General features: G+C 70.1%; 53 protein-coding genes (2 of these 53 only partly in view). 15 read left to right on the plus strand and 38 right to left on the minus strand.

Annotated elements, in window-relative coordinates:
• Positions 1-1504 carry the 3' portion of a 1,4-alpha-glucan branching protein GlgB gene (gene glgB / locus Q9R33_RS10370; RefSeq protein ID WP_056367501.1) on the plus strand. It extends 674 nt beyond the left edge of the window, so only the last 1504 of its 2178 coding nucleotides appear in the window; its start codon lies off the left edge, out of view; the stop codon is at positions 1502-1504.
• A 91-nt stretch (positions 1505-1595) separates the two neighbouring features.
• Here glgB and Q9R33_RS10375 read toward each other — a convergent pair whose 3' ends face one another.
• Positions 1596-2534, minus strand: coding sequence for a tetratricopeptide repeat protein (locus Q9R33_RS10375; RefSeq protein WP_311293685.1), 939 nt, complete (start codon positions 2532-2534; stop codon positions 1596-1598).
• Positions 2534-4414, minus strand: a complete 1881-nt coding sequence (locus tag Q9R33_RS10380; RefSeq protein ID WP_311293686.1) for a glycosyl transferase — start codon at positions 4412-4414, stop codon at positions 2534-2536. The genes Q9R33_RS10375 and Q9R33_RS10380 overlap by 1 nt, the downstream gene beginning before the upstream one ends.
• A gap of 177 nt (positions 4415-4591) precedes the next feature.
• Between Q9R33_RS10380 and Q9R33_RS10385 the strand changes: the two genes are divergently transcribed.
• Positions 4592-5659, plus strand: a complete 1068-nt coding sequence (locus tag Q9R33_RS10385) for an AI-2E family transporter (RefSeq protein ID WP_056367504.1) — start codon at positions 4592-4594, stop codon at positions 5657-5659.
• A 3-nt stretch (positions 5660-5662) separates the two neighbouring features.
• On the opposite strand, the gene Q9R33_RS10390 is transcribed toward Q9R33_RS10385, so the two are convergent.
• From Q9R33_RS10390 to rpsB, 9 genes are all read right to left on the minus strand, one after another.
• Positions 5663-6388: an alpha/beta hydrolase gene (locus Q9R33_RS10390; RefSeq protein ID WP_056367505.1), complete on the minus strand. Its 726-nt coding sequence runs from the start codon at positions 6386-6388 to the stop codon at positions 5663-5665.
• A 1-nt stretch (position 6389) separates the two neighbouring features.
• Entirely contained in the window at positions 6390-6674 is a 285-nt protein-coding gene (locus Q9R33_RS10395; RefSeq protein ID WP_056367507.1) for a hypothetical protein, read from the minus strand.
• A gap of 3 nt (positions 6675-6677) precedes the next feature.
• A complete protein-coding gene (locus Q9R33_RS10400; protein ID WP_311293687.1) occupies positions 6678-7280 on the minus strand; it encodes a lytic transglycosylase domain-containing protein in 603 nt (200 codons plus the stop codon).
• Positions 7281-7496: 216 nt separating this feature from the next.
• Positions 7497-8060 carry a DivIVA domain-containing protein gene (locus tag Q9R33_RS10405; RefSeq protein ID WP_056367510.1) on the minus strand — a complete coding sequence of 188 codons (564 nt, stop codon included), beginning with the start codon at positions 8058-8060 and terminating at the stop codon, positions 7497-7499.
• Complete coding sequence (locus Q9R33_RS10410; protein WP_056367513.1) at positions 8057-9100, minus strand: phosphatidate cytidylyltransferase; 1044 nt, start codon at positions 9098-9100, stop codon at positions 8057-8059. Before Q9R33_RS10410 ends, Q9R33_RS10405 begins: the two co-directional genes overlap by 4 nt.
• Positions 9101-9109: 9 nt before the next feature.
• Positions 9110-9664, minus strand: coding sequence for a ribosome recycling factor (gene frr / locus Q9R33_RS10415; protein ID WP_045297881.1), 555 nt, complete (start codon positions 9662-9664; stop codon positions 9110-9112).
• Positions 9665-9716: 52 nt separating this feature from the next.
• Positions 9717-10436 (minus strand): UMP kinase, encoded by a 720-nt coding sequence (gene pyrH / locus Q9R33_RS10420; RefSeq protein WP_045297882.1) that lies wholly within the window; start codon positions 10434-10436, stop codon positions 9717-9719.
• A gap of 84 nt (positions 10437-10520) precedes the next feature.
• Positions 10521-11348 carry a translation elongation factor Ts gene (tsf, locus tag Q9R33_RS10425; RefSeq protein ID WP_056367517.1) on the minus strand — a complete coding sequence of 276 codons (828 nt, stop codon included), beginning with the start codon at positions 11346-11348 and terminating at the stop codon, positions 10521-10523.
• A 103-nt stretch (positions 11349-11451) separates the two neighbouring features.
• Complete coding sequence (rpsB, locus tag Q9R33_RS10430) at positions 11452-12360, minus strand: 30S ribosomal protein S2 (protein WP_310246995.1); 909 nt, start codon at positions 12358-12360, stop codon at positions 11452-11454.
• A 335-nt stretch (positions 12361-12695) separates the two neighbouring features.
• Here rpsB and Q9R33_RS10435 point away from each other — a divergent pair, with 335 nt between their 5' ends.
• The gene (locus tag Q9R33_RS10435) at positions 12696-13277 is read left to right on the plus strand and encodes a murein hydrolase activator EnvC (protein ID WP_056367522.1); all 582 of its coding nucleotides are present in this window, start codon (positions 12696-12698) and stop codon (positions 13275-13277) included.
• Positions 13278-13284: 7 nt separating this feature from the next.
• Here the strand turns inward: Q9R33_RS10435 and Q9R33_RS10440 are convergent, their stop codons facing one another.
• The 9 genes from Q9R33_RS10440 to Q9R33_RS10480 all read right to left on the minus strand — a co-directional run bounded on the left by Q9R33_RS10440 (position 13285) and on the right by Q9R33_RS10480 (position 20400).
• The gene (locus Q9R33_RS10440) at positions 13285-14190 is read right to left on the minus strand and encodes a tyrosine recombinase XerC (RefSeq protein WP_311293688.1); all 906 of its coding nucleotides are present in this window, start codon (positions 14188-14190) and stop codon (positions 13285-13287) included.
• A gap of 72 nt (positions 14191-14262) precedes the next feature.
• A complete protein-coding gene (dprA, locus tag Q9R33_RS10445) occupies positions 14263-15450 on the minus strand; it encodes a DNA-processing protein DprA (protein WP_311293689.1) in 1188 nt (395 codons plus the stop codon).
• Positions 15447-16970, minus strand: a complete 1524-nt coding sequence (locus Q9R33_RS10450) for a YifB family Mg chelatase-like AAA ATPase (protein WP_311293690.1) — start codon at positions 16968-16970, stop codon at positions 15447-15449. The genes dprA and Q9R33_RS10450 overlap by 4 nt, the downstream gene beginning before the upstream one ends.
• Positions 16967-17335, minus strand: a complete 369-nt coding sequence (locus Q9R33_RS10455; protein ID WP_311293691.1) for a YraN family protein — start codon at positions 17333-17335, stop codon at positions 16967-16969. Before Q9R33_RS10455 ends, Q9R33_RS10450 begins: the two co-directional genes overlap by 4 nt.
• A 112-nt stretch (positions 17336-17447) precedes the next feature.
• Positions 17448-17771 (minus strand): DUF2469 family protein, encoded by a 324-nt coding sequence (locus Q9R33_RS10460; RefSeq protein WP_045297888.1) that lies wholly within the window; start codon positions 17769-17771, stop codon positions 17448-17450.
• 61 nt (positions 17772-17832) lie between these two features.
• Positions 17833-18492 (minus strand): ribonuclease HII, encoded by a 660-nt coding sequence (locus Q9R33_RS10465; protein ID WP_056367530.1) that lies wholly within the window; start codon positions 18490-18492, stop codon positions 17833-17835.
• Entirely contained in the window at positions 18489-19253 is a 765-nt protein-coding gene (gene lepB / locus Q9R33_RS10470; protein WP_311293692.1) for a signal peptidase I, read from the minus strand. The genes Q9R33_RS10465 and lepB overlap by 4 nt, the downstream gene beginning before the upstream one ends.
• A gap of 133 nt (positions 19254-19386) precedes the next feature.
• Positions 19387-19737: a 50S ribosomal protein L19 gene (gene rplS / locus Q9R33_RS10475; RefSeq protein WP_045297891.1), complete on the minus strand. Its 351-nt coding sequence runs from the start codon at positions 19735-19737 to the stop codon at positions 19387-19389.
• A 168-nt stretch (positions 19738-19905) separates the two neighbouring features.
• Positions 19906-20400 carry an MFS transporter permease gene (locus tag Q9R33_RS10480; RefSeq protein ID WP_310247008.1) on the minus strand — a complete coding sequence of 165 codons (495 nt, stop codon included), beginning with the start codon at positions 20398-20400 and terminating at the stop codon, positions 19906-19908.
• A gap of 119 nt (positions 20401-20519) precedes the next feature.
• On the opposite strand from Q9R33_RS10480, the gene map reads away from it, so the two are divergent.
• Positions 20520-21302 (plus strand): type I methionyl aminopeptidase, encoded by a 783-nt coding sequence (map, locus tag Q9R33_RS10485; RefSeq protein WP_056367536.1) that lies wholly within the window; start codon positions 20520-20522, stop codon positions 21300-21302.
• Between the two features lie 23 nt (positions 21303-21325).
• Here map and glgX read toward each other — a convergent pair whose 3' ends face one another.
• The gene (glgX, locus tag Q9R33_RS10490) at positions 21326-23527 is read right to left on the minus strand and encodes a glycogen debranching protein GlgX (RefSeq protein WP_311293693.1); all 2202 of its coding nucleotides are present in this window, start codon (positions 23525-23527) and stop codon (positions 21326-21328) included.
• A 298-nt stretch (positions 23528-23825) separates the two neighbouring features.
• Here glgX and nirB point away from each other — a divergent pair, with 298 nt between their 5' ends.
• The 4 genes from nirB to Q9R33_RS10510 are packed head-to-tail and all read left to right on the plus strand — an operon-like array spanning position 23826 to position 28703.
• On the plus strand, positions 23826-26405 hold the full coding sequence (gene nirB / locus Q9R33_RS10495) for a nitrite reductase large subunit NirB (RefSeq protein ID WP_200919448.1): 2580 nt from the start codon (positions 23826-23828) through the stop codon (positions 26403-26405).
• Entirely contained in the window at positions 26402-26800 is a 399-nt protein-coding gene (nirD, locus tag Q9R33_RS10500; RefSeq protein ID WP_310247013.1) for a nitrite reductase small subunit NirD, read from the plus strand. The genes nirB and nirD overlap by 4 nt, the downstream gene beginning before the upstream one ends.
• Positions 26797-27570, plus strand: a complete 774-nt coding sequence (gene cobA / locus Q9R33_RS10505) for a uroporphyrinogen-III C-methyltransferase (protein WP_056367544.1) — start codon at positions 26797-26799, stop codon at positions 27568-27570. Before nirD ends, cobA begins: the two co-directional genes overlap by 4 nt.
• Positions 27567-28703: a uroporphyrinogen-III synthase gene (locus Q9R33_RS10510; RefSeq protein ID WP_056367546.1), complete on the plus strand. Its 1137-nt coding sequence runs from the start codon at positions 27567-27569 to the stop codon at positions 28701-28703. The genes cobA and Q9R33_RS10510 overlap by 4 nt, the downstream gene beginning before the upstream one ends.
• A 39-nt stretch (positions 28704-28742) precedes the next feature.
• Here Q9R33_RS10510 and trmD read toward each other — a convergent pair whose 3' ends face one another.
• A complete protein-coding gene (trmD, locus tag Q9R33_RS10515) occupies positions 28743-29438 on the minus strand; it encodes a tRNA (guanosine(37)-N1)-methyltransferase TrmD (protein ID WP_056367547.1) in 696 nt (231 codons plus the stop codon).
• Between the two features lie 181 nt (positions 29439-29619).
• Here trmD and Q9R33_RS10520 point away from each other — a divergent pair, with 181 nt between their 5' ends.
• The gene (locus tag Q9R33_RS10520; RefSeq protein WP_310247019.1) at positions 29620-31053 is read left to right on the plus strand and encodes an MFS transporter; all 1434 of its coding nucleotides are present in this window, start codon (positions 29620-29622) and stop codon (positions 31051-31053) included.
• A 242-nt stretch (positions 31054-31295) separates the two neighbouring features.
• Here the strand turns inward: Q9R33_RS10520 and Q9R33_RS10525 are convergent, their stop codons facing one another.
• The 4 genes from Q9R33_RS10525 to rpsP form a co-directional block, all read right to left on the minus strand.
• Positions 31296-35348, minus strand: coding sequence for a bifunctional nitrate reductase/sulfite reductase flavoprotein subunit alpha (locus Q9R33_RS10525; RefSeq protein WP_311293694.1), 4053 nt, complete (start codon positions 35346-35348; stop codon positions 31296-31298).
• A gap of 101 nt (positions 35349-35449) precedes the next feature.
• On the minus strand, positions 35450-36052 hold the full coding sequence (rimM, locus tag Q9R33_RS10530; RefSeq protein WP_310247023.1) for a ribosome maturation factor RimM: 603 nt from the start codon (positions 36050-36052) through the stop codon (positions 35450-35452).
• 49 nt (positions 36053-36101) lie between these two features.
• Positions 36102-36332, minus strand: coding sequence for an RNA-binding protein (locus tag Q9R33_RS10535; RefSeq protein WP_045276246.1), 231 nt, complete (start codon positions 36330-36332; stop codon positions 36102-36104).
• A 4-nt stretch (positions 36333-36336) separates the two neighbouring features.
• On the minus strand, positions 36337-36771 hold the full coding sequence (rpsP, locus tag Q9R33_RS10540; RefSeq protein WP_056367551.1) for a 30S ribosomal protein S16: 435 nt from the start codon (positions 36769-36771) through the stop codon (positions 36337-36339).
• Between the two features lie 195 nt (positions 36772-36966).
• Between rpsP and Q9R33_RS10545 the strand changes: the two genes are divergently transcribed.
• Complete coding sequence (locus Q9R33_RS10545; RefSeq protein ID WP_311293695.1) at positions 36967-38130, plus strand: glutamate--cysteine ligase; 1164 nt, start codon at positions 36967-36969, stop codon at positions 38128-38130.
• A 59-nt stretch (positions 38131-38189) separates the two neighbouring features.
• Here the strand turns inward: Q9R33_RS10545 and ffh are convergent, their stop codons facing one another.
• From ffh to Q9R33_RS10560, 3 genes are all read right to left on the minus strand, one after another.
• Positions 38190-39755 carry a signal recognition particle protein gene (gene ffh / locus Q9R33_RS10550; RefSeq protein ID WP_311293696.1) on the minus strand — a complete coding sequence of 522 codons (1566 nt, stop codon included), beginning with the start codon at positions 39753-39755 and terminating at the stop codon, positions 38190-38192.
• A gap of 70 nt (positions 39756-39825) precedes the next feature.
• Positions 39826-41895, minus strand: a complete 2070-nt coding sequence (locus Q9R33_RS10555) for an elongation factor G (RefSeq protein WP_311293697.1) — start codon at positions 41893-41895, stop codon at positions 39826-39828.
• Positions 41896-41993: 98 nt separating this feature from the next.
• Positions 41994-42989: a TetR family transcriptional regulator gene (locus Q9R33_RS10560; protein WP_311293698.1), complete on the minus strand. Its 996-nt coding sequence runs from the start codon at positions 42987-42989 to the stop codon at positions 41994-41996.
• A gap of 128 nt (positions 42990-43117) precedes the next feature.
• On the opposite strand from Q9R33_RS10560, the gene lipB reads away from it, so the two are divergent.
• Positions 43118-43756 (plus strand): lipoyl(octanoyl) transferase LipB, encoded by a 639-nt coding sequence (gene lipB / locus Q9R33_RS10565; protein WP_056367557.1) that lies wholly within the window; start codon positions 43118-43120, stop codon positions 43754-43756.
• Positions 43753-44784, plus strand: a complete 1032-nt coding sequence (gene lipA, locus Q9R33_RS10570; protein WP_311293699.1) for a lipoyl synthase — start codon at positions 43753-43755, stop codon at positions 44782-44784. Before lipB ends, lipA begins: the two co-directional genes overlap by 4 nt.
• A 13-nt stretch (positions 44785-44797) precedes the next feature.
• On the opposite strand, the gene Q9R33_RS10575 is transcribed toward lipA, so the two are convergent.
• From Q9R33_RS10575 to smc, 3 genes are all read right to left on the minus strand, one after another.
• On the minus strand, positions 44798-45298 hold the full coding sequence (locus Q9R33_RS10575; protein WP_056367562.1) for a DUF2004 domain-containing protein: 501 nt from the start codon (positions 45296-45298) through the stop codon (positions 44798-44800).
• Positions 45299-45379: 81 nt separating this feature from the next.
• The gene (ftsY, locus tag Q9R33_RS10580; protein WP_311293700.1) at positions 45380-46252 is read right to left on the minus strand and encodes a signal recognition particle-docking protein FtsY; all 873 of its coding nucleotides are present in this window, start codon (positions 46250-46252) and stop codon (positions 45380-45382) included.
• A gap of 21 nt (positions 46253-46273) precedes the next feature.
• Positions 46274-49822: a chromosome segregation protein SMC gene (gene smc, locus Q9R33_RS10585; protein WP_311293701.1), complete on the minus strand. Its 3549-nt coding sequence runs from the start codon at positions 49820-49822 to the stop codon at positions 46274-46276.
• A 490-nt stretch (positions 49823-50312) separates the two neighbouring features.
• Between smc and Q9R33_RS10590 the strand changes: the two genes are divergently transcribed.
• The 3 genes from Q9R33_RS10590 to Q9R33_RS10600 all read left to right on the plus strand — a co-directional run bounded on the left by Q9R33_RS10590 (position 50313) and on the right by Q9R33_RS10600 (position 52826).
• Positions 50313-50567, plus strand: a complete 255-nt coding sequence (locus Q9R33_RS10590; RefSeq protein ID WP_311293702.1) for a hypothetical protein — start codon at positions 50313-50315, stop codon at positions 50565-50567.
• An 83-nt stretch (positions 50568-50650) separates the two neighbouring features.
• Positions 50651-51733, plus strand: coding sequence for a GNAT family N-acetyltransferase (locus Q9R33_RS10595; RefSeq protein ID WP_311293703.1), 1083 nt, complete (start codon positions 50651-50653; stop codon positions 51731-51733).
• Complete coding sequence (locus tag Q9R33_RS10600; protein ID WP_311293704.1) at positions 51726-52826, plus strand: GNAT family N-acetyltransferase; 1101 nt, start codon at positions 51726-51728, stop codon at positions 52824-52826. The genes Q9R33_RS10595 and Q9R33_RS10600 overlap by 8 nt, the downstream gene beginning before the upstream one ends.
• A gap of 24 nt (positions 52827-52850) precedes the next feature.
• Here Q9R33_RS10600 and mutM read toward each other — a convergent pair whose 3' ends face one another.
• The 6 genes from mutM to Q9R33_RS10630 all read right to left on the minus strand — a co-directional run.
• Entirely contained in the window at positions 52851-53798 is a 948-nt protein-coding gene (gene mutM, locus Q9R33_RS10605) for a bifunctional DNA-formamidopyrimidine glycosylase/DNA-(apurinic or apyrimidinic site) lyase (protein WP_311293705.1), read from the minus strand.
• Positions 53791-54492 (minus strand): ribonuclease III, encoded by a 702-nt coding sequence (rnc, locus tag Q9R33_RS10610; RefSeq protein WP_056367574.1) that lies wholly within the window; start codon positions 54490-54492, stop codon positions 53791-53793. The genes mutM and rnc overlap by 8 nt, the downstream gene beginning before the upstream one ends.
• Positions 54493-54511: 19 nt before the next feature.
• On the minus strand, positions 54512-54721 hold the full coding sequence (gene rpmF / locus Q9R33_RS10615) for a 50S ribosomal protein L32 (RefSeq protein ID WP_045297913.1): 210 nt from the start codon (positions 54719-54721) through the stop codon (positions 54512-54514).
• A gap of 33 nt (positions 54722-54754) precedes the next feature.
• On the minus strand, positions 54755-55237 hold the full coding sequence (locus Q9R33_RS10620; RefSeq protein WP_310247050.1) for a DUF177 domain-containing protein: 483 nt from the start codon (positions 55235-55237) through the stop codon (positions 54755-54757).
• A 95-nt stretch (positions 55238-55332) separates the two neighbouring features.
• A complete protein-coding gene (coaD, locus tag Q9R33_RS10625) occupies positions 55333-55830 on the minus strand; it encodes a pantetheine-phosphate adenylyltransferase (RefSeq protein ID WP_311293706.1) in 498 nt (165 codons plus the stop codon).
• 41 nt (positions 55831-55871) lie between these two features.
• On the minus strand, positions 55872-57415 hold the 3' portion of the coding sequence (locus Q9R33_RS10630; protein WP_311293707.1) for an ATP-dependent DNA helicase RecG. The gene runs 619 nt beyond the window's last position; 1544 of the gene's 2163 nt are visible here — the last part of the coding sequence; the start codon falls outside the window, past its right edge; it ends in the stop codon at positions 55872-55874.

Here is a 57415-nt window from a genome sequence, read left to right on the forward strand (position 1 = left end):
GTGGGGCGATGCCGCCTGGCTGACCCAGCGCGCGACGTCGACCCCGGTGTCGCGCCCGATGTCGGTGTACGAGCTGCACCTCGGCTCGTGGCGTCAGGGGCTGTCGTACCGCGAGGCCGCCGACCAGATCATCGACTACGTGAGCGCGCAGGGCTTCACCCACGTCGAGTTCCTTCCGCTCGCCGAGCACCCGTTCGGGGGGTCGTGGGGCTACCAGGTGACCGGGTACTACGCGCCGACGAGCCGGTTCGGGCACCCCGACGACCTCCGGTACCTCATCGACAGGCTCCACCAGGCCGGCATCGGCGTGATCATGGACTGGGTGCCGGGCCACTTCCCGAAGGATGCCTTCGCCCTCGCCCGCTTCGACGGTGAGCCGCTGTACGAGCACGCCGACCCGCGGCGGGGCGAGCACCGCGACTGGGGCACGTACATCTTCGACTACGGTCGCAACGAGGTGCGCAACTTCCTGGTCGCCAACGCGCTCTACTGGTTCGAGGAGTTCCACGTCGACGGGCTGCGCGTGGACGCCGTGGCCTCGATGCTCTACCTCGATTACTCGCGCGAGGACGGCGAGTGGGTGCCCAATGTGCACGGCGGCCGCGAGAACCTCGAGGCGATCCGCTTCCTGCAGGAGGTGAACGCCACCGCATACAAGCGGTACCCCGGCATCGCGATGATCGCCGAGGAGTCCACGAGCTTCCCCGGGGTCACCGCGCCCACCAGCCAGGCCGGGCTCGGTTTCGGCTTCAAGTGGAACATGGGCTGGATGAACGACTCGCTCCAGTACATCACGCGCGATCCGATCTATCGTTCCCACCACGAGGGAGAGCTGTCGTTCTCGTTCGTGTACGCGTTCAGCGAGAACTACATGCTGCCGATCAGCCACGACGAGGTCGTCCACGGCAAGGGCAGCCTCTTCTCGCGGATGCCGGGCGACCATTGGCAGAAGCTCGCCAACATGCGCGCGTTCCTCGCCTACATGTGGGGGCACCCCGGCAAGCAGCTGCTGTTCATGGGCCAGGAGTTCGGCCAGCTCTCGGAGTGGTCGGAGGGCCGCTCGCTCGACTGGTGGCTGCTCGACCAGCCCACGCACGCCCAGCTCCAGCAGTTCGTCGGCGCGCTCAACCGGGTCTACCGCGAGGAGTCCGCGCTCTGGGCGCGCGACAGCGACGGTGCGGCGTTCACACGCCTGGGTGCGCCGAAGTGGAACCCCAACGTGATCGCCTTCGCCCGCAGGGACTGGCACGGCAACACGGTCGTCGTCGCGGCCAACTTCTCGGGCAACCCGATCTCGTCCTATGAGCTCGACTTGCCCGAGACCGGGGTGTGGGACGAGATCCTGAACACCGATGCGCAGCTGTACGGCGGGTCGGGCGTCGGCAACCTCGGCGTGGTCCACGCGGGCGCGGGCGGCCGCGCGTCGCTCGTGCTGCCGCCGTTGGGCGTCCTGTGGCTCCGCCACCGGACGGACGCCCACATCCCCTCGCCGACGCAGGGCTGAGAATCCTCCGACGCGCGACGAGGGCCCCGGATGCAGCATCCGGGGCCCTCGACCGTGAAGGGGATGATCCGTCGTCAGGTGCGAGGAGCGCTCAGAACAGCAGCGACGCCAGGCGGCCGCGCGCGGCGATGACGCGCGGATCGGCGTCACCGACGAGCGCGAACAGCTCGAGCAGCCGCTCGCGCACCGGGGTGCGCTCATCAGCCGGAAGCTGGGCGAACAGGTCGAGCAGGCGCCCGTAGGCGTCTTCGACGTGACCGCCGGCGAGGTCGAGATCGGCGACGGTGAACTGCGCGGCGACGTCCTGAGGGGCGGATGCTGCGGCCGCACGGGCGGCCTGCAGGTCGACGCCCTGCACCCGGTCGAGCAGGCGCACCTGGCCGAGGCCCGCGCGCGCCTCCGCGTCGCGGGGGTTCTCGAGGAGGGCCTGCTCGTACGCGGCGACCGCGCGCGCGTAGTCGCCCTCCTCGATGGCCGCGAACGCCTCAGCGTGCAGCGGGGGAAGCGGCGGTTCGGCGGGGGCCTCCTGCGGGGCCTCCCCGTCGACGGTCGCGGAGCCGGTCACGCCGTTCTGGGCGGCGAGCTGGAGCAGCTGAGCGAACACCTCGCGCACCTGCTGCTCAGGCACGGCACCCGTGAACATCGGCACCGGCTGACCGGCGACCAAGGCGACGACCATCGGAATGGACTGGGCGCGGAACGCCTGCGACAGCTGGGGGTTGGCGTCGACGTCGACCTTGGCCAGTACGACCCGGCCGCCGAGCTCGACCACGACCTTCTCGAGGATCGGGCTCAGCTGCTTGCAGGGTCCGCACCACTCGGCCCAGAGATCGACGACCACGGGGACGGTGCGCGACAGCTCGAGCACCTGCGGGAACGTGTCGTCGGTGACGTCGAGCACGAGGGACGGAACCGCGGCGCCGGCGCCGGCCGGCGCTTCCTCACCCGGCGCGGCGGGCGCCGGACGATTGCGGAGGGAGGACAGGTCGACGGCACCGCGCAGCGAGGCGCCCAGAGTGGGATCGGTCACTACAGAATCTTCGCATCGAGGATGTCGGACGAGTAACCGAGGAGCCGGATCTTCTCGTTCGACCCCGGACCGGGCACGTAGAAGAACACCTGGTCGCTGAAGGTCGTGGCGAATCCGGTCTGCGACTGGTCGACGCCGGCGAGCGTCTTGACTGTCCGGTTGTCGTTGACCTTGATCACGGCGTCCGCGTTGGTCGGCTTCACGGTGTCGATCTCATTGATGTTCACGGCGACGATCGCACCGCTCTCGACCGTCTGCAGGGCGAACGGCGCCTGCACCCCGGCGGCCGAGCTGAACTCCAGGTTTCCGGTCGACGATGCGGTCTTGTTGAACTCGTCGAGCCGGCGCTGGCGGTCTGCCGCGATGCTGGCTCGGAGCTGGTCGCCGTCGGCCTCGAAGAGGTCGTAGTACTGGCTCGACTCACCGTTGGTGATGATGTCCGAGTACGCGGCGGCGATCTCGTTCGGCGGCAGGAGGAGGAACGGCGAGTCCGGCTCGACCTGCGGGGCGCCGATGTACGCCGGCGCCAGGTCGGGAAGGGATGTCGAGGCCTCAAGGCTTCCGACATAGGACAGCTTGTAGTCCGCCCACTGATCCTGCTGCGTCAGCACCATGATGCTCGACGTCTTGGATTCGTCGTCGTCCGCAACGGCGATGACCGAGCGCGGCCAGCCGTCGTACGCCTGCGGAAGGATGATCTCGAGCGGCTTGGCCAGGATCGGCGCCGGCGCCGGGTAGTCGCCGAGGGCAGCGCGCAGCTTGTAGTTCGTGTCGCGCGCCGCGAGTGCCGCGCCCTCGAGGCGCGTGTCGGCGAGGTCGCCGTCCATCGCCGCGTCGGCGTCGGCCACCGTGGCGGCGATGCGGGTGAGGATGCGCTCGGCCTGGGCCTTCGTGACGGCCGGCGCCTGCTGCCCGTCGGGGGCGATGACGGTGGCGGTGGGCGACGGAGTCGGCGACGAGCCGAGCTGCGGCCAGGCGTCGGCCGAGCAGCCCGAGAACAGCAGCGCCGACACGGCGACCACCGGAAGCACCGCGAACGCGCGTCGCCCGCCGCTCGAGACGGCACGGCGCGTCGACTTCGAACTGCTGATCACGCCCTTGTCGTCGTGGTCGATCGCGATGTCGATGGGTTCGGTGACAGGCAGCGGCAGGCCCTTGCGTCGCGGCCCGCGCTTGCGGCGCGCGTGGCGGATGCCCAGGATGTACAGGAACACGCCGACGGCCATCAGGATGCCGCCGCCGACGATGAGCGGCCCCGCCCACGGCGTCGACGTCTGCAGCGGCCAGGAGACCGTCACCGTGCTCGGCGCGGGGGCGGTGCCGTCGGCGGCGACGAGCACGCTCATGTCTTCCGGCAGCTGCAGCGGAGCGATGAGAAGGTCCGTCTGCTGGTACTCGTCGAGCCACAGGTCCGATCCGACGGGAGTGCGACCGGCCGTGTCCGCGGAGGCGTCCCCGCTCGTCGCGTCGGGTGCAGCGGCCTCGTCTGCTGCGGCATCGCCGTCAGCGGGATCCTCGGCGGGTGCTTCCGCGGTGGGATCCACCGTCGCGTCGACCGCGGGCTCGACCACCGCGGTCTCGATGGCGCCCTCGTCGTCCAGCGTGACGTGGGTGTAGGTCGAGTCGGAGAGCCATGCCTCCATGTCGGCGGTGCGGCCGTAGGAGGCGAAGATGTCGCCCTCGGCCTGGGCGCGCAGCGTCTGCGTGCCGGGCATCTGGTTGAGCACGGCGCCGTCGATGAGGAGATAGGGAGTCTGCTCTTCGACGGAGATCGCCGTGGTCTCGGTCTTGGGTCCCTGGAAGATCGTCCGCTGGGCGATGCCGGCACCGATCATCACGGTGGCGAGCACGAACGCCGCCACGGCCCACACGAAACGCACGAAGAACACCTTTCCCGGGGCGCGCGGACACGGCGCAGCCCTTCGATTCGACAGTTCAGACTAGCGAACACGACCTGTGAGGCGCGTGGGAGGCGGCATTCCCGGGCCTGAACGTCACTGATGCGTATCCTGGGCGGACAGACGAATCGACGCCATGTCGATCTGAGGGGGAACTCGATGAAGCTGCACAGCCCGTTCCGCACAGCGCTTCTCGCGACGCTGGGAGTCGGCCTCGGGCTGCTGCTCATCGGAAGCATCCAGAACCTCCAGACGATCCTGCTCTACGTCGGCACGGCGCTCTTCCTGTCGCTGGGCCTGGATCCGATCGTCGCCTGGCTGGAACGCCGCAAGCTGCCGCGGTGGGCGGCCGTCCTGATCACGATCCTGGGGGTGCTCGCGGTCTTCGCGGGCATCATCCTCATGGTCGTGCCGATCATCGTGCAGCAGATCGGCCAACTGGTCACGACGATCCAGGACCTCGCCGACAAGGGCGAGTTCGATGATCCCGTGGGTGCGATCCAGGACTGGCTGCATGCCGTCTTCCCCGCGCTCAACGTCGATGAAGTGTGGGGCTACATCGAGGACTGGTACGCCTCGCTCGACGTCGGCGCGATCGGCTCCGAGGTCGGCGGCAGCATCATCGCGATCATCGGCGCCCTCATCGCCGGGTTCGCGGGTGCGTTCATCGTGCTGATCCTCACGATCTACTTCACCGCCTCGACGCCGAACCTGAAGCGCGCCGTCTACCAGCTGGTTCCGGCATCCAAGCGCGCCCGGTTCATGGACCTCGGCGAGCAGATCACCGACTCGGTCGGCTATTACGTCATCGGCCAGGTCACGCTCGGCCTCATCAACGGCGTGCTCAGTGCGATCTTCCTCACGATCATCAAGGCGCCGTTCCCCGCAGTGCTCGCGGTCATCGCCTTCTTCTTCTCGCTGATCCCGCTCGTGGGCACGCTCACCGGCTCGATCATCATCGTGTTCACGTGCCTGGTCGTGGGCTCCCCGACGACCGCCCTGATCGCCGCGATCTACTACCTGATCTACATGCAGATCGAGGCGTACGTGATCTCGCCGCGCATCATGGGACGCGCAGTGGCGGTGCCGGGTGCCGTCGTGGTGATCGCCGCCCTCGCGGGTGGATCGCTGCTGGGCCTGCTCGGCGCGCTGGTCGCGATCCCCGTGGCGGCCAGCATCCTGATCATCTACCGGCAGGTCGTGATCCCGCGTCAGAACGAGCGCTGACGCTCAGCCCTCCGCGGCCGGTCGGTGCCATTCGAGGGGCAGCGGCAGGGCGTCGGGATTGACAGCCGCGACGATCTCGGTCAGCACGCGGCGGGTCTGGTTCTCCCCCACCCACAGGTGCTTCCCGCCCTCGACCGGGATCAGGACGGCCTCCGGGACGCTCGCGAAGCGCTGGGTCGCGGCATCCGGTCGAAGGTAGTCGTCGAACTCGGGGACGAGCACGATCAGACGACGCTCGTCGCCCGCCCACGCCGCGACCTCTTCGTCGGTCGCGCGGTGTAGCGGCGGAGACAGCAGCACAGCGCCCTCGACTCCGTGGTCGCGACCGTACTTGAGTGCGAGCTCGGTGCCGAACGACCAGCCTACGAACCACGGCCGCGGGAGGCCGCGCTCGCGCACGAAGTCCATCGCCGCAGCGACGTCGAACGCCTCGGCACGACCGCCGTCGAACGAGCCTTCGCTGGTGCCGCGCGGCGAGGTCGTGCCGCGGGTGTTGAATCTCAGCACGGCGAGATCGGCGAGGGCGGGCAGGCGCCCGGCGGCCTTGCGCAGGATGTGCGAGTCCATGAAGCCGCCGGCCGTCGGAAGCGGATGCAGCGTCACGAGCGTCGCGACAGGCTCGCGGGTCTCAGGCAGGGCGAGTTCGCCGACGAGGGTCAGCCCGTCGAGCGTCTCGAGCTCGATGTCCTCGCGGCGCGCGGGCAGCAGCATCGGTCCGCGGATCTCCATGTCAGGCCACCTTCCAGCAGTGCTGATGCCAATGCCGCCGGGCGGCGAGGTCCGCGGCGTCGCCCAGCACGCCGTCTGCGCGCCACGCCACCAGGTGCGCGACGCCGACGTCGATCTGCCGGCCGCACCCGGGGCACGTGTACGGCTTCTGCGCCTGTGCGGCGGAGACCGGCTGCACGGTCCACTCGACACCGCGGCGCATCTCGGTGCGCTTCCAGCCCGCGAGCAGGCGCTCGAACGAGTCGTCGCCGCCCGAATCGTGTCGACGGCGGTGGGAGCGCGGCACGACTCAGTACCAGCCTGTGCGCTGCGAGTGGTCCCAGGCGCCGCACGGCGAGCCGTAACGGCCGCCGATGTAGCCGAGACCCCAGGCGATCTGCGTCGCGGGATTCGTCTCCCAGTCGGCGCCGGCGCTGGCCATCTTGCTGCCCGGGAGCGCCTGCGGGATGCCGTAGGCGCCGCTGCCCGCGTTGTACGCGTTGACGCGCCAGCCGGACTCCTTCTTCCAGAGCGCGACGAGGCAGGCGAACTGGTCGTCTCCCCAGCCCCGTGCCAGCACCATGTCGTAGGCGATGGCCTGCGCGCTGCCCGGGTCCGGCGTGACGAACGGAGGACGCCATCCGCCGGATGACGACGATGCGGAGGTCGATGCCTGGGGGGTCGGCGTCGGCTTCGGCTTCACGTAGACCGTGTAGTTGCCCCGGTCGAGAGCCGCGGGCTCAGGATCGGCCGCGGACTCGTCGCCGGCGCGGGACTGGACGTCATCCAGTCCGCTGGCGTAGAGCGAGACCTGCGACTCGTCGTCCGCGCTCGCCTGCGCCAGCGCGAGCCCGGTCGGACCGATGTACGCGACGACGAAGCCGAGAACAGCGAAGGCGGCGAACGCGCCCACGACACCACGACGACGAGACCAGCGCGGAGCGGGCTTGCGGGGCGGTGAAGGCGGCGCCGAGGGACTGGATGCTGCCACCGCGACCGGCCGCGCAGACCGGGCCGCCACCTCGTGACGTCGGGCGCGTCTGGTCGGGTACCGCTCGTTTCCAGAAGTCACAGTGTCCCGATTCTCGCATACCGGCGCGACGAGGTGCCATCCGCGGACCCGCGCGTCTCACTTGACGGCGAGCATCACCTCGACGACGGCGTCGAGCACGGCGTCCACCTGCGTCTCGCGGTAACCCCCGCGCTGCATGCGGAACGCGACCGAGCGCACCTGCTCGACGGTGACGGAGTCGCCCGTCTCGAGGAACCGCGCGAGCTTGTCCGTGACGAGGTCGACCTCCGCGATGCGGTAGCCGTAGCGCAGCGGGGACACGCGGTCGAAGCGGCGCTTGGCCGGCCGCGAGAGGCGGTCCAGCACCTCCTGGGCGAGTTCACGGGTGTGGCCGACCCACTCCCTGGCCCCGGTGGCGGCGACGGCCGACGAGCGCTCGCGGGCGGCGAAGGCATCCTCGATGCGGCCGAGTGCGGCGTCCACCGAGGCGATGGCGTAGCCGTGGCGCACCAGCGGGAACGCGACCTGACGGATGTCGGCGGACGTGAGTGCGTCGGTGCCGCGCTCGAACGACGCACGTGCCCGCGCGAGGAACTCGTCGACGGGCTGCTTGTCGTAGCCCTTCTCGCGCCCGCGGGCTTCGGGGAAGGACGTTCGGGCGGTCGTCTCGGATGCGGTCATGATGCCACCAGCGGGGTGAAGAGGTAGTAAAGGGTCAGCGCCGCGACGACCGACAGGAGGATCGAGTCGAGGCGATCCAGGACGCCGCCGTGACCCGGAAGCCAGGAGCTCATGTCCTTGATCCCGAGATCGCGCTTGATCATCGACTCTCCGAGGTCGCCGACCGTGGCCGTGGCGAGGATGAGGATTCCGAACACGGCGCCCATCCACCACTGAAGGCCGAGCATGAAGAGCCCGACGAGCACACCGGCGAGGATCGCGGCAGCAGCGGCACCCGCGAAGCCCTCCCACGTCTTCTTCGGGCTGATCCGGGGAGCCATGGGGTGCTTGCCCATCGTGATGCCCGCGGCGTACGCGCCCGTGTCGACCGCGACGGCGACGATGATGAACGACAAGACCCACCACTCGCCGCCCTCCTTCGCCAGCAGAACGAGCGTGAGGCTTCCGAGGAAAGCGACGTAGAGCTGGAGGAACGTCGCGATGAGCACGTCGCCCAGCACCAGACCGTACGCACGGCCGTCGTGCGACGCCATCTGGCCGACCAGTCGCCACACCACGACGAACGCGAGTGCCACGAACAGGAGCACCCAGTGCAGCCAGGAGTCGACGAAGAACGCCGACAGCACGACCACCGCACCCGCGATGAGCTGCGGGATCAGATCGACCCGGCGACCGCTCGCGATGAGAGCCCGGGCGAACTCGAAGAGCGCGAGCAGCGCCGCGGCCAGCGCGAACGGCACGAACGCCCACTTGACGAACAGCAGCGACCCCAGCAGGACGAGCCCGATCGCGAGGCCGATGAGGATCGCGACGATCAGGTCGCGCCCCGTCCGCTCCTTGATGCGCTCGTTCGCCTCCTCGAAATCGGCCCGTGCCTGTGCGACGTGGCCTTCCAACTCGCTGCGCGCCGCGCGCAGGTGAGACTGCAGTGCGGGGCCCGTGTCAGGGGTCTCGGCGGCACGGCGTGCCTCACCGGCCTCGCGCCGCGTCTGCGGTGAGGAAGGCTGTTCGCTCCGCGGCGGGTCGGATGCGTCGGTCATGGGCAGACCTCAGACCTCGAGGAGCTCGGCCTCTTTGCGCTTGAGCGCCTCGTCGATGGCGTCGACGTGCGCGCGCGTGAGCGCGTCGAGCTCCTTCTCGCCGCGAGCGAGCTCGTCCTCGCCGACCTCGCCCTTCAGCGCGTCGATGTCGTCTTTCGCCTTGCGACGGATGCCGCGCACGTGGACCTTCGCGTCCTCGCCCTTGGTGCGCGTGAGCTTCACGTACTCCTTGCGGCGCTCCTCGGTGAGCTCGGGCATCGTGACGCGCACGAGGTTGCCGTCGTTCGTCGGGTTCACACCGAGGTTCGGGATGTCGCGGATCGCCTGCTCGATCGCCTTCAGCGCCGACTTGTCGTAGGGCGTGATGAGGAGCGTTCGCGCCTCGGGGTTGTTGATCGACGCGAGCTGCGCAAGCGGCGTCGGGCTGCCGTAGTAGTCGACGAGGACCTTCTGGAACAGCTGCGGGTTCGCGCGTCCGGTGCGCACCGTGGCGAAGTCCTCCTTCGCTGCCTCGACGGCGCGGTCCATGCGCACTCCGGCATCGGCCAAGACGTCCGCGATCACAGTGTCTCCTTCGCGTAGATGGGGCTGGTCAAGTCTATCGACGCGGGACGCGTCACGCCGTGACCAGCGTGCCGATGGTGTCGCCCAGCAGAGCCTTCGTCACATTTCCCGCGGGCTCCATGCCGAACACGCGCATGTCCATGCGGTTGTCCATGCAGAGGCTGAACGCGGTGGAGTCGACCACCTTGAGACCCCGCTGCAGCGCGTCGAGATACGTGATGCGATCGATCAGGGTGGCCGAGGCATCCTTCTTCGGATCCGCGGTGTACACCCCGTCGACGCCGTTCTTCGCGACGAGCACCTCCTGCGCGTCGATCTCGAGAGCACGCTGCGCGGCGACCGTATCGGTGGAGAAGTAGGGCAGGCCGGCGCCGGCGCCGAAGATGACCACGCGACCTTTCTCCATGTGCCGCTCGGCGCGACGCGGGATGTAGGGCTCGGCGACCTGCGTCATCGAGATCGCCGACTGCACGCGCGTCGCGGCGCCCGCCTGCTCGAGGAAGTCCTGCAGGGCGAGGGCGTTCATGACGGTGCCCAGCATGCCCATGTAATCGGCGCGGCCGCGGTCCATGCCGCGCTGACTGAGTTCGGCGCCGCGGAAGAAGTTGCCGCCACCGACGACGATCGCGATCTCGACGCGGTCGACAGCGGCCGCAATCTCCTGGGCGATCTGGCTGACCACGTCGGGGTTCACACCCAGCTGGCCTCCGCCGAACGCTTCGCCGGACAGCTTCAGAAGGACGCGGCGGCGCCCGGTGTTCTCGTTGATCACTGTGGTCCTCTCGTCTACGACAAACTACCGAAGGGCATGAGAAAAGGCCCGCATCGGCTTGCCGATGCGGGCCTTCTCAGAAGGTCAGGCGCCGACCTTGTAGCGGGCGAAGCCCGTCAGGGTCAGACCGGCGTCCTTCGCGACCTGCGCGACCGACTGCTTGTTGTCCTTCGCGTAGTCCTGGTCGAGCAGCGAGACCTGCTTGAAGAACGCGTTGACGCGACCCTCGACGATCTTCGGGAGGGCGGCCTCGGGCTTGCCCTCGTTGCGGGAGATCTCGGTGACGATCTCGCGCTCCTTCTCGACCTCGGCCTCGGGCACCTCGTCGCGCGACAGGTACGACGGGTTCGCGAACGAGATGTGCTGTGCGAGGCTGCGCGCCGTCTCGGCGTCGTCGCCCGAGTAGGCGAGGACGACACCGACCTGCGGCGGCAGGTCCTTGCTGGTCTTGTGGAGGTAGATCTCGAACTTGTCGCCCGAGAGCGTGTTCACGCGACGCAGCTCGACCTTCTCGCCGATGATCGCGGCCTCGTCCGAGATGAGCTCGGCGACCGTCTGGCTGCCGGCGGACGCGGCGAGAGCGGCCTCGGCCGAGTCGGCGTGCGCGGCGGCTGCGGCGTCGAGGACCTTCTCCGCGAGGGCGATGAAGCGCTCGTTCTTCGCGACGAAGTCGGTCTCGGTGTTGAGCTCGATGATCGTGACCTGACCGTCGACCTCCTTGGCCGCGACCAGACCCTCGCTCGTGGAGCGGTCGGCGCGCTTGGCGTTGCCCTTCGCACCCTTGAGGCGCAGGATCTCGACGGCCTTCTCGAGGTCGCCGTCGGCCTCCTCGAGCGCCTTCTTGGTGTCGACCATGCCCGTGCCGAGCTGCTCGCGCAGCGTCTTGATGTCAGCGATCGTGAAGTTTGCCATGGGTGGCTGCTCCTTGAATTGGTGAGTTCTCGTGGATGCCTCGGCGGGACCGTCCGGACCGTTCGATCGGGGCGATCCCGCCGGGGCGGAGTGTGTGTGAGCTTTACTCGGCGGAGGTCGCCTCAGCGGCCTCAGCAGCCTCGGCGGTTTCGACAGCCTCGGCGGCCTCGGCGCCCGCCTCGTCGGCGGCCGACTCGGTCGCGACGGTCTCGACCTCGGCGACGTCGGTCACCACGGCCTCGTCGGAGGGCGCGGGCTGCTCGAGCAGCTCGCGCTCCCAGTCGGCGAGGGGCTCCGCGTCAGCGGTCTCGTCGGTGGGCTGGTGGCGCTGGATCAGGCCCTCGGCGGCGGCGTCGGCGATGATGCGCGTGAGCAGGCCCACCGAGCGGATCGCGTCGTCGTTGCCGGGGATCGGGTACTGGAACTCGTCCGGGTCGGCGTTGGTGTCGAGGATGCCGATCACCGGGATGCCGAGCTTGGACGCCTCGTTGATGGCGAGGTGCTCGCGCTTGGCGTCGACGACCCAGATGGCCGAGGGGGTCTTCTGGAGGTTGCGGATTCCGCCGAGCGACTTGTGGAGCTTGTCGAGCTCGCGCTTCTTGAGAAGGAGCTCCTTCTTGGTGAAGCCGCTCTCGGCCGGGTTCTCGAAGTCGAGCTCCTCGAGCTCCTTCATGCGCGCGAGACGCTTCGACACGGTCGAGAAGTTGGTGAGCAGACCGCCGAGCCAGCGCTGGTTGACGTAGGGCTGGCCCACGCGGGTCGCCTGCTCGGCGATGACTTCCTGCGCCTGCTTCTTGGTGCCGACGAAGAGGATGGTGCCGCCGTGAGCGACCGTCTCCTTGACGAACTCGTACGCCTTGTCGATGTACGTCAGCGACTGCTGCAGGTCGATGATGTGGATGCCGCTGCGCTCCGTGAGGATGAAGCGCTTGACCTTCGGGTTCCACCGGCGGGTCTGGTGTCCGAAGTGGACGCCGCTGTCGAGCAGCTGGCGAATGGTGACGACGGCCATGGCCGTTCTCCTGTTCCGGCGCGTGTGCGCCTGTTGCGGTTGTTCTCGCGCCGGCTCGTGGCCGGCGTGGCCTGGCGCCCGGCTCATTCCCGCCTCGCGCTCGCTCGGAAGCGTTCGCGAAGACCGTCGGGGATGGATGCCGCGCCGTACCCTTCGTCAGACTCGGGGCTTGCGGCGCTGTGGGCACGCGGAGTCACCCCGACATGCGGAGTGCACAGTCAGTGTATCAGGAGCGGCCGGGCCGCTCCTCCTCCCCCGGCGGCCGAGCGCGCGGCTTCTCCACGGGTGTCGGTGCCACGGATCCGCAGCGTTCCCCGCATGGTCACGGTGGGATCATGACTCGATCCGTCCCCGCCCGCCAGCGCGGATTCCGTCGCGGCTGGGCCCGCCGCGCCCGGGGCGCGATCGCCCTCAGCGTCCTTCTTGCGGTCGCACCCGTTGCAGCGCGGGCCGACGCCGTCCGGGAGCCCGAGACTGTGCCGGTCGCCGACGGCGGCGCGGTGTCGCTCGCACGGGACTGGACCTGGCCGGTGCACCCGTTCCGGCTCGTGCACCCCTTCGTCGCACCAGCGCACGAGTACGGACCAGGTCATCGGGGAATCGACCTGCTGCCGTCACGAGACGGCGTCGTGCGCGCCCCGGCACCAGGTGTGGTGGCGTTCTCCGGACAGGTCGCTGGGCGCGGAGTGATCACCGTGGACCATGGCGACGGCCTGGTGTCCACACTCGAGCCGGTCGACCCCGGGCTCCCGGTCGGGACGCCGGTCGAACGATCCACTCCTCTGGGCACGATCTCGGCCGGAGGACACGCCGAGCTCGGCGCCGTGCATTTCGGCGTCCGGCTGGACGGTGCGTACATCAACCCGCTCGTGCTGCTGGGCGGGGTGCCGCGGGCCGTGCTCCTCCCGTGCTGCTAGCTGCCCCTCAGGCCCGCGGGTGCGCGAGGCGGTAGGAGGCAGCCAGTCGCTCGCTGGAGACGTGCGTGTAGATCTGCGTGGTCCCGAGGCTCGCATGCCCCAGCATCTCCTGGACGGCGCGGAGATCTGCGCCACCGTCGAGGAGGTGGGTCGCCGCCGAGTGACGCAGCGCGTGCGGTCCCACCTGCGCCCCGAGCTCGGGCCCGAGTTCGCGCGAGACGAGGTCGTACACCGCACGGGCGCCGATCCGACCGCCCCGGGCGCCGAGGAACAGGGCCGGCAAGGGCAGCTCGTCCGCACGTCTGGCGAGGAGGGACGGTCGGCCGCGAACGATGTAGGCGTCGACCGCCCGGAGCGCCGGGACGCCGAACGGCACGACCCTTTCTTTCGATCCCTTTCCGAGGACCCGAGCCGTGCGTCGGTCGCGGTCGAGGTCGTCGACGTCGAGCCCGCAGAGCTCGGAGACACGCACGGCAGCTCCGTACAGCAGTTCGAGGATGGCGTGATCGCGCAACGCGACCGGGTCGCCGTCGGCGGCGGCGGTTGCCAGCCGATCGAGCACCCCGCTGAGGGTATCCGCTGTCGCCACCTTGGGAAGCGTCTTGCCGCGCTTCGGGGCGACCAGGCGAAGGCTCGGGTCGGCCGGCACCGCGCCGGTCTCGGCCGCCCAGGCGAAGAGGCCCCGGACGGCCGCCGTGCGCCGCGCGATCGTGGCGCGGCTGTCGCCGCGCTGGACGGCGTGCCAGAGCCAGTCGCGGAGGTTCTCGAGATCGACGGCGACCAGGTCGATGTCGCCGCAGGCGGTGGCGAGTCCTTCCAGATCGGAGCGATAGGCCCGCACCGTCGCCGGAGACAGGCGGCGCACCTCCGCGAGGTGACGCAGGTACGCCCCCGCTGCCTCGTGGATGTCCATGCGTCCAGCTTGCGCCCGCGCGTGCGCGCGGCGGTGCTGCGACGCACCCGAAGACGCTCCGCCGTCCGTCGATCATGCTCCGACCCGTGGCAGCCGCCACCCCTCGATCCCCGACTCGACCGCTCCATCGAGCGCCAGCAGCCCGAGGATCCCCTCCACGACGTCGGCCGCCATCCCCGCGCGTTGCGCGATCGCTCGGGGGTCGCGCCACACGCGTGTGCTCATGGCATCCTTCACGCGGGTCGCGTCCCCGGTGTACGTCCCGCCGACGGCAGGGGCGGCATCCATCGCCCCTCCCATCCCCAGCAGCTCGCGCACGTCATCTGCACTCGTGATGCACTGGGCGCCGTACTCCCGGATGAGCCGGTGCGTGCCTGCCGACGTCGCGGATGTGATCTGGCCCGGGACGGCGCCCAGCGGGCGCGACAGCGTCGCCGCATGACCCGCGGTGTTGAGCGAGCCGCTGCGCCATCCGGCTTCCACGACCACCGTGGCGGCCGAGAGCGCGGCGATCAGGCGGTTCCGCTGCAGGAAGCGCCACTTCGTCGGCGCCGAGCCGCATGCGACCTCGCTCACCACGACACCTCGTCGGGCGATGTCGTCGATCAGCTGCGTGTGGCCCGCAGGATACGCGCGGTCGGCACCGCCCGCCAGCAGAGCGACGGTGAGTCCGCCGGCGAGAAGGGCGGCCCGGTGCGCTGCGCCGTCGATGCCGTACGCGCCGCCCGACACCACGGCGATGCCGCTGCCCGCCAGGTCGGCGGCGAGCTCCCTCGCCACGTGGTCGCCGTAGTGGGAGGCGGCCCTGGCGCCGACGATGGCGACGGATGCCTCGAGCCGGCGCAGTGCCGAGGCATCACCACGCAGCCACAGGCACAGTGGCGCATGCGCGCCGAGGTCGTCGAGCTGGGTCGGCCAGTCCGGATCGCCGCGCGTGAGCAGCGTCACGCCCCGTGCCGCCGCCGTGGCCAGGGACTCGGCCACCGCGCCCGCCGACAGTCGCGGAAGCCAGCGCCCCCGCCCTTCGGCGAGCTCCTTCGGCGTGAGTTCGGAGAGCTCCGCGCCCGCCAGCACGGCTTCCAGCGCCGCGACGGGGCCGCGCGCGCCGATGATGCGGCCGGCGACGGAATCGCCCGGCTCGATGAGCAGGCACCAGACAGCCGTCGCATACCGTGCCCGGGCCTCATCCGCGTCGTACTCGATGCCCGCGGGCGACAGAGCCCGCCGGGCGGAGTCGGCGCTCAGGTCGAATGCGATCACAGTGCGATCCCCTTCTTCAGGTACAGAGCGCGCCCGACATGCTCCGCCCCGAGCTGGGCGCGGCCCTCGATATCGGCCAAGGACCAGGCGACGCGCAAGACCCGGTCGTACGCCCGCAGGGTGAGCGCTCCGCGGTGGAGTGCGGCGTCGAGCGGGCGGCGGACGACCGGGGACGGCGCGGCCGGTCCCTCGCGCAGCCACGTTCCCGGCACGTCGGCGTTCACCTTCCACGGCGTCTCGGCCAGGCGGTGGCTCGCTCGTGCCCGCGCATCGGCGACCTGAGCTCGCGCGCTCTCGGTCGAGACCGTCGGCCCGGCGCCGCGCTGCGCCACGGCGACGCGCGTCAGCGTCAGCTCGATGTCCATGCGGTCCAGGAGCGGTCCGGACAGCCGGCCGAGATAGCGGCGGATCGCCGCCGGTGGACACGTGCACGTGCCCCCGCGGATGCCGTAGTCGCCGCAGGGGCACGGGTTCGTGGCGAGCACGAGCTGGAACCGCGCCGGATACTCGGCGTGCGCGCCCGCGCGGTCGATCGTGATGGCGCCGGACTCGAGGGGCTGCCGCAGGGCGTCCAGCGCACTGGCTGCGAACTCGCCGGCCTCGTCGAGGAACAGCACACCCTCGCTCGCGCGCGCGATCGCCCCGGGCCGCACCACACGGGAGCCGCCGCCGACCAGGGCGGCGACGCTCGCGCTGTGGTGCGGGGCGACGAACGGCGGGGTGCGAGAGAGCTCGACCACCCGGGAGCCGGCGAGACTCCGGATGGAGGCCGCAGCCAGCGCCGCGCGGTCGTCGAGTTCGGGGAGTATGCCGGGCAGCCTCCGTGCGAGCATCGTCTTGCCCGCGCCCGGCGGTCCGCACATCAGCAGATGATGACCGCCTGCCGCTGCGACCACGAGCGCCTCGACGGCGTCGTGCTGGCCGATCACCTCCGCGAGATCCAGCGAGGGCTCGGGCGCCTCCTCGTCGTCCGGGAGAGCGACCGGTTCGTCGTCGGTGACTTCGACGTCACCGCCGTGCCAGGCGATCACCTGCGCGAGGTTGACGGCGGCGAGGACCTCGACGCCGTCCACCAACGAAGCCTCGGGGCCGTTGGCGTGCGGAACCACGACTCGTCGATGCCCCGCTCGCCGAGCGGCGACAACGGCCGGAAGCACACCCGGCACCGGCCGGAGGCGCCCGTCGAGCCCGAGCTCACCGATGTGGACCGCCGACGCGACAGAGGCCGCATCCATGGAGGTCTCGGTGGCGAGAGACGCGACGGCGATGGCGACGTCGAATCCGGAACCCTGCTTGGGCAGACTCGCGGGCGACAGGTTGACCGTGAGGCGCCGTCGCGTGAGCGGCGTACCGGTGTTCGCGCAGGCGTTGTGCACGCGCTGGACCGACTCGCCCAGAGCCTTGTCGGGAAGCCCGATGATGCGGAAGTCCGGCTGCTGATTCGAGAGGTCCGCCTCGACTTCGACGCATTCGCCCTCGGCACCCACGAGGGCGACGGCCCATGTGCGTGCGACCTTCACGGCACCTCCACGTCGACGAGGTGTTCCAAGCGCGCCGTGCGAGGATCGGCGCCGATGAGGCCGACGGCGTCGATGCGGAGCCGTCGTCCCTGCACGAGCTCGCGGTGTGCACTCGCCCACGCGATCGAAAGGCGCCAGAGCCTTCCGCGTTTGCGGGCGTCGATCGCCTCGAACGGGTGCCCGAATCCCTCATCACGCCGCGTCTTGACCTCGACGATGACCACCGCCGAGCGATCGGCGACCACGAGGTCGATCTCGCCGTCGCGACATCGCCAGTTGCGCGCCAGGACGGTGAATCCCTGCGCCTCGAAGTACCGGGCCGCGCGGTCCTCGCCCGCTCGCCCGAGAACGTCTTTATGTGCCATTCCGGCATCGTCGCGCGCGAGTGCCGGCGCGCGGACGCGAGGCCGCGGCATCCGTTCAGAACTCGCGGTGAGTCCCGGAATCGTCGGACTGGGGAGGAGGCGTCAGGCCCGCTCAGGTGTCGAGCGAGAGCTCCTCGGGGAGATGGAAATCACGGCGCGAGAGCTCCTCGACGTTGACGTCCTTGAAGGTCAGCACGCGCACCGCCTTCACGAAGCGGTCAGCGCGGTAGATGTCCCAGACCCAGACGTCGGACATCGAGATCTCGAAGTAGAAATCGTGCTCGGTGTCGCGGCGTACGACGTTGACCTCGTTCGCGAGGTAGAAGCGCCGCTCCGTCTCGATCACGTACTGGAACTGCGAGACGACATCGCGGTACTCGCGGTACAGAGCGAGTTCGAGCTCGCGGTCGTAGTCTTCGAAGACCTCGTCATCCATGGTGAATCCATCCTATGGGCGCGAACGGGTGCGGCGCCCCGCGTGTGAGTGTGGCGAACGCTCAGAAGAGCGTCGGCGCCTCGGCGATCGACCACGAGGCCCTGTGGTGCCGGCTGATGCCGTGCGTGCGGATGGCTTCACGATGGTCGGGGCTCGCGTAGCCCTTGTTGCGCGCCCAGTTGTACGCGGGAAGCTCGTCGTGCAGCTCGGTCATGAGGCGGTCGCGCGCGACCTTGGCGATGACGGATGCCGCGGCCGCCGAGGCGCAGTCGCGGTCGGCTTTGATCACCGGGCGCACGGTGAGCCCCCACTCGCCCGCTGGACGGATGTAGTCGTAGTTGCCGTCGAGGATGACGATGGCGTCCTCCGGCACGACGCCGTGCGCGCGGAGATCCGCGATGGCGCGGATCGAGGCGAGCCCGAGGGCGCGCATGATGCCGATCTCGTCGATCTCCTCGGAGCTCGCCCACCCGACGGCGCTTGCGGCGACCCACGAGGCCGCGCGTGCCGCGACGTCGGCGCGCTTCGGTTCGGGAACGAGCTTCGAGTCGCGAAGCCCCTGCGGGATGCGTTTGCGCGATCGCGGGGCGTCCACGACCGCCGCGCCGACCGCGACCGGACCCGCCAGCGCCCCTCGCCCCACCTCGTCGCACGCGATGACGAGCGTGTGCTCGCGCAGGAGCCGGCGCTCCAGCGTGAGGCGGGGCTCGGCGACGGTCACTTCCCGCCGCCCTCCGGCTCCGCGTCGGGGACCCCGGCGAACACGTCGTGGTGGAAGTCCAGCAGGCCGAACCGGTCGAACGGCCACGTCACGAGGAACGCGCGCCCGACGAGGTTGTCGATGGGCACGAAGCCCTTGCCCGGCTGATCGGTGTTGTATCGCGAGTCCTTCGAGCGGTAGCGGTTGTCGCCGAGCACCCAGAGGCTGCCCGCCGGAACCGTGACGTCGAACGGATCGCCCGAAGCGGCGGTCTCGCCCGCCGGCAGCTTGACGTACGCGCTCTCGTCGATCGGGACATCGTTGACGGTGATCTGCCCGATGGCGTTGCAGCACACCACGTGGTCGCCGGGAACCCCGATGATGCGCTTCACGAGATGGTCGTCGCTGTCGGGCGCCGCGAGGCCGACGAGCGACAGGACCCATTCGACACCCTCGACGATCGGAGGACGCGCGGGCGCGGTGCTGGGCGGCAGCCATCCGCCCGGGTCCTGGAACACGACGATGTCGCCGCGCTCGTAACCGCCGAAGCGCGGCGTGATCTCGTCCACGAGGATGCGGTCCTTGACGTGGAGGGTGTCCTCCATCGACCCCGAGGGAATGTAGAACGACCGCACGAGGAACGTCTTCACCACGAGCGAGACGAGGACGGCGATCAGGATGATCACGACGACATCGCGCAGGAACACCAGCCAGCCCCGACGACGCGGCTGAATGGTCGCAGCGGGCGCCGGCTCGGCCGGAGCCGACTTCTCGGTCGTCATGAGTTCCTTCGCGGGTGCCGGCGGTCGCGGCGGCCCGCCTTCAAGGGTCGCACATTCCGGCCCTTCCGGCGTACGGACGAAGCCCCGGACCTGGTCGGTCCGGGGCTTCGTGACAGCGCTTGCGGGGAGAGCGTCAGTTGCTCTCGCGCTTCTCCTTGATCTTGGCCTTCTTGCCACGGAGGTTGCGCAGGTAGTAGAGCTTCGCGCGACGCACGTCACCACGGGTCACGACCTCGATGTGGTCGATGACCGGGGAGTGCACCGGGAAGGTGCGCTCGACGCCGACCTGGAAGCTGATCTTGCGGACCGTGAAGGTCTCGCGAACGCCGTCGCCGGAGCGGCCGATGACGACGCCCTGGAAGACCTGGATGCGCGAGCGGTTGCCCTCGGTGATGTTGACGTGCACCTTCACGGTGTCGCCGGCGTTGAAGGCGGGGATGTCGGAGCGGAGTGAAGCCGCGTCGACGGCGTCGAGGATCTGCATGATCGTCTCTCTCTGCGGCCGCCACAGGTCGACCGCGGGAAGGATGGTAAAGGACTGAGTGTGCCGCAGGCCTTCGGCGTGACGCCGTCCAGCTGGTTCCCCTGAGGCAGAACCGGTCAGGGCACAAACAGCCATTCTGCCATGGATGCCGCACCCGGCCAAACCGCGTCAGTTCGCGGGTGGCGTCTGCTTCTCCGAGATGACGATGACTTCGCGCGGAGCAGCCTCCGGCCCGTCGGTCTCCGCGGGGATGTACGCGACCCCTTCGGAGGTGTGCAGGACGAATCGCGAGGGCCGCGCCTCGCTCCACAGCTGCCACAGCTCGAGCCAGAAGAGGCCGACGCCCGCGAGGATGGCCACCACCATGACGGGCGCCCACCACGCCTCGGCGAAGAAGCCGAGCGAGATCACGAGCAGGTGCCACACGGTGAACCCGAGCACGTCCCACCAGGAGACGGCGCGATGAGCCCGCACCGTTCCGCGCGCCCGCACCAGGACGGTGAGGAGCAGCTGCCACAGGAAGACGCCCGGAATGGCGAGGAACAGCACCCAGAGGAACGCCCAGCCGCCCGTGCTGAACACGGCCCATCCGACCAGGAGCCACAGCGGCAGCAGGAAGGCGGACGGGATCAGCCAGCCGAAGAATGCGCGACGCAGCCACATGTCACTGATGCTACGCCCGCACACGACCCCCGTGGTCCGCTTCCGCGCGCCGCGGAGCATCCTCCCAGCCCCGTGCCGACGGGTCAGACAGAATGGAGGGGAACGAGAGGATCCCCCACATGATCGAGTTGCGCACGCCTGCCGAGATCGAGGCGATGAAGCCCGCAGGGCGATTCGTCGCCGAGACGCTCGCGACGCTGCGCGATGAGACCAAGGTGGGCACGAACCTCCTCGCTATCGACCGTCGCGCGCACGACCTCATCCGCCGCGCGGGCGCCGAGTCGTGCTACATCGACTACCACCCGTCGTTCGGCGCCCGTCCCTTCGGGAAGGTCATCTGCACCTCTGTGAACGACGCCGTCCTGCACGGACTCCCCTTCGACTACGCACTGCGCGACGGCGACCTCGTGTCGCTCGACTTCGCGGTCTCAGTGGACGGGTGGGTGGCTGACTCCGCGGTCTCGTTCGTCGTGGGATCCCCGCGCGACGAGGACCTCGCGCTCATCGACACGACCGAGCGTGCACTGGCCGCCGCCATCGGCGCGGCGACGGTGGGCAACCGCATCGGCGACATCTCGGCATCGATCGCCGCGGTCGCGCACGCCGACGGCTACGCCATCAACACCGACTTCGGCGGCCACGGCGTCGGCAGGATCATGCACGGCGACCCGCACGTGCCCAACGACGGCAAGGCCGGCCGTGGCTACCCGCTCCGTGCCGGCCTCGTCGTCGCGCTCGAGCCGTGGTTCCTGCAGACCACGGACGAGCTCGTGACCGACCCCGACGGCTGGACGCTGCGCTCGGTCGACGGCTCCCGCGGGGCCCATGCCGAGCACACCGTCGCGATCACCGAGGACGGCCCCATCGTCCTCACCGACCGGTCCTGGCTCGGCGTCGCCTGACCGCGTGCACCTGACCGGTCCGGTCAGGTGCGCAGTTCCGCGCGGGGGGCGTGCGCGGGCGTCCCCGCGCCGGCGAGTGCGGCGAGCGATGCGGCCACCGAGTGATCGACCTCACGCTCGACCCGCGGGTGCTCGCTCAGCACGATGAGCGACTTCGCCGCGAGGCGCAGGGTGTCGCCCGGCTCGATGAGCGCCGAGTCCGCGCGCTCGCCCGCCGTGTCGATGACGACCTCCCAATCGGGGCTGAACTCGACCACCGGGATGCGGAAGTCGATGATGTCGTCGCCGGCGTTGAAGAGGACGATGAAGTGGCGGTCGCGGATCGGTTCGCCGCGCCGGTCCTTCTCGCGGATGCCCTGACCGTTGAGGAACACGCCGACCGCGCGCCCGAATCCGGACTCCCAGTCTTCCGGCTGCATGAGCGTCCCATCGGGACGCAGCCACGCGATGTCCTGGATCGGAACACCCGCGTCGCGCCGCACCGGACGGCCCTCGAAGAACCGGCGCCGGCGGAAGGTGGGGTGGTCGCGCCGCAGCCGGCTCATCGCCGCGGTGAATTCGAGCAGCGGGCGGTCCGCAGCATCCCAATCGATCCACGTGGTCTCGTTGTCCTGCGCATAGCCGTTGTTGTTGCCCTGCTGCGTGCGGCCGAGCTCGTCGCCGTGCAGCAGCATGGGCACGCCCTGGCTGAGCATGAGCGTCGCGATGAAGTTGCGCTGCTGACGGGCGCGCATGGTCAGCACCGCGGGGTCGTCGGTGGGGCCCTCGACGCCGAAGTTGTCGGAGCGGTTGTCGTCGGCGCCGTCGCGGCCGTCCTCGCCGTTGGCCTCGTTGTGCTTCTCGTTGTACGACACGAGATCGCGCAGAGTGAACCCGTCGTGGGCCGTGACGAAGTTGACGGATGCCACGGGCCGGCGCCCGGAGTGCTCGTAGAGGTCGCTCGACCCGGTGAGGCGGGAGGCGAACTCGCCGAGTGCCTGCGGCTCACCGCGCCAGAAGTCGCGGACGGTGTCGCGGTACTTGCCGTTCCACTCGGTCCACTGGGGCGGGAAGTTGCCCACCTGGTAGCCGCCGGGACCGACGTCCCACGGCTCGGCGATGAGCTTCACCTGCGAGACCACCGGGTCCTGCTGGACCAGTTCGAAGAAGGTCGACAGGCGGTCGACATCGTAGAACTCGCGCGCGAGCGCGGAGGCGAGGTCGAAGCGGAACCCGTCGACGTGCATCTCGAGCACCCAGTACCGCAGCGAGTCCATGAGGAGCTGCAGTGAGTGAGGGTTGCGCACGTTGAGGCTGTTGCCGGTGCCCGTGTAGTCGGTGTAGAACCGCTTGTCGTCGTCGAGCTTGTAGTACGCGGCGTTGTCGATGCCCCGCATCGACAGGGTCGGCCCGAGGTGGTTGCCCTCGGCCGTGTGGTTGTACACGACGTCGAGGATGACCTCGATGCCCGCCGCGTGCAGCGCGCGCACCATCCCCTTGAACTCCTGCACCTGCTGACCGCGGTCGCCGGTCGCGGCGTAGCGGTTGTGCGGGGCGAAGTACGAGATCGAGTTGTAGCCCCAGTAGTTCGAGAGCCCCTTCTCCTGCAGCACGGCGTCGTCGACGAACTGGTGCACCGGCATGAGCTCTATCGCCGTCACCCCGAGCTTAGTGAGGTGCTCGATGATCGCCGGGTGCGCGACGGCGCTGTAGGTGCCGCGCATGTCCTCCGGGATCGCGGGGTGGCGCTCAGTGAGTCCGCGGACGTGCGCCTCGTAGATGAGCGTCTCGGAGTAGGGAGTGCCGGGCCGGCGGTCGCCCGCCCAGTCGAAGAAGGGATTGACGACGACGCCCTTGATCATGTCGCCGGCGGAGTCGTCGTCGTTGCGCGAGTCGGGATCCCCGAACGTGTAGCCGTAGACCGATTGTCCCCACGTGACCGCGCCCTCGACCGCCTTCGCGTAGGGGTCGAGGAGCAGCTTGGCGGGGTTGAAGCGCAGGCCGTTCGCGGGATCGTACGGGCCGTGGACGCGATAGCCGTAGCGCTGGCCGGGCTGGATGTTCGGCACATACGTGTGCCACACGAACGCGTCGACCTCGACGAGATCGAGGCGCGTCTCGGCGCCGCGTTCCCCGAACAGGCAGAGCTCGACACGCTCGGCGCCCTCGCTGAACAGTGCGAAGTTCGTGCCGCTGCCGTCGAACGTCGCTCCGAGCGGATATGCCGATCCCGGCCAAGTGTGCACGAATCTTCTCCTCGAATCGGGTCGCTACACCCTATCCGAGCAGGGTCGACGAACCGCGGGCGGCTCTTCGGGTCGCGGCATCCATTCCGCTCATCTCACTTCTGCGTGCCGGCCGGTGTGATCGAAACGTTCGCTCGGGGTAACCGCCCGTGGTCGGGCGGTGAAACACCGCGCTCGTAGCGTCAGCGTCACCGAGACGTCTGCCCCCCGAGGAGGAGCCATGGCCCACCGCGACCGTGTCAACAGCCGGAAACATGACGCTGACGCTGCTGCAACATCACCGGCGTACGGTGACGACATGAGCGAGACCCCTGCCCTCGGCACCCACGTGGTGATCGTCGGCGCGGGCATGGTCGCGCACCGCTTCGTCGAGAGCCTGCTCAGCCGGGCCGGCGAGGAGTGGCGGATCACGCTCATCGGCGAAGAGGAGCGTCACCCCTACGACCGGGTCGGCCTCACCGGTTTCTTCGCCGGTGCCTCGGCCGAAGACCTCGAGCTCGAGCGCGCGGTGCTCGACGACGAGCGCGTGCGGTTCCTCCGCGGCGAGGCCGTCACCCGCATCGACCGCGCTGCGCGCCGTGTGACGACCCGCAGCGGCACGAGCCTCGCCTACGACCGGCTGATCCTCGCGACAGGGTCGTACGCCGCGCGCCTCGCGGTCGACGGCTTCGGTCTCGAAGGCTGCTTCGTCTACCGCACGCTCGACGACGTCGAGAAGCTCGAGGAGTTCGTCCAGCGCCGCTCGGCGGAGCTCGGAAGGCCCCTGGTCGGCACGGTGATCGGCGGCGGACTCCTCGGCCTGGAGGCCGCAGGCGCCCTGCAGGGACTCGACGTGGCCTGCACGGTGGTCCAGTCCTCCGACCGGCTCATGTCGGCGCAGCTCGACCTTCCCGCGGGCAACGCCCTGCGGCGCCTCATCGAGTCGCGCGGGATCGCCGTGAAGACCGAAGCCGTCACCACCCGTCTCGACCCTGATCGATCGGGGCAGGTGACGGGCCTCGAGTTCCGCGACGGCACGTACGCGCGCACCGACGTCGTGGTCTTCACCGTCGGCGTGCGCCCGCGCGACGAGCTGGCGCGGGGCGCCGGCCTCGACGTGCACCCCCGCGGCGGCGTGCTGATCGACGCCGGCTGCCAGACCTCCGACCCCCGCGTGCTGGCGATCGGCGAGGTCGCCAACTACGACGGCATGTGCGTGGGGCTGGTCGCACCCGGGTATGCGATGGCAGAGGTCGCCGCCACCCGACTGCTCGGGGGCGAGGCATCGTTCCCCGGGTACGACCTGTCGACCAAGCTCAAGCTGTCGGGCGTCGACGTCGCCAGCTTCGGCGACGCCTTCGCCGAGACGCCCGGCGCACTCGACGTCACGTACGCCGACCCGGTGGCCGGCGTCTACAAGAAGCTCGTCCTGTCGGACGACGCGAAGACGCTGCTCGGCGGCATCCTCGTCGGCGATGCGTCGGCGTACGGCTCGCTGCGTCCGCTCGTCGGCGGCGCGCTCGGCGGCGACCCCGCCGCCTACCTCATGCCCGAGGGCGGCGTCGCCGCGCCGACCGGCGACCTCCCCGACGAGGCGCTCGTCTGCTCGTGCAACAGCGTCACGGCGGGCGCGATCCGTCACGCGGTGCACGAGGAAGGCTGCACGGATGTCGCGGCGATCAAGTCCTGCACCAAGGCCGGGGCGGCATGCGGCTCGTGCGTGATGATGGTCAAGAAGATCGTCGGCACCGAGCTCGCCAAGTCCGGCGCTGCGCTCAGCAACGCGATCTGCGAGCACTTCGACATGTCGCGTCGGCAGCTCTTCGACGCGGTGCGCGTGTCAGGGCTCACGACCTTCAGCGCCGTCATCGAGCGCTTCGGATCCGGCCGCGGCTGCGACATCTGCAAGCCCGCTCTCGCCAGCATCCTGTCGACGCTCGTTCGCGGGCACGTGCTGGAGGGCGAGAACGCCACCCTGCAGGACACCAACGACCACGTCATGGCGAACCTGCAGAAGGACGGCAGCTACTCGGTGGTCCCCCGCATCCCCGGTGGCGAGATCACCCCGGAGGGACTCCTGGTCATCGGCCAGGTCGCGAAGGACTTCGGCCTCTACACGAAGATCACGGGCGGACAGCGGATCGACATGTTCGGCGCCCGCCTCGAGCAGCTCCCCGAGATCTGGAAGCAGCTGGTGGACGCCGGCTTCGAATCCGGCCACGCGTACGGCAAGTCGCTGCGCACCGTGAAGTCGTGCGTCGGCTCGACGTGGTGCCGGTACGGCGTCCAGGACTCGGTCGGCATGGCGGTGCAGCTCGAGCTGCGCTACCGCGGTCTGCGCTCCCCGCACAAGATCAAGCTCGGCGTCTCCGGCTGCGCGCGCGAGTGCGCGGAGGCGCGCGGCAAGGACGTCGGCGTGATCGCCACCGAAGCGGGCTGGAACATGTACGTCGGCGGCAACGGCGGCTTCACGCCGCGCCACGCCGTGCTGCTCGCGGAGGGGCTCAACGACGACGAGCTCCTCACGGCGATCGACCGGTTCCTGATGTACTACATCTTCACCGCCGACCGCCTGCAGCGGACCGCACCGTGGTTCGAGGACCTGGACGGCGGGATCGAGGGCCTCCGCGAGGTCATCTTCGACGACAGCCTCGGCATCTGCGCCGACCTCGACGCCGCGATGGCGGCCCACCTCGACTCGTACGAGGACGAGTGGAAGGCGACCCTCGAGGACCCCGAGAAGCTCCGCCGGTTCGCGTCGTTCGTCAACGCCCCGACGACGCCAGACCCCTCGCTGGCCTACACCGCCGAGCGTGGACAGCCCCGACCCGCCACCGAGGAGGAGCGCGCCGACTCGCGCGTGCTCATCGCCGGAACGACCCTGGAGGTGCGCCGATGACCCTCGTCGACCCGCAGACGGCCGAGTACACCGCTCCCGACGGCTGGGTGCGCGTATGCGCACTCGCCGACCTCGAGATCGAGCGTGGCCGCGCCGCCCTGCTCGGAGGAACGCAGATCGCGCTGTTCCTGCTGCACGGGCCCGACGGCTCGACGGGCCGCGTCCACGCCGTCTCGAACCTCGACCCCTACAGCCACGCGCATGTCATCTCGCGCGGCATCGTCGGCACCCGGCAGGACGTCCCCACGGTCGCCTCGCCGATGTACAAGCAGGTCTTCGATCTGCGCACCGGCGTCTGCCTCGACACGCAGGGCAAGGAGCCCAAGAACCTGCATGTCTGGCCCGTGACCATAGACGACGGGCATGTCCTGGTCCGCTGGGAGGGCGAGCGATGACCGGGCGCGCCAAGACCGACGTCGGGCGCGTCGACCTCATCGGCGGCGGCCCCGGGCCGATCGATCTGCTCACCCTGCGCGCGTGGCGCCTGCTGACGCGCGCGGAGGTCGTGGTGATGGACCGGCTCGGTCCGACCGACATCCGCGACCACGTCGGCCCCGACGTGGAGATCATCGACGTGGGCAAGCTCCCCGGCCACCACCCGGTGCCGCAGGACGAGATCAACGAGATCCTCGTCGACCGCGCCCGTGCCGGCAAGCGCGTCGTACGGCTCAAGGGCGGCGACCCCTTCGTCTTCGGCCGCGGCGGCGAGGAGGTGGCGGCCTGCCTCGCGGCCGGTATCCCCGTCGATGTCGTGCCCGGAATCTCGAGCGCCGTCGCGGTGCCTCAGGCAGCCGGCATCCCGATCACCCATCGCGGTGTCGCGGGAGCGGTGCACATCATGAACGGACCGTCCGAGGTGACCGAGGCCACGCTCGCGGCCCTCCGCGACGACAGCGTCACGACGGTCATCCTGATGGGCGTCGGCGCACTGCCCCGCATCGTCTCGGACGCCCTCCACGCCGGTGTCCCCGCGGATCGCCCCGTCGCCATCGTAGAGCGCGGTCACCACCGTGACCAGCGCACGACGCGCAGTACCCTGGGGTCGGTCGTCGTCGATGCCGGCCTCGCCGGCGTGCGCAACCCCGCCGTCATCGTGGTCGGCGAGGTGGCCCGCGCCGGGCTGCTGCTTCCCGACCCCCAACTGGCAGGTGACATCGTCCTTTGAGCTCCACCCCACGCCCCACCCTCTCGGCCGCACTCGACGGCTGCACGATCGTCATCGCCGTCGACCGTCGCTCCTCCGAGTTGGCCGCTGCGCTCGAGCGCCATGGCGCTCACGTGCGCCACGCGCCCGCGCTGACGATCGTCCCCCACATCGATGACGACGCCCTCATCGCCGCGACGCGCGAGCTGATCGCGCAGCAGCCCGACGTGGTCGTCGCGACGACCGGCGTGGGCTTCCGGGGCTGGATGGAGGCCGCCGACGAAGCCGGACTGCTCGACGACCTCCACGCCGCGCTGTCCCGCGCCCAGATCGTCGCACGCGGCCCGAAAGCGCGCGGCGCGATCCAGCAGGCGGGGCTCACCGCAGACTGGGTGGCGGAGTCCGAGACCTCTGCCGAGCTGGGCGAATACCTCCTCGCCGAGGGCGTCGCCGACCGGCGCGTGGCGGTGCAGCACCACGGCTCGGGCGCCGACGGCCTCGACGAGCTGTTCGAGGGCGCAGGCGCCGACGTGGTGAGCCTCACCGTGTATCGCTGGGGTCCTCCCCCGGACCCCGCCGCGGTCTCGCGCTCCGTCATCGCCGCCGCACAGGGCGAAGTCGACGCGGTGCTGTTCACGTCCGCCCCCGGCGCCGCCGAGTGGATCACCGCGGCGCGGAACGAAGGCGTGCTCGACGAGATCGTCGACCGTGAGGCGGAAGGACGCCTGCTCATGGCCGCCGTCGGCCCCATCACCGCAGGCCCGCTCCAGGACGCGGGCCTGCAGCCGCTGATCGCCGAGCGAGGTCGCCTCGGCTCACTGGTGCGGGCCGTCGTCACCCACTTCGGCGGGGGCGGCGCAGCGTCGCTGCCGACCTCTGCGGGGCGGCTCGAACTGCGCAGCACGGGCATCGTGCTGGACGGCCGGCACATCCCGCTGTCGCGCAGCGCCACCGATATCGTCGCTGCGCTGTTCGATGCCCAGGGCGGTGTCGTGTCGCGGCCTCGGCTGCAGGCGGCGCTGCCGCGGTCCGGCGAGAACACGCACGCCGTCGAGATGGCCGTCGCGCGACTGCGCGAGTCGCTGGGCGTCCCCGACCTGGTGAAGACCGTGGTGAAGCGCGGCTACCGGCTCAACGTCATCGAACCCGCCTGACGCCTCCCCGGCGATTTCGCCGGGGCCGCGGCATCCGCCTCAGGCCGCAGGATCGGGCTCGCTCAGCAGGTCCGGACGATGCACCCGCGTGCGTTCGAGACTCTGATCGTGCCGCCACGCGGCGATCGCGCCGTGGTTGCCGCTGAGCAGGACCGGCGGCACCTCGAGCCCACGCCATTCGGCGGGCTTCGTGTAGCTCGGGTACTCGAGCAGACCGAGCTCATGCGACTCCTCGACGAGGCTCTCGGGGTTGCCCACGACGCCCGGGATCAGCCGGGACACCGCCTCGATCACGGCCATCGCGGCGACCTCTCCCCCGTTGAGCACGTAGTCGCCGAGGCTCACCAGCCTCACCCGCCCGCGCGCCGAGTAATGGTCGACGACGCGCTGGTCGATCCCCTCATACCGTCCGCAGGCGAACACGAGGTGCTTCTCGTCGGCGAGCTCCCGGGCCAGCGGCTGCGAGAAGAGCTCGCCGGCAGGCGACGGCACCAGCAGCACCGCATCGTCGCTCAGCACCTCGTCGAGCGCCTCGCCCCATGGCTCCGGCTTCATCACCATTCCGGCGCCCCCGCCATAGGGGGTGTCGTCGACGGTGCGATGGCGATCGTGGGTCCAGTCCCGCAGATCGTGGACGTGCATGTCGAGGATGCCGCGGTCACGCGCCTTCCCGATGAGCGAGACGCCGAGCACGTCGAAGAACGTCGGGAAGATCGTGACGATGTCGACGCGCATGCCTTCGAGTCTAGAAGCCCCGCGTGTTTCCGACGTGTGACGGGGTGCCCACCTCGGGCGGCGGCATCCGTGATCGAGAAGTGACGGAGAGGTAACCGCGCGAGCAGTCGGGCGGAAACACCGCCTTCCTAGCGTGGAGACACACTCACCCCCAGTGTGTGCTCACCTTCAGGGAGGCGCCATGACCACGACCGACACCCCGTCGATGACGGATACCGCTGCTCCATCCCGCACCATCGCACCGGCCGACGCGCCGGTCACCCTCACGCATCGCCCCGGCCGCTGGATCGACGGCTGGAACGCCGAGAACCCGGCGTTCTGGGCGGAGTCCGGCCGCGCCATCGCCAGACGCAACCTCGGCTGGTCGATCTTCGCCGAGTTCCTCGGGTTCATCATCTGGCAGCTGTGGAGCATCGTCGTCGTGATGCTGCCCGCCGCCGGCTTCCAGCTCACCAGCTCCGAGTCGTTCTGGCTCATTTCGCTGCCCAGCCTCGTCGGCGCGACCCTGCGCTTCCCGTACACGTTCATGGTCGCGATCTTCGGTGGCCGCAACTGGACGATCGTGTCGGCGGCGCTGCTGCTGATCCCCGCGACACTGCTCGGCATCGTCGTGTCGAACCCCGAGACCCCATTCGGCGTGCTGCTGCTCGTCGCGGCGCTCGGCGGCGTCGGCGGCGGCAACTTCGCGAGCTCGATGGCGAACATCACCTACTTCTTCCCGCAGAAGGAGAAGGGCTGGGCCCTCGGTCTGAACGCCGCCGGCGGCAACCTCGGCACCTCGGTCGCCCAGTTCGCCGTGCCGATCGCGGTGACCATCGGCGCCGGCGCGACCCTCAACATCTCGCTCGCCGGCTGGATGTGGATCCCGCTCATCCTGCTCGCGATCTTCGGCGCCTGGCGCTACATGGACAACCTGTCGTCGGCGAAGGCGGACTTCGGCAGCTCCGCCGCGGCACTGCGCGAACCGCACCTGTGGGTCATGGCGCTGCTCTACATCGGCACCTTCGGCTCGTTCATCGGGTTCGCGAGCGTCTTCCCGAAGCTCATCGCCGACCAGTTCCCCGAGTTCTCCACGCTCCAGGTCGGCCAGGCGGCGGTCTCGCTCGCGTTCCTCGGCGCGCTCGTCGGCTCGCTCGCGCGCCCCTACGGCGGCCGTCTCGCCGACCGCTTCGGCGGCGCACGCGTGACGGTGTGCGCCTTCTCGGTGATGGCGCTCGGCGCGCTCGCTCTGGTCTGGACGCTGCCGATGCACAACTTCGTCGTCTTCCTCGCGTGCTTCCTCGTGCTGTTCGCGGCCACCGGCATGGGCAACGGGTCCACCTACCGCATGATCCCGAGCATCTTCGCCGCGCGCTCGCAGGCGCGGGGCTACGAGCCCGGCACGCCGGAGGCCACGAAGATGATCCGCAAGGCGGCTGCGGCGCTCGGCCTCATCTCGGCGATCGGCGCGTACGGCGGGTTCCTCGTGCCCCAGGTGCTCAACGCCTCCCAGCTCGCCACCGGCGGCTACCAGGCCGCGTTCTACGGCTTCGTCGCCGCGTACGTGGGGCTCCTGCTGCTCACGGTGTTCGTGTACGTGATCCCCCGGGCGTCGCTGGCGAAGCAGCGCATCTGACCGCACCTGCTCTGACGGAGAGCGGATGCCTCGACCCGAGGCATCCGCTCTTCTGCGTGTCCGTCCGCATCGCCGTCGACGGAGTTCGTTCGCCACCTGTGCACGCGAAACGCGCCGATTCGCGTGCACAGGCGACGAACGAACACAGCGGAGGCGACCGCGTCGGTGTGGCGACGACGCGCAGGGGGCGCGGCGGGGCGACCCCGCGACCCGAGATGCCGCGACGGCGCGACGGCGCGACGTCAGTAGACGTCGCGGACGTAGCGCTCATCGGCGGCGAGGCCGCGGACGTACTCGGCGGCGGCCTCCTCCGAGAGCTTGCCGTGCTGCTGGGCGATGGCGACCAGCGTGGCGTCGACGTCCTTGGCCATGCGCATCGCGTCACCGCACACGTACACGTGTGCGCCGTCGTCCTGGAGCCAGCGCCACAGGTGGGCGCCGTGCTCGATCATGCGGTCCTGCACGTAGATCTTCTGCCGCTGGTCGCGCGAGAAGGCGACGTCGAGGCGCGTGAGGAATCCGTCCTCGCGCATCTCATCGAGCTCGTCGCGGTAGTAGAAGTCGCTGGCGGCGTGCTGCTCGCCGAAGAACAGCCAGTTGCGGCCGGTGTGCCCGTCGGCGCGGCGGTCGTGGAGGAACGCGCGGAACGGCGCGATCCCGGTGCCTGGGCCGATCATGATCATCGGGGTGTCACCGGCCGCCGGCGGGCGGAAGGCGGGCGAGCGCTGAAGATACACGGGCGCGGCGAGGGCGTCGCCGTCCGCGAGGAACGTCGAGCATACGCCGCCGCGGGCGCGTCCGGAGTCGGTCTCGAAGCGGACCACCGAGACGGTCAGCTCCACGGTGTCAGGGTCGGCCTTGGGGCTCGACGAGATGGAGTACTGGCGGGGCTGCAGTCGCTTGAGCACGCCGGCCCAGTCGGCGGCGGTGGCCTGCACCGGGAAGTCGCGCACGAGGTCGACCGCCTGCTGGCTCCACAGGAACTGCTCGAGGCGCCCCTTGTTCTCACGCCGCAGCAGACCGGCGAGCATGCTGTCGCCGCTGCGCTCCGCGATGAAGCGCACCAGGTCGACGGGCGTCTTCGTGATGTCGAGCCGCGTGCGCAGGGCGTCGGCGAAGGTGCGCTCCTCGCCGTCGATCTCCACGATCTCGAGCGGCGCGATGCCGGTCGCGTCGAGCCACTCTGCGACGACCGCCGGGGCGTTCGCGCACACGACGCCGAGTGAGTCACCGGCCTCGTAGGTCGCGCCCGAGTCCGAGAGGTCGAACGCGATGCGCCGCACCTCCTTCTGCGAACCCGGCCCGCTCAGCAGGTCGTTGCGCACGAGCGGTGCCTGCACCGGGTTGGACCGGCTGAACAGGCGCTTCGCCGGCGGAGCCTGGAGGGCGACGGATGCTGCACCCGTCGTCCCTTCCGCTGCCAGGGTGTCGAGGATCTGGGCCAGCCACGCCTCGCGCGGTTCGTCGGCGTCGGGCTCGAGATCGACCCGCTCCAGGAGCGCGGTCGCGCCGAGCTCGCCCAGGCGGCTGTCGAGCCGCCGACCGTGGCCGCAGAAGTCGTCGTAGTTCGAGTCGCCGAGCGCGAGCACCGCGTAGCGGAGCCCCGACAGTTCGGGCGCGCCGTCGGCGTTGAGCTCGTGCCAGAGCGCGGCGGCGTTGTCGGGGGGACCGCCGTCGCCGAACGTGGAGGTGACCACGAGCAGACGCTTCACCGCGGTCAGGTCCGTCGCGCGCAGCTCCGCCATGCTCCGTGCACGCGCGGGGATGCCGCGCGCGCCGAGCGCAGCGGTCGCCGCCGTCGCGAACTCCTCGGCGTTCCCCGTCTGCGAGCCCCAGAGCACCACGACCTCGTCCATGCCCTCGGCCCCCGGCATCCCCGTGCCGACCGACGTGCGGGAGAACGCCCCCGCGAGCACGCCGTCGAACCAGGCCCGCACGAGCGCACCGAGCGGGGCTTCGACGGGCAGCACCGGCACCTCGCCCGGAGCGAGCACCACCGACCGCACTGTGGAGAGGAAGCCTGCGAGGTACGCGCCCTCCAGATCGCTCAGCTGCGGCGGGGCCAGCGCCACGCCGGCGCTCGCGAGCGCCTCGTCGGCGGACGCGGTCGACGATCCTGCTCCCCCGACCGCCGGGCCGACCCGGCGAAGGGTCACAGCGGCGAACTTGAACTCCGGCTGCGCCGACAGCGGGTCCACCGCGTCGCTCGTCACGGCGTTGACGGTGACGTACTCTCCGTGCTCGTCGTTCCAGTGGAACGGCGCGAACAGTCCGCCCGGCTGGACACGATCGGTGAGCACCGCGGGCACGACGAAGCGGCCGCGGCGCGAGGCGACCTCGACCTGATCGCCCTCGGCGATTCCGAGCCGTTCTGCGTCGACCGGGTGCACCTCGACGAAGGGCCCGGGGTGCAGCTTCGCGAGCTTGGCGACCCGGCCGGTCTTCGTGAGCGTGTGCCAGTGGTGCGGGAGACGCCCGGTGTTGAGCACCCAGGGGTAGTCGTCGTCGGGAAGCTCCGCCGGTGCCAGATGGGGCCGCGCGAGGAAGTGCGCGCGCCGCGACGGCGTCGCGAACGCGAGGCGCGGCACCGTGCCGTCGTCTTCGACGTGCAGCGACTGGCTCACCCCGTCGTTCAGGTACCGGATCGGATGCCGCGTCGCGCTGTCGTCCGGCGGTGCGGGCCATTGCACCGGGGTCTCGCGCAGGCGCTCGTAGGTCACGCCGCGCAGATCCCACCCGGTCTGGGGGTTCCAGAATCGTCGGATCTCGTCGAACACCTCAGCGCTCGAGGTGAAGTCGAATCCCTCGAAGCCCATCGCACGGGCGATCTGGCAGATCGTGAGCCAGTCCGGCTGCGCCTCGCCCGGCGCGGCGATCACGTCGCGCACGAGCGTCAGGGTCCGGTCGCTGTTCACCGTCACGCCATCGGCTTCGACCCACAGCGTGGCCGGCAGCAGGATGTCGGCGTAGGCGGTGGTCGCCGTCTCGGTGTAGACGTCCTGCGCGATGACGAGCTCCGCGGTCTCCAGCGCCTCGATCACGGTCTTGCGATTCGCCACCGACGCGACGGGGTTGCTGCAGATGATCCAGACAGCCTTGATCTCGCCGTCGGCCGCGCGCCGGAACATGTCGATCGTTCCCGAGCCCGACTCCGCGCGGATCGCGCCCGGCTCCAGTCCCCAGACGTCCTCGACGAACGCGCGGTCGGGCGCGCTGAACACGGCGCGCTGGCCGGGCAGCCCGGGCCCCATGTACCCCATCTCGCGCCCGCCCATCGCGTTGGGCTGGCCGGTCAGCGAGAACGGGCCGCTTCCGGGGCGGCAGATCGCGCCGGTCGCCAGATGGAGGTTGCAGATGGCGTTCGTCGACCAGGTGCCGTGGGTGGACTGATTGAGTCCCATCGTCCACAGCGTCATCCATTCGCCGGCCTCGCCGATCCAGCGGGCGGCGGTGCGGATGTCGTCTTCGGCCAGACCGGTCAGCTCCGCGACCCGAGCGGGCGGGTACTCGGCGAGGAGCTCGTCCATGTGCTCCCAGCCCTCGGTGTGGGCGGCGATGAACTCCTCATCGATGTCGCCCGCGGTCACCAGGAGGTGCAGCAGTCCGTTCAGCAGCGCGAGGTCCGTGCCGGGCCGGATCTGCAGGAACAGGTCGGCGCGGTCAGCGGTGGTGGTGCGACGCGGGTCGACCACGATCAGCTTCGCACCCTGCTTCAGCCGGTCAGCCATTCGCAGGAACAGGATGGGGTGGCAGTCGGCCGTGTTCGAGCCGATCACGAAGAAGAGGTCGGCGCGGTCGAAGTCCTCGTACGATCCGGGCGGCCCGTCGGCGCCCAGCGACTGCTTGTAGCCGGTGCCGGCCGACGCCATGCACAGCCGCGAGTTCGACTCGATGTGGATGCCGCGCAGGTACCCCTTGACCAGCTTGTTCGAGAGGTACTGCGCCTCCATGCTCATCTGCCCCGAGACGTACAGAGCGATCGCATCGGGACCGTGCTCATCGAGGATCGCGCGAAGGCGGGCCGCAGCATCCGTCACCGCATCGGAGACCGGGACGGGCGCCGCGGGCTCACCGCGGGACGGCCGCACGTGCGCCGTGGTCATGCGACCCGGCGCCTGCATGAGCTCGGCGTGGGTCGCGCCCTTCGTGCACAGCCGTCCGGCGTTCGTGGGGTGCGCGCGGTCGCCCGCGACCTTCGCGATGGCGAGCGGATGCCCCGCCCCGGCGTCCGAGGTCGTCACCGAGATACCGCAGCCGACGCCGCAGTAGGAGCACACGGTGCGCACTTCGACCATGTCTTCGATGGTCCCGGATGGACATTCCGGGGCGTTTCCCGCCGTGTTTCCCGCAGATCACATCTGCCGCACGCCGAGCGGCCGTGCGCAGTGAAGAGGAGTCAGTCGGTGGAGTCGTCGGTGTCAGGCTCGGAAGGAGCCTCGGCGGCGTCGTCCGGGATCTCTTCGAAGAGTCCTGCGGGCGGCGTCACGATGACGCGACCACCCGCGATGTCGACCTCGGGCACGATCGCCTTGACGAACGGCACCAGAACCTCGTCGTCGCGGACCTTCACGATGAGCAGGTCCTGCGAGGGGAAGTGGTCCACGCGTGCGACCCTGCCGACGGTCTCACCGTCACGCACGACGTCGAGGCCGACGAGCTGGTGGTCGAACCAGGCGTCCTCCTCGGCGGGCGAGGCCTGCATGTCTTCGTCGACCCAGAGGATCGCGCGAAGGAGCCCTTCGGCCGCGTCGCGGTCGTCGACGCCCTCGAAGAAGGCGACCGGGTGGCTGTTCATCCACTTGAACTCGCGCACCGTGAGCGGCTTGCCGTGCCACGGCGACGACTCGGGCACCTGGAGAGTGAACGTCGCGCCGGGGACGAAGCGCCCCTCGGGGTCGTCGGTGTACAGCTCGAGCTTGATCGCGCCTTTCAGGCCGTGCGCCTTCACGAGGCGGCCGACCCGGAGCTGCGTCTTGCCCGCGGGGGGAACTGCGTTCACGGGCTTGCGGGCGTCAGCGCCCGATCCCGTGGTGTCGCCGGCGGACACCTCAGTCGTCCGCGACGTCGACGCGCACGCGGCGGCCGTCGGCGAGAGCAGAGATGAGGGTGCGCAGGGCTTTGGCCGTGCGGCCGCCGCGCCCGATCACGCGACCCCGGTCATCGGGGTGGACGTGCACCTCGAGCACGTCGCCTCGCGGCGACGTGGACGAGTCGATGCGGACGTCGTCCGGGTGATCGACGATCCCCTTGACGACGTGTTCGAGCGCGGCGGCGAGCAACGGATTACTCGGCGGACTCGGCGGCGGCCTCATCGGCCGCGTCGGTCGCCTCGTCGGCGGGAGCCTCGGTGGGCTCCTCAGCCTTCTTCTCCGCCTTCGGCTTCACGACCGACTTCTTCGAGGCGTCGACCTCGAAAGCGGCCTTGTCCTCGCGGGTCTTCACGGTCGAGACCGCGTTCTTGTCGCCCTTGAACTGACCCCAGTCGCCGGTCAGCTTGAGGATGGCGAGCACCTGCTCGGTCGGCTGGGCGCCGACGGACAGCCAGTACTGCGCGCGCTCCGAGTCGACCTCGATGAACGAGGGCTCCTCGGTGGGGTGGTACTTGCCGATCTCCTCGATGACGCGACCGTCGCGCTTGGTGCGCGAGTCGGCCACCACGATGCGGTAGTAGGGCGCACGGATCTTGCCGAGGCGCTTGAGACGAATCTTGACAGCCACGATTCTCCTGAATGTGTGGAAAGTGATTGAACCGGTCGCCTGGAGCGTGGGGTGCACACCCGGCGGAAGCTCTGAAGGGAGGATCTCCGCGCTGGATAGAGGGTCGAGCGGGTGATCCAGCCCTCTATTCTGCCAGATGTCTTCCTGTGCCGTGAACCAAACGGTTCCGGCGAGTCCTCATGTCAGACTGTGCCCATGACGGTGCCCTTCGCGACATCCGCCCGATCGTCCGTCGGTCTCGAGTGGGAACTGATGCTCGCCGATGCCGCCACCGGAGACCTCATCCCCGGCGCGCCCGGGCTGCTCGCCGCCCTCGAGGAGCGCTCGACACTCGAGCGCTACACGGTCACCGGGGAACTGCTGACCAACACCGTCGAGCTGACCAGCGGGATCGGCGACACGGTCGCCGCCGCCGTCGACGACATCGCCGACGCGATCGCCGAGGTGCGTACCTACACCGACCCCCACGGCATCGATCTGCTGTGCGCCGGCAGCCACCCGTTCGCGCAGTGGTACGACCAGAGCGTCACCGACAAGACCAGGTACCACAAGCTCATCGAGCGCACCCAGTGGTGGGGTCGCAACATGATGATCTGGGGCATCCACGTGCACGTCGGCGTCGACGACGTCCACAAGGTGTTCCCGATCATCAACGCCCTCGCCGTCTATCTCCCCCACCTCCAGGCGCTGTCGGCGTCGAGCCCGTTCTGGGCGGGCGACCGCACCGGCTACGCGTCCAACCGCGCCCTCGTCTTCCAGCAGCTGCCGACCGCGGGACTCCCCTGGCCGCTGCACGACTGGAACGAGTTCGAGGGCTACCTCGACGACATGGTGAGGACGGGCGTGATGGAGGACGCCTCGGAGGTGCGGTGGGACATCCGCCCCGCGCCTCGCTGGGGCACGATCGAAGTCCGTGCGTGCGACGGGATGTCGACGCTGCCGGAGCTCGCCGCGATCGCCGCGCTCGTCCAGGTGCTGGTCGAGCTGTTCTCGCGCCGACTCGACGAAGGTCTGCCACTCGAGACGATCCAGCCCTGGTTCATCCGCGAGAACAAGTGGCGTGCCGCCCGCTACGGCCTCGATGCCCGCGTGATCGTGGACCACCTGGGCACGCAACGCCCGGTCGTGGACCACCTCCGCGAGACCCTGGAGGAGGTGGGCGACATCGCCGTCGAGCTCAAGTGCGCGCGTGAGCTCGAAGGGATCCGGACGATCCTCAGTGACGGCGCGAGCTACTCGCGTCAGCTCGCGATCGCCGACGCTGCGGACGGCGACCTCCGTGAGGTCGTCCGTCACCTCGTGGGCGAGTTCCGCTCAGGCCCCACCCTGCGCGAGCATCTCGCCGCGCTCGGTCACTGATCCTGCGCGGTCGTGTGGGCCTGCGGATGCTGCGGCCTGCAGCATCCGATTCCTCCCTGTCAGCCGCGGCCGAGCATCTTCTGCAGCTCGGCGAGGTCGGCTTCGGTCGGCGCGCCCTTCGCGCCGCCGCCGCCGAGCCCGAAGCCGGAACCGGTCGGCCCCTCCGCGGCCTGAGCCGCGATGCCGGCGTTCTCGGCGGCGCGCTTGGCCGGATTGCCCGACCGCGAGCCCTTCGCCTTCTGCTGCTTGCCGCGCTTCGACGACGCACCCGGACGCCCGGCGCCGGGGATCGGGCCCATGCCGGGGATGTTCGGCACACCGCCGCGGGCGACGGTCTTCATCATCTTCGCGGCCTGGTCGAACCGCTGCACGAGCTGGTTCACGTCGGTCACGGTCATGCCCGAACCGCGGGCGATGCGCAGGCGGCGCGAGCCGTTGAGAAGCTTCGTGTTGCGACGCTCGGCGGGGGTCATCGAGCGGATGATCGCCTCGGTGCGATCGATCTCGCGCTCGTCGAAGTTGTCGAGCTGATCCTTCATCGAGCCCATGCCCGGGAGCATCCCGAGCATCTTCTTCATCGAGCCCATTTTGCGCATCTGCTGCATCTGCGCGAGGAAGTCCTCGAGGGTGAAGGTCTCGGTCGCGAGCTTCTCGGCGACCTTGAGCGCCTCTTCTTCATCGAACGCCTGCTGCGCCTGCTCGATGAGGGTGAGGATGTCACCGAGGTCGAGGATGCGCGACGCCATGCGGTCGGGGTGGAACGCCTCGAGGTCGTCGAGACCCTCACCCGTCGACGCGAAGATGATCGGGCGGCCGGTCACCGAGGCCACCGACAGCGCGGCACCGCCGCGTGCGTCGCCGTCGAGCTTCGAGAGCACGACTCCGGTGAAGTCGACGCCGTCCTGGAACGCCTTCGCCGTGTTGACGGCGTCCTGACCGATCATCGCGTCGATGACGAAGAGGACCTCGTCGGGATCGGTGGCCTTGCGGATGTCCGCGGCCTGCTTCATCAGCTCGGCGTCGACACCGAGACGGCCGGCGGTGTCGATGATGACGACGTCGTGCTGCTGTCGACGGGCGACCTCGACGCCGTCCTTGGCGACCTTGACCGGGTCTCCCACCCCGTTGCCCGGCTCGGGCGCGTAGATCGCGGCGCCGGCGCGCTGGGCGACCACCTGCAGCTGGTTGACGGCGTTGGGCCGCTGGAGGTCGGCGGCGATGAGGAGCGGCGTGTGGCCGTCCTTCTCGAGCATCTTCGCCAGCTTGCCCGCGAAGGTCGTCTTTCCGGAGCCCTGGAGGCCCGCGAGCATGATGACGGTCGGCGGGTTCTTGGCGAACTGCAGGCGGCGCTGCTCGCCGCCGAGGATGGCGACGAGCTCCTCGTTGACGATCTGCACGACCTGCTGGGCCGGGTTCAGCGCCCGGTTGACCTCGTCGCCGAGCGCACGCTCGCGCACCTTGGCGGTGAACTCCTTGACGACGGGCAGGGCCACGTCGGCGTCGAGCAGGGCGCGCCGGATCTCGCGGACCGTGCCGTCGACGTCCGCGGGCGTGAGCTTGCCCTTGGTGCGGAGGTTGCGGAAGGTCTCGGTGAGCCGGTCGGAAAGGGTGCCGAAAGTCGCCATGATCCCCCGATTCTACGGGAGCGCGCCACGTGCTTCGCCGTGCGGTCTCGCCGTGCCTTTCACGCCCCCTTCACGTGCGGGCACCCTCCGGTGCCCTCTCATAGCCGGAAGGGGTGAGCGTCAGTTCCGCCTGACCACCGGTGAGCGCGCGCAGGTCGAGCACGTACCGCGCGAGCTCCGCGTCCGGGACGGTCGCGACGACGCGGGTGCGGCCGTCTGCGTCGGTCTCCGACTGGACCACGCGACCCCGTCGTCCCGACAGGTCCGTCAACACATGTCCCTGTCCGGCAGCCGGCACGACGACGACCACCGTCGAGACGGGTTCGAGCAGCACGGCCCCCGCTTGCGCGAGAGCCGCTTTCACCCCGATGGCCGCGGCGGTGCGGAAGGCCATCTCCGACGAGTCGACCGAGTGCGACTTGCCGTCGTAGAGCTCGACGCGAACGTCGACGACCGGATGCCCGAGCGTGCCTCCGGCGGCGAGGGCGTCGCGGGCGCCCTTCTCTACGGCCGGGATGTACGAGCGGGGCACGGCACCGCCGACGACGGAGTCGACGAACTCGAAACCTCCCCCGGGAGCGAGCGGCGAGACCCGCAGCATGACGACGGCGAACTGCCCGTGCCCGCCCGACTGCTTCTTGAGCTTGCCCTCGGCCGCCGCGCCGTGCGCGATCGTCTCCCGGTAGGCGACCGGCGCCGGGCCGGTCGTCACATGCACCCCGAGCACGCGCGCGAGCCGCGCGACGGCGACCGCCACATGCGTGTCGCCGAGTCCGCGCAGGATCGTGTCCGGCCCGACGCGATCCACGACGAGCGTCGGGTCCTCGGCGAGAAGGCGGCCGAGCGCCGTCGTGAGCTTCGTGTCGTCCGACTGCGACACCGGCTGCAGGCTCATCGCGAACACCGGCGGCCGGTGGGGCAGCCGCGCAGGACGGGCGTTCGTCTGCGGCCGGCTCCAGAGCAGCGAGCCCGAGGGCGTGCCGGCGAGCTTGGCGACGGCCCCGATCTCGCCGGCCTGCAGCGCGTCGACCGGCAGATGGTCCGCTCCACGAAGCCGGAACAGCGCGGGCATCCGCTCGTCCACGCCTGTCGTGGCGTTGCGCAGGCGATCACCGGGTCGCAGGACTCCCGAGAGGACTTTGAGCATCGCGATCTGCCCCACGAACGGGTCTGCCACGGTGCGGAACACGTGGACCAGCTTTTCGCCTGAAGGCTCGGGCGCGACGCTGTGCGCGCTGCCTCCCCCGCCGTCCTCGTCCACGCCGAGCACGATGCTGCTGTCGCGGTGCGCGACGGCGGGGGCGAGCTCGCCCAGGAGATCGAGCACGCGGTCGACGCCTGTCCCGCTCATGGCAGAACACACGACGACGGGCACGCCGTCTCCGGCGGCGACGGTGCGGGCGAGCGTGCGCCCGAGTTCTGCAGCCGCCGGCTCGCGTCCATCGAGGTACGCCTCGAGCTGGTCGTCATCCCGCGACACGATCTCCTCGGTGATCGCCTGATGAAGGCGGTGCTCCTCCTCAGCGAGGTCGGCGGGCACCGGTTCTTCGTGCGGTCCGCCGTCCGCGTCGTAGAGCACAGCCTGCTCGGAGAGGACGTCCGCGATGCCCTGGAAGGACTGCGCCTCCCCGACAGGCAGCTCCAACGCCCAGATGCGGTCACCGAACTCCTCACGGAGCTGATCGAGGACTCCGCGGAAAGACGCCCGCGCACGGTCCTCCTGGGTCACGACGACGACCCGGGCGACGCCGGCGGTCTCCGCTGCGGACCACGACGCCCGGGCGCCGGCCGTCACGCCGTCGATGGCGCTCACGACGAGCACCGCCGCATCGGCGACCGCGAGCGCGGCGTCCACGGCGCCCGCGAAGTCCGGGTGCCCGGGTGTGTCCAGGAGCGTGATGCCGCAGTCTGCGTCGCCGACACGCCACGACAGCCACGCCGGTGTCAGCCCGAGCGTCGTATGACGCGCGACCTCCTCGGGTTCGTGATCGCACACGGTCGTACCCTGCTCGATCGCCCCCCGCCGCGAGATCGCTCCCGAGCGGTGCAGCAGCGCCTCCGCCAGCATCGTCTTGCCCGAACCCGTCGCGCCGATGAGGGCGACGGAGCAGTGCATGGAGAGTTCGGATGCCGATTCCACGGTGACCTCCCACGACGATGTGCGCTGGGCACCATCGTGCCCCGTCTCCGAGCCGGCTGCCAGAGGACCCGGCGCAAGGCGTTCGCGCTCGGGGAAGGTCACTCCGCGGGCCCGAGCTCCTGGAAGAGCGTGAGCTGCAGGCCGGCCGGGCCGCGCAGGCGCGCGTTGACCGAGCGCCAGGGCGTCTCGCGTGCGGAGGCCTCGATCTCGGCGCCCGCGTCGGACAGCCGTGCCGCAGTGCTCGCCGTGTCTGCGACCTCCAGGGCCAGACGGATCCGATCGCTCGGAGCATCACCGTCGGTCTCGACACGGTCGATGAAGTCGACCTGGGCGGGATTGGCGATCTCAAGCGTTGCGCGACCAGCCGCGAGGATGGCGACCCGCGCGCCGCCCTCCGCCTCGTATGCCTCGGCCTGAGGCATCCCGACCACGTCGCGATAGAACGCCAGGGTCTGCTCGAAGGCTGCCGCCTGCACCACCACACGAAGCTGCGCGACGTCGCCGACCGGAGCCGCGGACGAGACCGGCGCCGCGACGTCGGCCGCGAGGGAGAGGAAGCGGGCGAGCGAGGTGCGTCCGGCGCCGTCGTGCGCCCACGCTTCGACGGCGGCGAGGACCGCACCGCCCCAGGCCGCTCCGGCGACCTCGGCGCGGACGCGGTCCGCGCCGCCCGCCAGAACACGAGCGGAGACCGCTCGCGCCACACGCGCTCGCCGCAGCGCGGCATCACGCTCGTATTCCGCCTCCAGGCCCATCGCAGTGGCGTTCACGATCCCGAGGGCGAGGCTGTCGGGCGCGAAGGACTCGGCGAGGCCCAGCGTCGCGGCGCGAACGGCGGCGGAGGCATCCGTCCCATCCACTTCTTCGAGGCGCCGCTCGAAGACGGTGAGCCTTTCGTCGAGACCCGCCCAGAGAACGTCGGACTTCGAGGAGAAGTAGTTGAAGAAGCTGGATCGGCTGACCCCGGCACGACGGGCGATGTCGACGATCGACGTCTGCTCGTACCCCTGCTCGAGGAAGAGCTCGCACGCGGCCTCGGCGATGGTCTCGCGCGACGACGCCTTCGGGCGTCCCGCGCGCGGCTCGGTGGACATGAAGCCCACCCTATTGCCGCCGTAGGCGCGCGTGCCCGGCGGTGCCCGGGAACGACAGCATCGTTCGTCGCCGATGTATTGTTGGACGCGATCCATCAATCGCCACGAGCGAAGAGCGAAGGAGCACGATGCTCGACATCCAGACTGTCGGCCTCTCCCCCGACTACGTGCCGTACCTCGACGGGTGGGCGCTGCAGCGCAGCCTCCACGCCGACATCGTCGCGGGGACCCGGCCCGACACCCTCCTGCTGCTCGAGCACGAGCCGGTCTACACCGCGGGGGCGCGCACAGCGCGCCACGAGCGGCCGACCGACGGCACGCCGGTCGTCGACGTCGACCGCGGCGGCAAGATCACGTGGCACGGGCCCGGTCAGCTGGTCGGCTACCCGATCGTCCGCCTCGCCGAGCCGGTGGACGTGGTCGCGCATGTGCGCCGACTCGAGCAGCTGCTCATCGACGCCCTGCACGAGTTCGACGTGGACGGCTACCGTGTCGAGGGGCGCAGCGGCGTGTGGGTGCGCCGCCCGCTCGGCGAGGACAAGGTCGCGGCCATCGGCGTGCGCGTACAGCGCGGCGTCACGATGCACGGCTTCGCGCTGAACTGCGACAACTCCCTGGCAGGCTTCCGCGGAATCATCCCCTGCGGGATCACGGATGCCGGGGTCACGACCGTCAGCGAGATCGTCGGCGCCGACATCTCCCCGAGCGACGTGATCGACACCGTGTCACGGGTCTTCGCCGACGACTTCGCGGGGGTGCCGGCATGAGCGCCTGCGGCACGCCGGGTGCGGCTTCCGCCCCCTCCTCCGCTCCCGACGGACGGAAGCTGCTGCGACTCGAGGTCCGCAACGCGCAGACGCCGATCGAGCGCAAGCCGGAGTGGATAAAGACGCGGGCGAAGATGGGGCCGGAATACCAGGCGCTGCATTCGCTCGTGAAGACCGAGGAGCTGCACACCGTCTGCCAGGAGGCCGGCTGCCCGAACATCTACGAGTGCTGGGAGGACCGGGAGGCGACCTTCCTCATCGGCGGCTCGCAGTGCACCCGCCGGTGCGACTTCTGCCAGATCGACACCGGCAAGCCCGCCGACTACGACACCGACGAGCCCCGCCGCGTCGCCGAGAGCGTCGTGCGCATGAACCTGCGCTACGCCACGGTCACCGGCGTCGCCCGCGACGACCTGCCCGATGGCGGCGCGTGGCTGCACGCCGAGACGGTGCGCGCGATCCACGCGGCGAACCCGAACACGGGCGTCGAGATCCTCGCGACCGATTTCAACGGCGACCCGGCGCTGCTCGGCGAGGTGTTCGACAGCCGCCCCGAGGTCTTCGCGCACAATGTCGAGACAGTGCCCCGCATCTTCAAGCGCATCCGCCCGGCGTTCCGGTACGAGCGCTCCCTCGACGTCCTCACCCAGGCCCGGGATGCCGGCCTCATCACGAAGTCGAACCTGATCCTCGGCATGGGCGAGGAACCGGCGGAGGTCGTGCAGGCTCTCGAGGACCTGCACGCGGCGGGCACCGACATCATCACGATCACGCAGTACCTGCGGCCGTCGCCGCGTCACCTGCCGGTGTCCCGCTGGGTCAAGCCGCAGGAGTTCGTCGAGTTCAAAGAGGAGGCCGAGCGCATCGGATTCCTCGGCGTCCTCGCCGGACCGCTCGTGCGCTCGTCGTACCGCGCGGGGCGCCTCTGGGCGCAGTCGATGATCTCCAAGGGCCGCGAGATCCCGTCCCACCTCGCACACATCGCGGAGGACGTGCACGTCGACCGCGGGTTCGCCCAGGCGGTCTGAGGGCGAGCGGACGCTAGTCGGCGCTCGTCACCGACAGCACGCCGCCGTCGGAGTCGAGGTTGACGAGCAGGACATCGTCGGTGGCGTCGGGGTCGAGCGCGTACTCGAGAACGGCGAACGGGTCGGAGCCGCCGTGCTCGTCGGCGAGGATCGTCATGCTCATCAGCTGCAGCGAGCGGATCACGTCGATGTGCACGTCGCCCGAGATGTCGACGAGTGCGTCCTCGAGGGCGTCCCCGAGCGCCTCCTGCTGCTGCAGGATGTACTCGGTCACCTCGCTGGTGCGGTCGCTCAGCTCGTTGACCATCGCGTTGCGGGCGCTGCGGTCGATGTCCTCGATCGCAGAGATGAGCGCGGCGGCGACGTCGAGGGCTGCCTCCGAGACGTCGTCCTGGTCGGGAGCCGTCAGATCCACCGTGACGGACTGGTCTCCCAGTTCGACGTTCTCCGACCAGAAGATCGATCCGTCAGGCCCCGATTCGAGGAGTCCGAAGTAGTCGTGCTCGATCGCCATGACCCCATGAAACCGCAACGAGCGCGTCCGCGATAGCCCGAACACGGCATGGCGCGGATTCGGTCGGATCCGCGCGGCTATTCAGTCGACGAGGGATGCCGCGAACACGTGCGGAGTGAAGCCGGTGAGGTCTCCGATGCCCTCGCCCTGGCCCAGCAGCTTGACCGGGATCCCGGTGCGCTCCTGCACGGCGAGCACGAAGCCGCCCTTCGCGGAACCGTCGAGCTTCGTGAGGACGAGGCCGGTGACTCCGGCGTGCTCGAGGAACGCCTGCGCCTGCATCACACCGTTCTGTCCGGTCGTCGCATCGAGCACGAGGAGCACCTCGCTGATGGGCGCCTGCTTCTCGATGACGCGCCGGATCTTGCTGAGCTCGTCCATGAGCCCGCCCTTGGTGTGGAGGCGTCCCGCGGTGTCGACGAGCACGATCTCGGTACCGGTGCTCTTCGCGTACTCGATCGTCTGGAAGGCGACGGATGCCGGATCCTGGCCCTCCTGCTGCGGCCGGACGATCGTCGCGCCGCCGCGCTCCGCCCACGTCGCGAGCTGGTCCACGGCCGCCGCACGGAACGTGTCGGCCGCCCCCACGACCACCGAGCGGCCGTAGCGCTGGAGGAACTTCGCGAACTTGCCGATCGTCGTCGTCTTGCCGACGCCGTTGACCCCGACGACCAGCACGACGGCCGGGCGTTCGGTCAGACGCAGCGTCGTGTCGAACTTCGAGAAGTGCTCCTCGAGCGTCTCCTTCAGCATCCGCTGCAGGTCCCTCGGGTCGGTGGTGCGGTAGCGCTCCACCTTCTCGCGCAGTTCGTCCACGATGCGCTCGGTGATGTCGGGTCCGAAGTCCGCGGTGAGCAGTGCGGTCTCGAGGTCGTCCCACGTCGTCTCGTCGATGGTCGGCTTGACGAACATTCCGCGCAGCGCGCGTCCGAGCGACCAGGAGCTCTCTGCCATGCCTCTAAGCCTAGGGTCCGATCAGGAGGCGACGCGCTCGGCGATGCGCTGGCCGACCACGGCCGAGACGCCGTCCTGGCGCATCGAGACGCCGTAGAGCGCGTCGGCGATCTCCATCGTGCGCTTCTGATGCGTGATGACGATCAGCTGGCTCGAGGCGCGAAGCTGCTCGAAGACCCCGAGGAGGCGTCCGAGATTCGCGTCGTCGAGGGCGGCCTCGACCTCGTCGAGGATGTAGAACGGGCTCGGGCGGGCCTTGAAGATCGCGGTCAAGAGCGCCACCGCCGCAAGCGACCGCTCGCCGCCCGACAGCAGCGAGAGCCGCTCGATCTTCTTGCCGACAGGCCGCACGGCCACCTCGATCCCCGTGGTGAGGGGCGAGTCCGGATCCGTGAGCGCGATCGAGCCCGTGCCACCGGGGAAGAGGATCGGGAACACCTCTCCGAACGCCGCCTTCGTGTCTTCGAACGCCGCGAGGAAGATCGTCTGCATGCGCTCGTCGAGTTCTTCGATGATCGTGAGCAGGTCCTTGCGCGTCTGGGTGAGATCGGCGAGCTGCTCCGTCATGAACTTGTGACGCTGCTCGAGCGCTTCGAACTCCTCGAGCGCGAGCGGGTTCACCCGGCCGAGCTGCGCCAGCTTGCGCTCGGCCTCCTGCAGGCGTCGGCGCTGCTGCGGGCGATCGTAAGGAATGGATGCTGCGCCCTCAGGAGCGTCCTCTTCTCGAGTCGATCGGGCGACCGGATCGACGGGAACAGGCTGATCCGGACCATATTCCGAAACAAGAATATCCTCGCCCAGTCCGAGCTCCGACTGCACCCGCTCGAGAAGGCCGGTGACGTGGAGACGCTTCTCGTGGATCTGCAGCTCAAGGCTGTGAACACTCTCCGTCAGGCCGGCGAGCCGTTCCCGCACCCCACTCTCCTGTGTGCGCAGCGCGGCGAGCTCCGAAGTCACCGCCGTACGCTCGGACTCCGCGGCGGCGAGCTCGGCGCGGGCCTGCGCGAGGGAACGGTCGACCGAGTCGATCACGGCGGGCAGCTGGCCTGCGACACCGGCGGCGATCTCGCGCTGCGCGCGACGAACCACAGCGCGACGCGCTGCCTCGGCCGCCGCATCGCGCTCCCGCTCACGCTGGCGTTCGAGCGCGACGACGCGCGCTTCGCCCGCCCGGATGCGTTCCCGAAGCGTCTCGACGTCGAGACGAGACCGCATCTCGCCGTCGCGAGCCTCTTCGAGCGCCGCGAGCATGCCCTCGCGCGCGGAGGCGTCGAGGATCGGACGTGGGGCTTCGAGCGCCGCGGTGAGCTGGTCGTCTGCGGACCGCGCCGACCCCTCGGCTTCCTCGACCGCGGCGGCCGCCTGGGCGAGTCCTGCGGCGAGTCGCTCGCACTCGGCGACGGCGGCCTCATGGCGCACCGTCGCCCGGTTGACCTGCTCGGCGTGGGCGGCGAGGGCGGCGTCGTGATCGCGGAGGGTCGCGAGCGTGGTCTTGGTACGCAGTCGCGCCGACTCGAGCTCGTTCGTCGCGTCGGTCAGCGCGGCACGCAGCGAGTCCGCCACGACGGCGATCTCGTCGCGGCGGTCGGCGGCAGCATCCCGTTCCGCCGCGAGCTCCAGTCGCGATCGCGAGGCGCCCGCGCCCGCGCGCAGCGAGTACTCGGTGTACACCTCGCCGCGGCGGGTGACGAGGGTGATCGGGCCGCCCAGCTCGGCATCGGCCAGCTCGGGCGCGGCGTCGCGGGCGGTCTCGAGATCGTCGGCGACCACGACGTACGACAGCAGGCCGAGCACGCCCTCAGGAGCGGTCACGACCTCTCGGGCCGGCACCACCCCGCGCACACTCGGGAACTGCGGACGCATCATGCCCGCGGTGGCGATCACGATATCGACGACGCCCGCTTCGGCAGCCCGTGCGGCGTCCGCCACGGCGAACGCGCTGTCGCGGTCCTCGACCAGCACACCTTCGGCGATCGGCCCCAGCACCGCCGCGATCGCGGCCTCGAACCCCGGCTTGACCTGCACGGCGTCGCCGACCAGTCCGCGTACGCCCTCGCGCCCCTCGGCGATCAGCGATGAGGCGCCGTTCTTCACATCGAGGGCTCGGCTCAGCGCCGCCGTCTGCGCGGTGAGGGCCTCGCGCTCGCGTTCCGCGGCATGAAGGCGCTCACGGAGCGAGGAGACGGCGACCTCGGACTCCGAGGCGTCGCGCTGTGCCCTGTCGTACGCCGCGGCGTGATCGGCCGAGGACTCCTCAGGGACGAGGTCGGGGTCGACGCCGGCGAGGATCGCCTCGGCCTCCGCGCGCCGCGCGAGCGCGGCATCCAGCGCCTTCTGCTGGCGTTCGACGGCCGCGCGCACCGCAGCGAGAGCGGATGCCGCGGCCTCCGCCGTGCCGCGCAGCGCGGTGATGCGCATGTCGTGCTCCGAGACCAGCGCACTCTGGGCGGCGATGTCGACGTCGAGCGCGTCCAGCTCGGCACGCGCGCGCATCACGCCGCGCGCAGCCTCGGCGGCGGCATCCTGCGCGGCACCGAGTCCGTCGGCCACGTCGTCGATCTCGGCACGCGCCTCGTCGATCATCGCCTGCGAGACCGTCGTGAGCTCGATGCGGTCCTCGTCCTCAGCGTCGCCGAGGAGTGCGAGACGCTGGCCCGCGAGGGCATACAGCCCGCGCAGGCGCTCCTGTACCCGCTCGAGCCCGAACGCCACGCGGCGCGCACGGTCCACGCTCTCGGATCGCTGATCACCCTCGAGCTGCTCGATGCGCACGCGCGCGTTGTCGAGCCGTTCCTGCAGCACCATGCGCTCGGCATGCCGCTCGTGCTCGCTGTGCGCATGCGAGGCGAGCTCGACGCGGAGTCCCACGATCTCGTCGGCGAAGAGGCGCGCCTTCGCGTCACGCACGACCGCGGCGATCGTGGCCGCTTCGCGGGCGATCTCAGCCTGACGGCCGAGCGGCTTCAGCTGCCGGCGCAGCTCGCCCGCGAGGTCGCTGAGTCTGGTGAGATTCGCCTCCATCGCATCGAGCTTTCGCAGGGTCTTCTCCTTGCGACGGCGGTGCTTGAGGATGCCGGCCGCCTCCTCGATGAAGCCCCGGCGATCTTCGGGCGTCGCCTGAAGAACGCTGTCGAGGCGGCCCTGTCCGACGATCACATGCATCTCCCGGCCCAGGCCGGAGTCGCTCAGCAGCTCCTGCACATCGAGCAGGCGGCAGGACTCGCCGTTGATCGCGTAGTCGCTGGAGCCGTTGCGGAACAGCGTGCGGCTGATCGTGACCTCGGAGTACTCGATCGGAAGGGCGCCGTCGCTGTTGTCGATGGTGAGCTGCACCTCGGCGCGACCCAGCGGCCCGCGCGTTGCGGTGCCGGCGAAGATGACGTCCTCCATCTTCCCGCCGCGGAGGGTCTTCGCGCCCTGCTCCCCCATCACCCACGCGAGCGCGTCGACGACGTTGGACTTGCCGGAGCCGTTGGGACCGACGATGCAGGTCACGCCGGGTTCGAGGGCGAAAGTCGTCGGCTGGGCGAACGACTTGAACCCTTTGAGCGTCACGCTCTTCAGGTGCATGGATACGCCTTCCACCCCGGTCGTTTACCCGCCTACGCTACCGGAGCGCGGCTCTCCCGCCGGGATGACCGGCCGAGCGCCACCGGATGCCGCGACACGCCATGAGATCACCGAATCTGCGAGAAAGCTTGACGCCGGTATCCCGCACCCGCTATCGTCACTGTCTGCGTCTGAAGTCGAGAAAGGAGGTCCCCCGATGATGCTGATGACTCCCACCGGAATCGCCGCCCGCGATGGCGGAGCGATTCGTGCCGTCGCGTCGGGGACCGTCTCCTTCGGCGCTGTGCTGAGCGGCCGCTTCCCCGCCGCCATCTGATCCCCGCAGGGGACGAGTCTGCCCGTTTTCGGGCGACGACCGTCTGCTGCGCCGCACCCGCTTCGCGGTGCTGAGCGCTCTCCCCCTGCGTCCATGTCCCGTCGTGCTGCGGCACGGCATCCCCCGCCTCCGGCGCCTGCCGAGGCATCCCTTCCACAACCGGAAAGAACACTGATGAATACTCTCCTTGCGCCGCAGCGCCCCTCGGGGCTTCCCGATACGCTGCGGCTTCCGAGCCGCGACACCCGCACCTCGCTCCTGGACCGCCTCGCCCTCCACCTGGGTCTGCGGCTGCTGCCGTGGAGCACCCGCACCCCGCGGCTCGCGGACGACCGCCGCCGGCACGCTCAGACGTACCGGCACCAGGAGGCCACTGCAGAGCGCGAACGCGCCTACCTCCGCGAGGCCAGCCTCGCACCCCGGCCGTGACGGCCACCGGGTCCGCCGCCCGCACGCGGGCGGCGGACTCCACCCCTCGACCACACGTATCGACACCGCAAGGACGCACTGACATGACCACCATCACGGGGCTCGAGTTCCGCCCCCTCGTCGTACCCGCCTCCATCGACGCACCGGACGCCGCCGACTTCGTCGAGATGGTGCGCGTGCGCAACCTCATCTACCGCGAGATCTCGGGGCATGACGACCACGGGATCACCGCGGACGAGCTGCTCCCGCACTACCAGCCTTCCGAATACCAGACCCGGCTCGGCTGGGTGATCGTCGACGACGGCGCGATCGTCGGTCGCATCGGCCTCGACGTCCCGCACGAGGACGGCTCCACCGCCGCGTTCTGGCTCATCGAGCTGCTCCGCGAGACGTGGGGCCGGGGCATCGGCTCCGCCGCCTACGAGCTCGTCGAGCGCACGGCACGCGAACACGGTCGCACCGTGCTGCAGTCGTGGGCCGAGCACCCGGCCGCGCGGGGACCGCAGCTCGCACCGCCCACGGGTTTCGGCGAGATCCCCGAGGACCACGTCGCCCGGTTCTATCTCCGGCACGGATACAAGCTCGAACAGGTCGAGCGCAACAGCGCCTTCGACCTGACGGGCTCGTTCGCCGGTGTCGAGCGACTCCTCGCCGAGGCGGAGGCTGCATCGCCGGCCTACCGCCTCGTCCAGTGGTCCGCGCCGACCCCGGACGAGTACGTGGCCGGCTACGCCTGGATGAAGTCCCGCATGTCGACGGATGCGCCGGCGGCGGCACTCGAATTCGACGAGGAGGCGTGGGACGCCGCGCGCATCGCCGAGCACGACGGGCGATACACCTCGTCCGGGCGCACGATCCTCGTCACGGCGGCACAGCACATCGAGACCGGTGAGCTGTGCGCGTTCAACGAGCTGGTGATCGGCAAGGACCACACCGAGGCGACGCACCAGGAGGACACCCTGGTGCTCAAGGAGCACCGCGGGCACAAGCTCGGAACGCTCGTGAAGTGCGCGGGGCTCCTGTCCTGGCGCGAGATCGCGCCGGACTCGGCGCGCGTCATCACCTACAACGCAGAGGAGAACCGGCCCATGCTGGATATCAACGAGGCGATCGGCTTCGTGCCGATCGCGTACGAGGGTGCATGGAAGAAGGTGCTCGATGACTGACCTGGCCGAAACCGCCGTCGTGACCGTTCAGCGGATCGTCGTCCCCGAGACGGCGGACGCCTCCGACGCCCGCGTGTTCCTGGAGATGGTGCGGATCGCGAACGCGGTCTGCCTCGAAGACGCCGGACACGACTACCTGCACGAGGAGCCCGACGAGATGCTCGGGTTCTGGCAGGACCAGACCGACTGGACGCAGCTCGGATTCGCCGCGGTGCGCGCAGACCAGGTGCTCGGGGCCGTGACGCTCATGATCTCGAACGAGGAGGCCGCGAGCACGGTCGAATTCGACCTCATGGTGGATCCGCCGCACCGGGGTAACGGTCTCGAGGAGCTGCTGCTCGCCGAGGTCGAGCGGGAGGCACGCGAGCGCGGACTCGCAACGATCCAGACCTGGACACTTCATCGACCGGATGCCGCGGGCCCGCGCCTTCAGCCCTCCACAGGGTGGGGTGCCGTCCCTGCCGACGACGCGCAGACGAAGTTCCAGCTGGCGAGCGGCTTCACGCTCGAGCAGGTGGAGCGAAACAGCGTCTTCGATCTGACCGGCGACTTCGCTCTCGTGCAGCGCATGCTCGCGGACGCGGTCGCGGTCGCCGGTGAGGAGTACCGCCCGATCCAGTGGACGTCGCCGACACCGCCGGAGTACGTCGACGGGTTCGCCTACGCGCTGTCACGCATGTCGACCGACGTGCCGGCCGGCGGCCTCGTCATCGACGAGCAGCACTGGGACGCCGCGCGGGTCGAGCGCCGCGACGCGCGCCTGAAGGCACAGGGGCTCACCGTCTCGGTCGCGGCCGTGCTCCACGTGCCGACGGGCCGGGTCGCCGCGTACAACGAGCTCGTGATCGGCGAGGACCGTTCCGGTGCGACCCAGCAGTACGGCACGCTCGTCGTGAAGGAGCACCGGGGCCACCGACTGGGAACGATCGTCAAGTGCGCGAACCTGCTGCGCTGGCGCGACCTCGTGCCCCAGTCGCCGCGGGTCTCGACATTCAACGCCGAGGAGAACCGCCACATGCTCGACATCAACGAGACCATCGGCTTCGTGCCGGCGTCGTACGCCGGGGCGTGGAAGAAGGTGCTCGAGCTCTGATCTGCGGCCCGCACCGCAGATCACTCAGACGTGTGCCGCGCTCGGTCCGTCCACACCCGAGCGCGGCACTCGCTGGCAATGCGCGCAGAAGTGACTCGAACGATTCGTGAACGACACGCGCACGATCGGACGGCCGCATCGGGGGCACGGCTCACCGGTGCGGCCGTACGCGTTGAGCGAGTGAGCGAAGTAGCCGGCCTGGCCGTTGACATTGACGTATTGCGCATCGAAGCTCGTGCCGCCTTCGGCCAGCGCCTTGTCGAGCACGTGGCGAACCTCGCCGAGGAGGCGGTTCACGGCGCGTGTCGGCAACGCGCGGGCGGGCGTCTCGGGGTGGATGCGCGCGGCCCACAGCGACTCGTCGGCGTAGATGTTGCCGACTCCGCTGACGACAGTCTGGTCGAGCAGCACGCGCTTGATCGCCGAGTCCTTGCGCGCGAGAGCACGCCGGAACCCGGCATCCGAGAACGCCTGGTCGAGGGGATCGCGCGCGATGTGCGCCACCTGCGCGGGGACGGATGCCTCGTCCGACCCGTGACCCCCGGGCGCCCCGTCGGGCGTGGCGATCAGGTCGTCGATTGCGAGCGAGCCGAACGTGCGCTGGTCGGCGAACACGACCGAGAGCTCACCGTGCACCGGATGTGCGAGGTCGATGCGCACGCGCTCATGCCGTTCAGGCGCCGCGCCCGGCGCACGCAGGAGCAGCTGTCCGCTCATGCCGAGGTGGCCGATCACCGCCTCCTCGGAGGAAGCTCCCGCCGCGTCGGCCTCCAGCGGAAGCCATAGGAATTTGCCGCGGCGGGCGGCGGCGGTGACGATGCGCCCTGTCAGGCGCGCCTCGAAGTCGGAGCCGCCGCCGGCGTGTCGCGTCAGCGCGCGTTCGTCGAGCACGGTGACGCCCACCACGAGCGCGCCGGTCACGGCTGGGGCGAGGCCGGCACGGACGACCTCGACCTCGGGAAGCTCAGGCACGCCCGCTGAGTGCGCGCCACGCCGTGAGCGCGGCGGCCATTTCCGCGTGCTTCTTGCTCGTACCGGCGCCTTCCGCCGAGAGCTCGCCCACCGTCACGATCGCGGTGAAGCGTCGGTCGTGGTCGGGTCCCGTCGAGGTGACCTCGTACGCGGGAGGCAGCAGGCCGGCGTGCGCGGCGAGCTCCTGCAGCGCCGTCTTCGGATCCATCGCCGCGCCGTAGCGCTCGGGATCGGCGAGCAGCGGTTCCACGAGCCGCAGCACGAGTCCGGTCGCGGCGTCGGATCCGGTCGACAGGTAGGTCGCCCCGAAGATCGCCTCCATGGTGTCGGCGAGGATCGAGTCCTTGTCGCGTCCGCCGGTGAGGATCTCGCCGCGGCCCAGCTTGAGGTGCGCGCCCAGGCCGATGCCGCGGGCGATCTCGGCCAGGGCGACCGTCGAGACGACGCTGGCGCGCCGCTTCGCGAGTGCGCCCTCTTCGAGCTCGGGATGACCCGTGAAGAGGCGCACCGTGACGGCCAGGCCGAGCACGGAGTCGCCGAGGAACTCGAGACGCTCGTTGTGGGGAGCCTGTCCGTTCTCATACGCCCAGGAACGATGCGTCAGCGCCAGCGACAGAAGCTCGGGGTCGATATCGACTCCGAGCTTCTGTGTGAGGTCTGAGAGCGTTTTGCGCTCCGCTGCGACGTCTGTCACGTCAGACCGTGCGCGACGATCAAACGTCGGCGACCTTGCGGCCCTTGTACTCGAGGAACAGCTCGGTGCCCTGCGAGTCGGTGACGACCTTCGCCTGGTGCGGACGGCTGTAGACGGTCTTGCCGTTCTCGACGGTCTTGACGAGCGTGGGGGCCTCGGCCTTCCACTGCGCGCGACGCGAGCGAGTGTTGGAGCGGGAGACCTTCCGCTTCGGGGGGTTACCTGCCATGGCTAGCTCTCTTCTGTGTTCTCGACGCCGCTGTCAACCGCGGGGGCGCGGTGCATCGTCGTCGTGGCTCGTGGTGAAGTCCTGGAGCGCGGCCCATCGTGGATCGAGGGGCTCGCTCTGCGGCGTTCCGGCATTCTCAGCCAGTCGCTCGCCCGTCATCGGATCGAGTCCGGGGCAATCCGGCTGGCACACCGGCTGAAACGGAAGCGACAGGACGACCGCTTCCCTGACCAGAGTTTCAAGATCCACGTGGTCGTCTTGAACCTCGAAGTCAGTTTCTTCCTCCCCAGGATACGTGAAAAGCTCCTGAAACTCGACTTTGAGCCCTTCGGCGATGTCGATGAGGCATCGACTGCAGATGCCGGTGTACTCGGTGTCGATCTCGCCGGACACGAGAATGCCCTCGTGCACCGACTCGAGGCGCACGTCCAGGACGACCGGTTCGCCCTCGGGGACGGCGACGAGCCCTTCGCCCCACTTCTCGGGAGCGGGGACCTCGAGGGTGTGCTCGCGCATCTCTCCGGATCGGTGGGCGATGTCGCGGACCGGGAGGACGAATGGACCCGTCACATGCTTTCTGACCACGGCTCCAGCCTAGCCGCGGTTTCTGGTCAGATGCCGCGCGCGCCGGTGTCGAGGAAACGCGCGACGGCGGGCGGGACGAACGGCGACACATCGCCCCCGAGCGACGCGACCTGCCGCACCAGCGAGCTCGAGACGAGCGCGTGCGCAGGATCGGGCAGCAGGAACACCGTCTCGACGTGCGCGAGGTGACGGTTCACGATCGCCATCGGCGTCTCGTAGGCCACGTCGACCTGCGATCGGATGCCCTTGACGAGGACGCCGGCTCCGACATCCGTCGCGTAGTCCACCAGCAGGCCCATGCTCCACGAGGCGACGATCACGTCGCCCTCGATCTCGGCCTCGGAGATCGACTGCTCGAGCAGCGACTGGCGCTGCGCGATGGGGAGCATCGCCTCCTTGCCGGGGTTGTGCACGACCAGCACGTGAAGCTGGTCGTACAGCGAGGCGGCGCGGCGGATCACGTCGAGATGACCGAGGGTCGGCGGATCGAACGATCCCGGGACGACGGCGATCCGGCTGCTCATGCGGTCCAGCCTAGTGGGCCGTCCGGAGGCCCTCGGACGCGTCAGTTCTTGGCGAGGGCCGCTCGCTCCGCCATGCCGACGTTGCGCTCGAGAGCAGCGGCGAGCCCGGGATGCCGCAGGAGCGCGGGGTCCTCGGCGAGAAGCCGCTCGGCCGCCACACGTGCCTCGGAGATGATGTCGGCGTCCTTCACGACCCGCAGCAGTCGCAGCGACGAGCGCGCCCCGGACTGCGCATCGCCGAGCACGTCGCCCTCACCCCTCAGCTCGAGGTCGATCTCCGCGAGGGCGAAGCCGTCGAGGGTCGAGGCGACGGCTTCCACACGCTCGCGGGCGGGGGTGCCGAGCGGAGCCTCGGTCACCAGCAGGCAGAGCCCCGGGACCCCGCCGCGTCCCACGCGTCCGCGCAGCTGGTGCAGCTGCGAGACACCGAACCGGTCGGCCTCGAGGATCGCCATCGTCGAGGCGTTCGGCACGTCGACGCCGACCTCGACCACGGTCGTCGCCACGAGCACATCGATGTCGCCCCGGGCGAAGGCCTGCATGACCGCGTCCTTCTCGTCCGACGGCATCTTGCCGTGGAGGACCTCGACGCGGATATTCGAGAACGACGGATGCCGCGACAGCACGTCCGCGACCTGGACGACGCCCCAGCGGGTCCGGGTCGACTCGCCCCCCGTGTCGCCGGCGGGCTCGTCGGCGGTGTCGTCCTTGGTGAGCTTCTCGGCGTCGATGGCGGCGCACACGACGAACGCCTGACGCCCCTGTGCGACCTCTTCGGCGACGCGCTCCCACACTCGCGCGAACCAGCCTGGACGCTCCGCGAGCGGAGCGACGAAGGTCTCGATGCCCGCGCGGCCCGCGGGCATGGTGCGAATCGTCGACACATCGAGATCGCCGAACACCGTCATCGCCACCGTGCGCGGGATGGGGGTGGCGGTCAGCACGAGCGCGTGCGGCGAGGATCCCTTGGCGCGCAGCGACTCGCGCTGCTCCACACCGAAGCGGTGCTGCTCGTCGACGACGACGAGACCGAGGTCGGCGAAGGTCGTGCTCTCGCTCAGGAGCGCGTGCGTCCCGACGACGATGAGCGCCTGTCCGGACGCGGCGCGCAGCGCCGCCTTTCGGCGCTCCGCCGCCGGGAGCTGCCCCGTGAGGAGCGTGGGCATGAGCTCGGGGGCGAGCTTCGGCCCCAGCATCCGTGCGATCGACCGCACGTGCTGCGCCGCCAGGACCTCGGTCGGCGCGATGAGGGCCGACTGACCACCCGACTGCGCGACCTGGAGCATGGCGCGCAGGGCGACGAGCGTCTTGCCGGAGCCGACCTCGCCCTGGACCAGGCGGTTCATGGGCCAATCCCCCTGCAGGTCACGCGCGACATCGTCGCCGACGGTGATCTGGTCGGGCGTCCGCGGGAACGGCAGTGCCTCGTCGAATCGCTCGAGCAGCGTTCCCGCAGCACGCTTGGTCGCCGACAGTGCGCGGACGAACTGCCGCTGCTGCAGGAGCGCTACCTGGAGGACGAACGCCTCCTGCATGCGCAGTGTGGCCCGCGCCGGGTCGATCTGCTCGAAGTCGGTCGGACGGT

This window comes from Microbacterium sp. PRC9, from assembly GCF_031844125.1.
In the GTDB taxonomy this organism is placed as follows: domain Bacteria; phylum Actinomycetota; class Actinomycetes; order Actinomycetales; family Microbacteriaceae; genus Microbacterium.

Coding starts and splice junctions, on each gene's coding strand:
- Q9R33_RS10385 (WP_056367504.1), top strand. CDS start 4,592: ATGAAGCTGCACAGCCCGTTCCGCACAGCGCTTCTCGCGACGCTGGGA.
- Q9R33_RS10390 (WP_056367505.1), bottom strand. CDS start 6,388: ATGGAGATCCGCGGACCGATGCTGCTGCCCGCGCGCCGCGAGGACATC.
- Q9R33_RS10405 (WP_056367510.1), bottom strand. CDS start 8,060: ATGACCGCATCCGAGACGACCGCCCGAACGTCCTTCCCCGAAGCCCGC.
- Q9R33_RS10410 (WP_056367513.1), bottom strand. CDS start 9,100: ATGACCGACGCATCCGACCCGCCGCGGAGCGAACAGCCTTCCTCACCG.
- tsf (WP_056367517.1), bottom strand. CDS start 11,348: ATGGCAAACTTCACGATCGCTGACATCAAGACGCTGCGCGAGCAGCTC.
- rpsB (WP_310246995.1), bottom strand. CDS start 12,360: ATGGCCGTCGTCACCATTCGCCAGCTGCTCGACAGCGGCGTCCACTTC.
- Q9R33_RS10435 (WP_056367522.1), top strand. CDS start 12,696: ATGACTCGATCCGTCCCCGCCCGCCAGCGCGGATTCCGTCGCGGCTGG.
- Q9R33_RS10440 (WP_311293688.1), bottom strand. CDS start 14,190: ATGGACATCCACGAGGCAGCGGGGGCGTACCTGCGTCACCTCGCGGAG.
- Q9R33_RS10455 (WP_311293691.1), bottom strand. CDS start 17,335: ATGGCACATAAAGACGTTCTCGGGCGAGCGGGCGAGGACCGCGCGGCC.
- Q9R33_RS10460 (WP_045297888.1), bottom strand. CDS start 17,771: ATGGATGACGAGGTCTTCGAAGACTACGACCGCGAGCTCGAACTCGCT.
- lepB (WP_311293692.1), bottom strand. CDS start 19,253: ATGACGACCGAGAAGTCGGCTCCGGCCGAGCCGGCGCCCGCTGCGACC.
- rplS (WP_045297891.1), bottom strand. CDS start 19,737: ATGCAGATCCTCGACGCCGTCGACGCGGCTTCACTCCGCTCCGACATC.
- Q9R33_RS10480 (WP_310247008.1), bottom strand. CDS start 20,400: ATGTGGCTGCGTCGCGCATTCTTCGGCTGGCTGATCCCGTCCGCCTTC.
- map (WP_056367536.1), top strand. CDS start 20,520: ATGATCGAGTTGCGCACGCCTGCCGAGATCGAGGCGATGAAGCCCGCA.
- nirB (WP_200919448.1), top strand. CDS start 23,826: ATGAGCGAGACCCCTGCCCTCGGCACCCACGTGGTGATCGTCGGCGCG.
- nirD (WP_310247013.1), top strand. CDS start 26,402: ATGACCCTCGTCGACCCGCAGACGGCCGAGTACACCGCTCCCGACGGC.
- cobA (WP_056367544.1), top strand. CDS start 26,797: ATGACCGGGCGCGCCAAGACCGACGTCGGGCGCGTCGACCTCATCGGC.
- trmD (WP_056367547.1), bottom strand. CDS start 29,438: ATGCGCGTCGACATCGTCACGATCTTCCCGACGTTCTTCGACGTGCTC.
- Q9R33_RS10520 (WP_310247019.1), top strand. CDS start 29,620: ATGACCACGACCGACACCCCGTCGATGACGGATACCGCTGCTCCATCC.
- Q9R33_RS10525 (WP_311293694.1), bottom strand. CDS start 35,348: ATGGTCGAAGTGCGCACCGTGTGCTCCTACTGCGGCGTCGGCTGCGGT.
- Q9R33_RS10545 (WP_311293695.1), top strand. CDS start 36,967: ATGACGGTGCCCTTCGCGACATCCGCCCGATCGTCCGTCGGTCTCGAG.
- ffh (WP_311293696.1), bottom strand. CDS start 39,755: ATGGCGACTTTCGGCACCCTTTCCGACCGGCTCACCGAGACCTTCCGC.
- Q9R33_RS10560 (WP_311293698.1), bottom strand. CDS start 42,989: ATGTCCACCGAGCCGCGCGCGGGACGCCCGAAGGCGTCGTCGCGCGAG.
- lipB (WP_056367557.1), top strand. CDS start 43,118: ATGCTCGACATCCAGACTGTCGGCCTCTCCCCCGACTACGTGCCGTAC.
- lipA (WP_311293699.1), top strand. CDS start 43,753: ATGAGCGCCTGCGGCACGCCGGGTGCGGCTTCCGCCCCCTCCTCCGCT.
- Q9R33_RS10575 (WP_056367562.1), bottom strand. CDS start 45,298: ATGGCGATCGAGCACGACTACTTCGGACTCCTCGAATCGGGGCCTGAC.
- ftsY (WP_311293700.1), bottom strand. CDS start 46,252: ATGGCAGAGAGCTCCTGGTCGCTCGGACGCGCGCTGCGCGGAATGTTC.
- smc (WP_311293701.1), bottom strand. CDS start 49,822: ATGCACCTGAAGAGCGTGACGCTCAAAGGGTTCAAGTCGTTCGCCCAG.
- Q9R33_RS10590 (WP_311293702.1), top strand. CDS start 50,313: ATGAATACTCTCCTTGCGCCGCAGCGCCCCTCGGGGCTTCCCGATACG.
- Q9R33_RS10595 (WP_311293703.1), top strand. CDS start 50,651: ATGACCACCATCACGGGGCTCGAGTTCCGCCCCCTCGTCGTACCCGCC.
- Q9R33_RS10600 (WP_311293704.1), top strand. CDS start 51,726: ATGACTGACCTGGCCGAAACCGCCGTCGTGACCGTTCAGCGGATCGTC.
- rpmF (WP_045297913.1), bottom strand. CDS start 54,721: ATGGCAGGTAACCCCCCGAAGCGGAAGGTCTCCCGCTCCAACACTCGC.
- Q9R33_RS10620 (WP_310247050.1), bottom strand. CDS start 55,237: ATGCGCGAGCACACCCTCGAGGTCCCCGCTCCCGAGAAGTGGGGCGAA.
- coaD (WP_311293706.1), bottom strand. CDS start 55,830: ATGAGCAGCCGGATCGCCGTCGTCCCGGGATCGTTCGATCCGCCGACC.